Origin of the sequence: Streptomyces sp. NPDC006923 (assembly GCF_040635655.1) — a bacterium.
In the GTDB taxonomy this organism is placed as follows: domain Bacteria; phylum Actinomycetota; class Actinomycetes; order Streptomycetales; family Streptomycetaceae; genus Streptomyces.
Window position 1 is genome coordinate 508,908 of sequence record NZ_JBEYIF010000004.1, and the last position, 55,938, is coordinate 564,845.

General features: G+C 69.6%; 56 protein-coding genes and 1 pseudogene (1 of these 57 cut by a window edge). 36 read left to right on the forward strand and 21 right to left on the reverse strand.

Annotated features, from left to right (window positions below; genetic code table 11):
- The 4 genes from ABZ707_RS10725 to ABZ707_RS10740 form a co-directional block, all read left to right on the forward strand.
- Window positions 1-62, forward strand: partial view of a LacI family DNA-binding transcriptional regulator gene (locus ABZ707_RS10725; RefSeq protein ID WP_360171094.1) — the end only. 961 nt of this gene lie to the left of the window's left edge; only the last 62 of its 1,023 coding nucleotides appear in the window; its start codon lies beyond the left edge, outside the window; its stop codon occupies window positions 60-62.
- A 145-nt stretch (window positions 63-207) separates the two neighbouring features.
- The gene (locus ABZ707_RS10730) at window positions 208-1,245 is read left to right on the forward strand and encodes a trypsin-like peptidase domain-containing protein (protein ID WP_360171097.1); all 1,038 of its coding nucleotides are present in this window, start codon (window positions 208-210) and stop codon (window positions 1,243-1,245) included.
- A 79-nt stretch (window positions 1,246-1,324) separates the two neighbouring features.
- Window positions 1,325-2,086 (forward strand): response regulator transcription factor, encoded by a 762-nt coding sequence (locus tag ABZ707_RS10735; RefSeq protein WP_360171100.1) that lies wholly within the window; start codon window positions 1,325-1,327, stop codon window positions 2,084-2,086.
- Entirely contained in the window at window positions 2,083-3,495 is a 1,413-nt protein-coding gene (locus tag ABZ707_RS10740; protein ID WP_360171103.1) for a HAMP domain-containing sensor histidine kinase, read from the forward strand. The genes ABZ707_RS10735 and ABZ707_RS10740 overlap by 4 nt, the downstream gene beginning before the upstream one ends.
- A gap of 47 nt (window positions 3,496-3,542) precedes the next feature.
- Here the strand turns inward: ABZ707_RS10740 and ABZ707_RS10745 are convergent, their stop codons facing one another.
- Entirely contained in the window at window positions 3,543-4,196 is a 654-nt protein-coding gene (locus ABZ707_RS10745; RefSeq protein WP_360171106.1) for an NAD(P)H-dependent oxidoreductase, read from the reverse strand.
- Window positions 4,197-4,346: 150 nt separating this feature from the next.
- Here ABZ707_RS10745 and ABZ707_RS10750 point away from each other — a divergent pair, with 150 nt between their 5' ends.
- On the forward strand, window positions 4,347-4,784 hold the full coding sequence (locus ABZ707_RS10750) for a helix-turn-helix domain-containing protein (RefSeq protein ID WP_360171109.1): 438 nt from the start codon (window positions 4,347-4,349) through the stop codon (window positions 4,782-4,784).
- Between the two features lie 162 nt (window positions 4,785-4,946).
- Here the strand turns inward: ABZ707_RS10750 and ABZ707_RS10755 are convergent, their stop codons facing one another.
- Window positions 4,947-5,834, reverse strand: coding sequence for a phosphatidylinositol-specific phospholipase C (locus ABZ707_RS10755; RefSeq protein WP_360171112.1), 888 nt, complete (start codon window positions 5,832-5,834; stop codon window positions 4,947-4,949).
- 50 nt (window positions 5,835-5,884) lie between these two features.
- Entirely contained in the window at window positions 5,885-6,178 is a 294-nt protein-coding gene (locus tag ABZ707_RS10760; protein WP_360171375.1) for a hypothetical protein, read from the reverse strand.
- On the opposite strand from ABZ707_RS10760, the pseudogene ABZ707_RS10765 reads away from it, so the two are divergent.
- The 4 genes and pseudogenes from ABZ707_RS10765 to ABZ707_RS10780 all read left to right on the forward strand — a co-directional run.
- Window positions 6,098-6,304 (forward strand): annotated as a pseudogene (locus tag ABZ707_RS10765) (transposase); the annotation flags it as partial. The gene ABZ707_RS10760 and the pseudogene ABZ707_RS10765 overlap by 81 nt on opposite strands.
- A gap of 177 nt (window positions 6,305-6,481) precedes the next feature.
- Window positions 6,482-7,789 (forward strand): IS256 family transposase, encoded by a 1,308-nt coding sequence (locus ABZ707_RS10770; protein ID WP_360171115.1) that lies wholly within the window; start codon window positions 6,482-6,484, stop codon window positions 7,787-7,789.
- Window positions 7,790-7,852: 63 nt separating this feature from the next.
- Window positions 7,853-8,002 (forward strand): DUF5959 family protein, encoded by a 150-nt coding sequence (locus ABZ707_RS10775; protein WP_360171118.1) that lies wholly within the window; start codon window positions 7,853-7,855, stop codon window positions 8,000-8,002.
- 33 nt (window positions 8,003-8,035) lie between these two features.
- Window positions 8,036-8,284 (forward strand): DUF6193 family natural product biosynthesis protein, encoded by a 249-nt coding sequence (locus tag ABZ707_RS10780; RefSeq protein ID WP_360171369.1) that lies wholly within the window; start codon window positions 8,036-8,038, stop codon window positions 8,282-8,284.
- A gap of 207 nt (window positions 8,285-8,491) precedes the next feature.
- Here the strand turns inward: ABZ707_RS10780 and ABZ707_RS10785 are convergent, their stop codons facing one another.
- The gene (locus ABZ707_RS10785; RefSeq protein ID WP_360171121.1) at window positions 8,492-9,811 is read right to left on the reverse strand and encodes a helix-turn-helix transcriptional regulator; all 1,320 of its coding nucleotides are present in this window, start codon (window positions 9,809-9,811) and stop codon (window positions 8,492-8,494) included.
- Window positions 9,812-10,179: 368 nt separating this feature from the next.
- Here ABZ707_RS10785 and ABZ707_RS10790 point away from each other — a divergent pair, with 368 nt between their 5' ends.
- The 6 genes from ABZ707_RS10790 to ABZ707_RS10815 all read left to right on the forward strand — a co-directional run bounded on the left by ABZ707_RS10790 (window position 10,180) and on the right by ABZ707_RS10815 (window position 17,281).
- Window positions 10,180-11,349 carry a cytochrome P450 gene (locus ABZ707_RS10790; RefSeq protein WP_360171124.1) on the forward strand — a complete coding sequence of 390 codons (1,170 nt, stop codon included), beginning with the start codon at window positions 10,180-10,182 and terminating at the stop codon, window positions 11,347-11,349.
- 65 nt (window positions 11,350-11,414) lie between these two features.
- A complete protein-coding gene (locus ABZ707_RS10795; protein ID WP_360171127.1) occupies window positions 11,415-12,821 on the forward strand; it encodes a hypothetical protein in 1,407 nt (468 codons plus the stop codon).
- A gap of 15 nt (window positions 12,822-12,836) precedes the next feature.
- Window positions 12,837-13,805, forward strand: coding sequence for an aspartyl/asparaginyl beta-hydroxylase domain-containing protein (locus ABZ707_RS10800; RefSeq protein ID WP_360171130.1), 969 nt, complete (start codon window positions 12,837-12,839; stop codon window positions 13,803-13,805).
- Window positions 13,806-13,839: 34 nt separating this feature from the next.
- Complete coding sequence (locus ABZ707_RS10805; protein ID WP_360171133.1) at window positions 13,840-14,991, forward strand: glycine amidinotransferase; 1,152 nt, start codon at window positions 13,840-13,842, stop codon at window positions 14,989-14,991.
- Between the two features lie 11 nt (window positions 14,992-15,002).
- On the forward strand, window positions 15,003-16,280 hold the full coding sequence (locus ABZ707_RS10810; protein ID WP_360171136.1) for an ATP-grasp domain-containing protein: 1,278 nt from the start codon (window positions 15,003-15,005) through the stop codon (window positions 16,278-16,280).
- Complete coding sequence (locus tag ABZ707_RS10815; protein ID WP_360171139.1) at window positions 16,277-17,281, forward strand: hypothetical protein; 1,005 nt, start codon at window positions 16,277-16,279, stop codon at window positions 17,279-17,281. Before ABZ707_RS10810 ends, ABZ707_RS10815 begins: the two co-directional genes overlap by 4 nt.
- 16 nt (window positions 17,282-17,297) lie before the next feature.
- Here ABZ707_RS10815 and ABZ707_RS10820 read toward each other — a convergent pair whose 3' ends face one another.
- The 4 genes from ABZ707_RS10820 to ABZ707_RS10835 all read right to left on the reverse strand — a co-directional run bounded on the left by ABZ707_RS10820 (window position 17,298) and on the right by ABZ707_RS10835 (window position 20,558).
- Window positions 17,298-18,284, reverse strand: a complete 987-nt coding sequence (locus ABZ707_RS10820) for an aminoglycoside phosphotransferase family protein (RefSeq protein ID WP_360171142.1) — start codon at window positions 18,282-18,284, stop codon at window positions 17,298-17,300.
- 487 nt (window positions 18,285-18,771) lie between these two features.
- Window positions 18,772-19,203 (reverse strand): hypothetical protein, encoded by a 432-nt coding sequence (locus tag ABZ707_RS10825; protein ID WP_360171145.1) that lies wholly within the window; start codon window positions 19,201-19,203, stop codon window positions 18,772-18,774.
- 288 nt (window positions 19,204-19,491) lie between these two features.
- Window positions 19,492-19,692, reverse strand: a complete 201-nt coding sequence (locus tag ABZ707_RS10830) for a DUF397 domain-containing protein (RefSeq protein ID WP_360171148.1) — start codon at window positions 19,690-19,692, stop codon at window positions 19,492-19,494.
- An 11-nt stretch (window positions 19,693-19,703) separates the two neighbouring features.
- Complete coding sequence (locus ABZ707_RS10835; RefSeq protein ID WP_360171151.1) at window positions 19,704-20,558, reverse strand: helix-turn-helix transcriptional regulator; 855 nt, start codon at window positions 20,556-20,558, stop codon at window positions 19,704-19,706.
- Between the two features lie 237 nt (window positions 20,559-20,795).
- On the opposite strand from ABZ707_RS10835, the gene ABZ707_RS10840 reads away from it, so the two are divergent.
- The 3 genes from ABZ707_RS10840 (at window position 20,796) to ABZ707_RS10850 (ending at window position 22,176) form a co-directional block, all read left to right on the forward strand.
- Window positions 20,796-21,245: an ATP-binding protein gene (locus tag ABZ707_RS10840; protein ID WP_360171154.1), complete on the forward strand. Its 450-nt coding sequence runs from the start codon at window positions 20,796-20,798 to the stop codon at window positions 21,243-21,245.
- The gene (locus ABZ707_RS10845; protein WP_360171157.1) at window positions 21,242-21,490 is read left to right on the forward strand and encodes a hypothetical protein; all 249 of its coding nucleotides are present in this window, start codon (window positions 21,242-21,244) and stop codon (window positions 21,488-21,490) included. Before ABZ707_RS10840 ends, ABZ707_RS10845 begins: the two co-directional genes overlap by 4 nt.
- Before the next feature lie 89 nt (window positions 21,491-21,579).
- Window positions 21,580-22,176, forward strand: coding sequence for a hypothetical protein (locus tag ABZ707_RS10850; RefSeq protein ID WP_360171160.1), 597 nt, complete (start codon window positions 21,580-21,582; stop codon window positions 22,174-22,176).
- On the opposite strand, the gene ABZ707_RS10855 is transcribed toward ABZ707_RS10850, so the two are convergent.
- Window positions 22,145-22,345, reverse strand: coding sequence for a DUF397 domain-containing protein (locus ABZ707_RS10855; protein ID WP_360171163.1), 201 nt, complete (start codon window positions 22,343-22,345; stop codon window positions 22,145-22,147). The genes ABZ707_RS10850 and ABZ707_RS10855 overlap by 32 nt on opposite strands.
- Before the next feature lie 285 nt (window positions 22,346-22,630).
- Here ABZ707_RS10855 and ABZ707_RS10860 point away from each other — a divergent pair, with 285 nt between their 5' ends.
- From ABZ707_RS10860 to ABZ707_RS10880, 5 genes are all read left to right on the forward strand, one after another.
- Window positions 22,631-23,683: a hypothetical protein gene (locus ABZ707_RS10860; protein WP_360171166.1), complete on the forward strand. Its 1,053-nt coding sequence runs from the start codon at window positions 22,631-22,633 to the stop codon at window positions 23,681-23,683.
- A 194-nt stretch (window positions 23,684-23,877) separates the two neighbouring features.
- Window positions 23,878-24,441 (forward strand): hypothetical protein, encoded by a 564-nt coding sequence (locus ABZ707_RS10865; RefSeq protein WP_360171169.1) that lies wholly within the window; start codon window positions 23,878-23,880, stop codon window positions 24,439-24,441.
- Between the two features lie 87 nt (window positions 24,442-24,528).
- Window positions 24,529-25,053, forward strand: a complete 525-nt coding sequence (locus ABZ707_RS10870; RefSeq protein WP_360171172.1) for a SigE family RNA polymerase sigma factor — start codon at window positions 24,529-24,531, stop codon at window positions 25,051-25,053.
- The gene (locus tag ABZ707_RS10875) at window positions 25,050-25,754 is read left to right on the forward strand and encodes a hypothetical protein (RefSeq protein ID WP_360171175.1); all 705 of its coding nucleotides are present in this window, start codon (window positions 25,050-25,052) and stop codon (window positions 25,752-25,754) included. The genes ABZ707_RS10870 and ABZ707_RS10875 overlap by 4 nt, the downstream gene beginning before the upstream one ends.
- Window positions 25,755-26,344: 590 nt before the next feature.
- On the forward strand, window positions 26,345-27,592 hold the full coding sequence (locus ABZ707_RS10880) for an ice-binding family protein (RefSeq protein WP_360171178.1): 1,248 nt from the start codon (window positions 26,345-26,347) through the stop codon (window positions 27,590-27,592).
- A gap of 176 nt (window positions 27,593-27,768) precedes the next feature.
- Here the strand turns inward: ABZ707_RS10880 and ABZ707_RS10885 are convergent, their stop codons facing one another.
- The 3 genes from ABZ707_RS10885 to ABZ707_RS10895 form a co-directional block, all read right to left on the reverse strand.
- A complete protein-coding gene (locus ABZ707_RS10885; protein ID WP_360171181.1) occupies window positions 27,769-29,076 on the reverse strand; it encodes an IPT/TIG domain-containing protein in 1,308 nt (435 codons plus the stop codon).
- Between the two features lie 153 nt (window positions 29,077-29,229).
- The gene (locus tag ABZ707_RS10890; RefSeq protein ID WP_360171184.1) at window positions 29,230-29,976 is read right to left on the reverse strand and encodes an IPT/TIG domain-containing protein; all 747 of its coding nucleotides are present in this window, start codon (window positions 29,974-29,976) and stop codon (window positions 29,230-29,232) included.
- A 946-nt stretch (window positions 29,977-30,922) separates the two neighbouring features.
- Window positions 30,923-32,737, reverse strand: a complete 1,815-nt coding sequence (locus tag ABZ707_RS10895) for a bifunctional metallophosphatase/5'-nucleotidase (RefSeq protein WP_360171187.1) — start codon at window positions 32,735-32,737, stop codon at window positions 30,923-30,925.
- A 248-nt stretch (window positions 32,738-32,985) separates the two neighbouring features.
- Between ABZ707_RS10895 and mshD the strand changes: the two genes are divergently transcribed.
- From mshD to pstB, 8 genes are all read left to right on the forward strand, one after another.
- Window positions 32,986-33,906 carry a mycothiol synthase gene (mshD, locus tag ABZ707_RS10900; RefSeq protein ID WP_360171190.1) on the forward strand — a complete coding sequence of 307 codons (921 nt, stop codon included), beginning with the start codon at window positions 32,986-32,988 and terminating at the stop codon, window positions 33,904-33,906.
- Between the two features lie 310 nt (window positions 33,907-34,216).
- On the forward strand, window positions 34,217-36,445 hold the full coding sequence (locus tag ABZ707_RS10905) for an RNA degradosome polyphosphate kinase (protein ID WP_360171193.1): 2,229 nt from the start codon (window positions 34,217-34,219) through the stop codon (window positions 36,443-36,445).
- Complete coding sequence (locus tag ABZ707_RS10910) at window positions 36,432-37,448, forward strand: CHAD domain-containing protein (RefSeq protein WP_360171196.1); 1,017 nt, start codon at window positions 36,432-36,434, stop codon at window positions 37,446-37,448. Before ABZ707_RS10905 ends, ABZ707_RS10910 begins: the two co-directional genes overlap by 14 nt.
- Before the next feature lie 47 nt (window positions 37,449-37,495).
- Window positions 37,496-37,915: an NUDIX hydrolase gene (locus ABZ707_RS10915; protein ID WP_360171199.1), complete on the forward strand. Its 420-nt coding sequence runs from the start codon at window positions 37,496-37,498 to the stop codon at window positions 37,913-37,915.
- A 718-nt stretch (window positions 37,916-38,633) separates the two neighbouring features.
- Window positions 38,634-39,764 carry a phosphate ABC transporter substrate-binding protein PstS gene (gene pstS, locus ABZ707_RS10920; RefSeq protein WP_360171202.1) on the forward strand — a complete coding sequence of 377 codons (1,131 nt, stop codon included), beginning with the start codon at window positions 38,634-38,636 and terminating at the stop codon, window positions 39,762-39,764.
- A gap of 113 nt (window positions 39,765-39,877) precedes the next feature.
- Complete coding sequence (pstC, locus tag ABZ707_RS10925; protein ID WP_360171205.1) at window positions 39,878-40,867, forward strand: phosphate ABC transporter permease subunit PstC; 990 nt, start codon at window positions 39,878-39,880, stop codon at window positions 40,865-40,867.
- On the forward strand, window positions 40,864-41,943 hold the full coding sequence (pstA, locus tag ABZ707_RS10930; RefSeq protein WP_360171208.1) for a phosphate ABC transporter permease PstA: 1,080 nt from the start codon (window positions 40,864-40,866) through the stop codon (window positions 41,941-41,943). Before pstC ends, pstA begins: the two co-directional genes overlap by 4 nt.
- A 53-nt stretch (window positions 41,944-41,996) precedes the next feature.
- On the forward strand, window positions 41,997-42,773 hold the full coding sequence (gene pstB / locus ABZ707_RS10935; RefSeq protein ID WP_360171211.1) for a phosphate ABC transporter ATP-binding protein PstB: 777 nt from the start codon (window positions 41,997-41,999) through the stop codon (window positions 42,771-42,773).
- A gap of 323 nt (window positions 42,774-43,096) precedes the next feature.
- Here pstB and ABZ707_RS10940 read toward each other — a convergent pair whose 3' ends face one another.
- Window positions 43,097-44,095 (reverse strand): inorganic phosphate transporter, encoded by a 999-nt coding sequence (locus ABZ707_RS10940; protein ID WP_360171214.1) that lies wholly within the window; start codon window positions 44,093-44,095, stop codon window positions 43,097-43,099.
- 5 nt (window positions 44,096-44,100) lie between these two features.
- Window positions 44,101-44,721, reverse strand: coding sequence for a DUF47 family protein (locus ABZ707_RS10945; RefSeq protein ID WP_319682010.1), 621 nt, complete (start codon window positions 44,719-44,721; stop codon window positions 44,101-44,103).
- A gap of 199 nt (window positions 44,722-44,920) precedes the next feature.
- On the opposite strand from ABZ707_RS10945, the gene ABZ707_RS10950 reads away from it, so the two are divergent.
- Window positions 44,921-45,274 carry a metal-sensitive transcriptional regulator gene (locus ABZ707_RS10950; RefSeq protein WP_360171217.1) on the forward strand — a complete coding sequence of 118 codons (354 nt, stop codon included), beginning with the start codon at window positions 44,921-44,923 and terminating at the stop codon, window positions 45,272-45,274.
- Window positions 45,275-45,338: 64 nt separating this feature from the next.
- Here the strand turns inward: ABZ707_RS10950 and ABZ707_RS10955 are convergent, their stop codons facing one another.
- Together ABZ707_RS10955 and ABZ707_RS10960 are read right to left on the reverse strand one after the other, a co-directional pair.
- Window positions 45,339-45,524, reverse strand: coding sequence for a hypothetical protein (locus ABZ707_RS10955; RefSeq protein WP_360171372.1), 186 nt, complete (start codon window positions 45,522-45,524; stop codon window positions 45,339-45,341).
- A gap of 336 nt (window positions 45,525-45,860) precedes the next feature.
- Window positions 45,861-46,688 carry a hypothetical protein gene (locus ABZ707_RS10960; RefSeq protein ID WP_360171220.1) on the reverse strand — a complete coding sequence of 276 codons (828 nt, stop codon included), beginning with the start codon at window positions 46,686-46,688 and terminating at the stop codon, window positions 45,861-45,863.
- 181 nt (window positions 46,689-46,869) lie between these two features.
- Between ABZ707_RS10960 and ABZ707_RS10965 the strand changes: the two genes are divergently transcribed.
- The 4 genes from ABZ707_RS10965 (at window position 46,870) to ABZ707_RS10980 (ending at window position 50,300) form a co-directional block, all read left to right on the forward strand.
- A complete protein-coding gene (locus tag ABZ707_RS10965; RefSeq protein ID WP_360171378.1) occupies window positions 46,870-47,004 on the forward strand; it encodes a hypothetical protein in 135 nt (44 codons plus the stop codon).
- Between the two features lie 241 nt (window positions 47,005-47,245).
- Window positions 47,246-48,841 carry an FAD-binding oxidoreductase gene (locus ABZ707_RS10970; protein ID WP_360171223.1) on the forward strand — a complete coding sequence of 532 codons (1,596 nt, stop codon included), beginning with the start codon at window positions 47,246-47,248 and terminating at the stop codon, window positions 48,839-48,841.
- A gap of 134 nt (window positions 48,842-48,975) precedes the next feature.
- Window positions 48,976-49,614 (forward strand): hypothetical protein, encoded by a 639-nt coding sequence (locus ABZ707_RS10975; RefSeq protein ID WP_360171226.1) that lies wholly within the window; start codon window positions 48,976-48,978, stop codon window positions 49,612-49,614.
- 2 nt (window positions 49,615-49,616) lie between these two features.
- Complete coding sequence (locus ABZ707_RS10980) at window positions 49,617-50,300, forward strand: sortase (RefSeq protein ID WP_360171229.1); 684 nt, start codon at window positions 49,617-49,619, stop codon at window positions 50,298-50,300.
- Window positions 50,301-50,369: 69 nt separating this feature from the next.
- On the opposite strand, the gene ABZ707_RS10985 is transcribed toward ABZ707_RS10980, so the two are convergent.
- The 5 genes from ABZ707_RS10985 to ABZ707_RS11005 all read right to left on the reverse strand — a co-directional run bounded on the left by ABZ707_RS10985 (window position 50,370) and on the right by ABZ707_RS11005 (window position 55,385).
- Window positions 50,370-51,092: a phosphatase PAP2 family protein gene (locus ABZ707_RS10985; protein WP_360171232.1), complete on the reverse strand. Its 723-nt coding sequence runs from the start codon at window positions 51,090-51,092 to the stop codon at window positions 50,370-50,372.
- 348 nt (window positions 51,093-51,440) lie between these two features.
- Complete coding sequence (locus ABZ707_RS10990) at window positions 51,441-52,457, reverse strand: bifunctional lytic transglycosylase/C40 family peptidase (protein WP_360171235.1); 1,017 nt, start codon at window positions 52,455-52,457, stop codon at window positions 51,441-51,443.
- A 62-nt stretch (window positions 52,458-52,519) separates the two neighbouring features.
- The gene (locus ABZ707_RS10995) at window positions 52,520-53,134 is read right to left on the reverse strand and encodes an LppA family lipoprotein (RefSeq protein ID WP_360171238.1); all 615 of its coding nucleotides are present in this window, start codon (window positions 53,132-53,134) and stop codon (window positions 52,520-52,522) included.
- Window positions 53,131-54,990, reverse strand: coding sequence for an alpha/beta hydrolase (locus ABZ707_RS11000; RefSeq protein ID WP_360171241.1), 1,860 nt, complete (start codon window positions 54,988-54,990; stop codon window positions 53,131-53,133). The genes ABZ707_RS10995 and ABZ707_RS11000 overlap by 4 nt, the downstream gene beginning before the upstream one ends.
- Window positions 54,987-55,385, reverse strand: coding sequence for a hypothetical protein (locus tag ABZ707_RS11005; protein WP_360171244.1), 399 nt, complete (start codon window positions 55,383-55,385; stop codon window positions 54,987-54,989). Before ABZ707_RS11005 ends, ABZ707_RS11000 begins: the two co-directional genes overlap by 4 nt.
- Window positions 55,386-55,938: the final 553 nt, after the last annotated feature.

Here is a 55,938-nt window from a genome sequence, read left to right on the forward strand (position 1 = left end):
GGGAACGCGTGAAACAGTTCCCGTCCGCGCTGATCGTGCGCCGTTCCTGCGGCTGCGCATAACGCCCGCGCGCCCCTCCCGCGGCCCCGCGCGAAGACCGGCCCCCGGCCGGAAGGCCGACGCCTTTACATCGGGCATACACCCTTCTGTCGGGCTTCTCAGAGCGTCCTCAGCCGGTTCTCATCTACGGGTCCGACAGTCGTTCCCATGACGGACTACAACAGCCTCAGCGGCGACGAAGGCAACGGACAGCACCAGTCCTCCGGATGGTCCACGGGCCCGGCCTACCCGCCGCCGCCCGCGTACGGACCCCTTCCTCCGGCCCATCACGGCCATGGCGGCGCCGCACCGGCGCGCCGGGCCAAGGGCCCCCTCGCGCTGCTCGCGGCCGTGGCGATCGCCGCCGCGGTCGTCGGCGGCGGTACGGCCACGCTCGTCGGCCAGTACACCGACCACACCACCGGCAGCAGCTCCACCGTCATCAGCGGGACGACCGTCTCGCAGAGCAGCTCGGGCACCGTCGCCGGTGTCGCCCAGGCCGTCTCGCCGAGCATCGTCGAGATCAACGCGGCATCGAGCGGCGGCCAGTCCACCGGCTCCGGCGTGATCATCACCTCGGACGGCCAGGTCATCACCAACAACCATGTGATCGCCGGTGCCTCGTCGATAAAGGTCCAGCTCAGCAACGGCAAGACCTATGACGCGCAGGTCCTCGGCACCGACGCCGACAAGGACCTCGCGCTCGTCAAGCTGGACGGCGCGAGCGGCCTGAAGACGGCCACGCTCGGCGACTCCGACCAGGTCAGGGTCGGCGACCAGGCCGTGGCCATCGGCTCTCCCGAGGGCCTGACCGGCACCGTCACCAGCGGCATCATCTCGGCCCTCGACCGCGATGTCACCGTGGCCAGGGAGCAGGACCAGGGAGAGCAGCAACAGCAGGGCGACGGCGGCTGGCCGTTCGAGTTCGGCGGGCGCCAGTTCAACGGCGACACCGGGTCCTCGAAGACCACGTACAAGGCGCTCCAGACCGACGCCTCGCTCAACCCGGGCAACTCCGGCGGCGCGCTGATCAATATGAACGGCCAGATCATCGGCATCAACTCCGCGATGTACGCGCCGAGTTCGGCGACGGCCGGCGACGACTCCGGTGCGGGCAGTGTCGGTCTGGGGTTCGCCATCCCGGTCAACACCGTCAAGGCCGACCTCGCCGCACTGCGCTCCGGCGGCACCAACAGCTCCGTCTGACCGGCACGGGCCGCGGCCGGCCGTGCGACGCTGTTAGCACCGGTCATCCGTCCCACCGAGCTGACGAGGTAGAAGCGACATGAGTCCCGCCGAGGGCGATCCGCAACGCATCCTGATCGTCGACGACGAGCCCGCCGTCCGCGAGGCGCTCCAGCGGAGCCTCGCCTTCGACGGCTACGGGACCGAGGTCGCCGTCGACGGTGTCGACGCTCTCACCAAGGCCGCCGCCTACGGTCCGGATCTGATCGTCCTCGACATCCAGATGCCGCGCATGGACGGTCTGACGGCGGCCCGCCGCCTGCGGGCCGGCGGCTCGAAGGTGCCGATCCTGATGCTGACCGCCCGCGACACCGTCGGCGACCGGGTCACCGGCCTGGACTCCGGCGCCGACGACTATCTTGTCAAGCCCTTCGAGCTGGACGAGCTGTTCGCCCGGATCCGCGCCCTGCTGCGCCGCAGCTCCTATGCGACGGACCAGGGCGGTCCGGCCCGGGACGACGTGCTCGCCTTCGCCGATCTGCGGATGGACCTGACGACGCGCGAAGTCACCCGGGGCAACCGCCGGGTGGAGCTGACCCGTACCGAATTCACTCTGCTGGAGATGTTCCTGGCGCACCCCCGGCAGGTGCTCACCCGGGAGCAGATCCTCAAGGCCGTCTGGGGCTTCGACTTCGAGCCCAGCTCCAACTCGCTGGACGTGTACGTGATGTATCTGCGCCGGAAGACGGAGAGCGGCGGCGAGCCCCGGCTGGTCCACACCGTGCGAGGCGTCGGATACGCCCTGCGCGCCGAATCCGGAAGCGGCGGTACGGGCGCGGCGACCGGTGGCGGTCCGGAGTGATCTCTCCCGTACGCCGCTTCCGCGCGCTGCCGATCCGCTCGCGTCTGGCGCTGCTGGTCGCCCTGGCCGTGGCCGTGGCGGTCGCCGCCGCGGCCGTCGCCTGCTGGCTGCTGACGCGCGCCCAGCTCGAAAGCGAGCTGGACAACTCGCTCCAGAACACCTCGGCCCAGCCCGCCGCCGTACGGGAGGCGCTGAACAACTGCGCCACGGGCACCAGCCCCGACACCATCACCACCACCGCCTTCGCGTATATCCAGGTGGTGAGCGGGGACGGCGGGCGCTGTGTGTTCCCGTACTCGGAGCCCGTGAAGGTCCAGCCGCAGGATGTCGCGGTCGCCCGGGGCACCGAACAGGACAGCCTGCACAACAGCACCACCGACAGCGGCGCCGCCGTCCGCGTGCGGACGCAGCGCGTGCTGCTCGGACCGGGCGCCGAGGCCGCCGTCTCCGTGTCGCGTCCGCTCGCCGAGATCGACACCTCGCTGAACAGGCTGGCCCTGCTGCTCGCGGCCGTCGCCGGCATCGGGGTGATCGGCGCGGGCGCGGCCGGCCTCTGGGTCGCCCGGGAGGCGCTGCGGCCCGTCGACGGGCTGACCCTCGCGGTCGAGCACGTCGCCAGGACGGAGGACCTCACCGTCCGTATCCCGGTCGAGGGCGAGGACGAGATCGCCCGGCTGTCCCGTTCCTTCAACTCCATGACCGCCGCGCTCGCCTCCTCCCGCGACCGGCAGTCGCAGTTGATCGCCGACGCGGGCCACGAGCTGCGGACCCCGCTCACCTCGCTCCGTACCAATATCGAGCTGCTGGCGCGCAGCGAGGAGACCGGCCGGGCCATCCCGCCGGACGACCGCAGGGCACTCATGGTGTCCGTGAAGGCGCAGATGACCGAACTGGCCTCGCTCATCGGCGATCTTCAGGAGCTGTCCCGCCCGGACGCCGCCGATCCGGGCCCCCTCCAGGTCGTCGCGCTCCACCAGATCGTGGAGAGCGCGCTGGAACGGGCCCGGCTGCGCGGCCCGGAGCTGACCATCCGCGCGGATCTGCGCCCCTGGTACGTACGGGCCGAGCCGGCCGCCCTGGAACGCGCGCTGGTCAATGTCCTCGACAACGCGGTGAAGTTCAGCCCGGCGGGCGGCTCGGTGGAGGTCGTGCTGAGCGCGTCCGGCGAGCTGACGGTGCGCGATCACGGCCCGGGGATCCCGGCCGAGGAGCTGCCGTATGTCTTCGAACGCTTCTGGCGTTCGCGGTCGGCGCGTGCGCTGCCGGGCTCGGGTCTCGGCCTGTCGATCGTGGCCCGCACCGTCCAGCAGACCGCCGGCGAGATCGCGCTCCGTCCGGCGGAGGGCGGCGGCACGGTCGCATGGATCCGTATCCCGGGAGCGCCGACGCCGCCGCCGGAGACGTACTGAGGTGACACCGGAGCGGCCGTGCGGGCCAGGCCGGACGGCCGGACAGGTCAGGCGGTGCGGGCGGCGGCGGCCGGGGAGAGTTCCTCGGCGTAGCGGCGGGCCAGCGCGTGCGCGTTCTCCAGTGAGCTGACGTGCAGCGGCACCAGATGCCGCAGCGGTTCCATCACGGGCGCGTAGGTCAGCTCGGGCGTGATCGCGCGGACGTCCAGGGCCATCAGGGCGGGGTCGCCGAGGATGACCTCCAGGGCCGGGACGACAAAGTCCTTGCCGTGGTGCGGGGCGCCGGGGCCGTAGCCGCCGCCCCGGGCCGAGACGATGACGGCGGGGCGCCCGGTGGTGGGAACGGCGTCGCCGAGGCCCATGGTCCTGCCGACGATCATGACGTGGTCCAGCCACGCCTTGAACACCGAGGGCATCGTCAGGTTGTACATCGGGACGGCGAACAGATAGGCGCTCGCGCCGAGGAACTCCTCGACGAGTGCGTCCTGCACGGCCGCCGCGGCTTTCTGGTCGGCCGTGTGCTCGGCCGCGGGGACGGTACGGGCGGCGATGCCGACGGCGTCGAGATGGCCGATCGGGTCGACGGCGAGGTCCCGGTGGACGATCTCGCCGTCCCAGGCCGCCTCGAATGTGTCGGCGACCTGCCGGGAGAAGGAGGCGTTGCCGGAGGCGGAGGAATCTATCCGCAGAAGATAGGACATGGTGGCGCTTTCCGTAGCGGTGGGTGACCGAGGGCTGTATTACTTACGGGATGTTCGTAGCCCCACTATTGATTAGGATGAGGACGTCCACAAAAGGCACATTCATGTGCGAGGACACACATGAATGTGCGCTGCGGAGAGGCGACACCCATGAGCACGAGCAGAATCGGAGCGGCTCGCCGCGATGTGCGGGCGAGCGTGCGGGGCACGCCCGGTCCCTGCGCGCGCTGGGACGGCCAGGACGCGGACTTCATCCGCGAGATCCTTGATCTGGTCGGCGACAAATGGAGCGTGCTGATCATCGGCACGCTCGCCGACGGCCCGACCCGCTACTCCGATCTCGCGGCGATGATCCCCGGCATCTCCCAGCGCATGCTCACCCTCACCCTCAAGCACCTCCGGCGCAGCGGGCTCGTGAACCGCACCGCGTACGCGGAGGTCCCGCCCCGCGTCGAGTACTCGCTGACCGCCCTGGGCACCTCGCTCCTTTCCACGGTCCTGGAGCTGGCCGCCTGGTCCGCGGACCACCACTCCGAGATCCGCGGCCACCAGAACGCCTTCGACGATTCGGCGGCGGCGAACGCGTGACCGGCCGCCCGGCGCGCCAGGACCGCCCGCGCCGTCCCCGGTCGGCCGTCCCTCCGGTGGCCTGACGGTGCCTGACACCCCCGGCAGAGCTGACAGACCGTCATATTCACGGCGGGACGGCGGTGTCCGGGCGGCCCGGCCGCCACCGGGCCGCCCGCCCCGTCAGCCGTTGTGCCGGATCAGCGACTCGACCAGTCCGGCGCGCGTGGCCGGGAAGTCCAGCGGCACGATCCCGAGGCCGCGCCAGCCGCTCGCCTCCGCGCCGTCGAGGAAGGTGTGGACCTGCGGGTTGAGCCGGTCGGAGTTCCAGCGGGGCGGAAGCAGCGCGGCCGTGCTGACGTAGTTGATGTACATCTTCCCGGGCTGCTGGGCCGCCTGGCGGAACTGCGCCTCGATCTGCGGGTACTTGGCGAAGGGCTCCGCCTCGTAGTCGTCCTGGATGTCGAACAGCGCGGAGTCGCCATAACGCACCCCGGGCAGCCCGGCGTTGTCCGCGAGCAGGACGATCCGGCCGCGCGCCTCACCGAGCGTCGGCAGGGTGGGGTCGAGCCGGAAGAGCGAACGCCAGCCCCTGCCGTCGAGATAGGTGTCGAAGATCCGCCGGAACTCGGCGTCGCTCTCGGTGGAGTACTCCTGCTTCACCCGCATCAGGACGGTCTCGGAGGGATGCGCCCGGAGGAAGTCCCGGCAGGCGCCGAGCACATCGTCGAAGTTCAGATTCTGGTAGTACGCGGCGTGATGGATGGAGAAGGCGTTGTCGAACGCCCGGCAGCGGACGTCGAGGAAGCGGATACCACTGTTGAGCTGGTCGGCGACGCTGGTGTCCTGGCACGCCACCCAGAGTCCGCCGACCCGGGCGCCGGAATTGTGGGTGCCGGGGATGGTCAACTGCCGTAGCGGAGTCGAGTCGGCGAAGCCGGCCAGCCAGTCCTGTACGGCGAGCGCGCGGGGCGGGGCCGCGACGGCGGGGCCCGCGCCGATGAGCGCGGTGGCGGAGACGGCGAGAGCGCCGGTGAGAAAGGCGCGGCGCGTGCCAGTGGATGTGGTCATGTGGGGGGTGCCTCCGTCGGCCGTGGGGGTCAGTGGGAGCAGCCCTCGAATTATGACCGGGACACGTCAGCCCCGGAAGGCGCGCCGGTGGCACACACGAGGGTTTCGCCCGACGACGCCGACAGGACGGGAAGCAGGGCCTTGTCGTTCACGTCGAAGACCAGGAAGGGCCGGACGGACCACTCGATCCAGTCGGTGCGACGGCTGAGGGAGAAGCCACAGGGCTCGCCCCGGTGCAGCGCCGCGATCGCGCCGACGCAGCCGCCGCCTACACCCAGCTCCGCCTCGCCCGACTGCTCGCCTCCGACCTGCGGCGACCGTGGGAGAAGCCAACACCAGCGCACCAGCTCACCCCGGCCCGCGTCCGGCGCGGGTTCCGGAACCTCCGCACAACGACCGGTTCGCCGGCCGGTGCACCGAAGCCCACCCGCTCCGACCCGGGATGGCCGCCTGGCCCGAAGAACAGACGTCGGCCGCCCGCTACGAGGTGGGCAGAGTCCTCGCCACCGGCGAGGCCATGCCCGACCTGCCCACCGCCAGAAGGACGCTAAGGGCGTGCAGATCTTTAACTCGTCTTTTTGACCTTGGTTTGGGAGGGGTCGAAAGCCAGGAAGGGGACTGTAAAACGTTCGGTGTAACTCCCGATCATGGAAGATGCATCGATGACCAGCGACGACGTGACCGAGATTGAGACGGCCGAGCCATCTGAGGCCGTGCTGCCGAAGTCTGTGGACGACCGACTGATTGATGAACTGGTGGGTCGGGCTCAGGCCGAGGGCCTTCAGCTGACCGGCGAGGGCGGGCTGCTGCAGCAGTTGACCAAGCGGCTCCTGGAGTCCGCTCCCGAGGGCGAGATCACCGACCACCTCGGCCATGACAAGCACGATCCCGCCGGGAAGAACGGCGGGAACAGCCGCAACGGAACCCGTGGCAAAACCGTGCTGACCGACGTCGGCCCGGTCGAGATAGCCGTGCCCCGTGACCGCGAGGGCTCCTTCGAGCCGAAGATCGTCAAGAAGCGACAAAAGCGCCTGTCCGGCGTCGACGAGATGGTCATCTCGCTCGCCGCGAAGGGCCTGACGACCGGTGAGGTCCAGGCTCACCTGTCCGGGGTCTATGGCGCCGAGGTGTCCCGTCAGACGATCTCCACCATCACCGACAAGGTCCTCGAAGGCATGGCCGAATGGCAGAACCGGCCCCTGGACGCGGTCTATCCAGTGGTCTTCATCGACGCCATTCACGTGAAGATCCGCGACGGCGCGGTTGCCAACCGGCCCATCTATGTCGCCCTGGCGGTCACGAGCGAGGGCCGGCGGGACATCCTCGGGCTATGGGCCGGTGATGGCGGCGAGGGCGCCAAGCACTGGATGCACATCCTCACCGAGATCAAGAACCGCGGCGTGAACGACGTTCTCATGCTCGTCTGCGACGGGCTCAAGGGCCTGCCCGACGCCGTCGAGGCCGTCTGGCCCCGCACCGTCGTGCAGACCTGCGTGGTCCACCTGCTGCGGAACTCCTTCCGCTATGCCGCCCGCCAGGACTGGGACAAGATCGCGAAGGTACTCAAGCCCGTCTACACCGCGGCGACCGAGGAAGCCGCACTCGAGCGGTTCGCGGAGTTCGCCGACGCGTGGGGCAAGAAGTATCCGGCGATCGTCCGGCTCTGGGAGAACCCCTGGGAGGAGTTCACTCCCTTCCTCCGCTACGACACGGAGATCCGCCGCATCGTCTGCACCACGAACGCGATCGAGTCCGTGAACGCGCGGATCCGACGGGCGGTGAAAGCCCGCGGCCACTTCCCAAACGAGCAGGCCGCCTTGAAGTGCGTCTACATGGCGATCATGTCGCTTGACCCGACCGGCAAGGGCCAGGCCCGCTGGACCATGCGCTGGAAGACAGCCTTGAACGCCTTCGACATCACCTTCGACGGCCGGCTCTCCGCAGCGCGTCAGTAACCCTCAACAACCCGAGTTACACCGATCGTTTGACAGACCCAAATCGCGGTCAGGACGCCCTTCGTGTCCGGCCGTGTCGATTTGGTGCTGTCCATCTCGAAACTGGAGAGCTGGGCGGACGCGCTGAACAGGCTCGACGCCGGCGAGGACGTCGCCTGGATGGAGTGGGGCAGGGGGGCCTTCCATCTGGATCCAGCTCAGTGGCGAGCGTGACTGTCCGGAAGTAGTGGTGGAGGACGAGTCGGGATCCACTTCAGCCGATGCACCGAACAACGGCGGACGTGGGACATCCCCTATATCCAGCCCGCAGCCGACGGTGGTTACTGGGTCTCGGGACCTCTACGTTCGCAAACCGTGGGGCCCACCGAGACGGCCGCAGAAGCCGTCGCCATGGTGGTGGAGCGCCTGCCGACCGGGTGCGGGGCCGCGTTCGTTGGCACGCCGGATGAACTCGTTGCCCATGAGGAAGGAGCCCACGGCCGTCTCATTGGTTAAACAACAAGCTGAGAACCGATTGAAGATCAACCGGCGTCCGGCGGACAGTTGTTGATCTTACTCGGGCAAAGGACCGTTTGTGAGAGTAACCGTGCGCGGACTTCCGACCCTTGCTTCCTTCGGTGAAGATCGTCAGCGTGTGGCGGGCTCGTTGGCGACCTCTCCGTTCGAGCTTCGCAAGTTGGTTCGATAACTGGTGACAGGGCTTCAGCCGACGGCTCGGAGCCGTTCGAGGAGTTCACTGACGCCGGCCGTGTGTGCGTATGGCAACAGTTCCGGTTCCAGGTCGCGCACCATCGTCACGCACCTGGGCGCGTCGATCCGGCTGGCCAGGTCGAGGGAACGGGTAGCGGTCGCCGCGGCGATCTCCGGTTCGCCGTCCCGAAGGTAGGTCTCGGCCTGGTAGGTCAGGAATACGGACTTGGTTTTGGAGCGGGTGGCGGTGAGCAGGGCGATGCCCTCGTCCATCAGCTGGTGGGCCTGGCGCCGCTGGCCGAGATCCGCGAGACAACGACCGCTGTCCGCTGCGAGGTCTGCCGTGGACATCCACGAGCACCAGGCTGGGGCCGGATCGTGCGACGGAGTATCCAGCGCCTTCTCCGCGGCGGTGAGGGCCCGGCGGCACAAGCCGCCCTCGTCGAGGGCGGCGAGGGCGCGGGCCTGTCTCAGGTGGAGGAGGGATCGCGCGGTGGGGTGGTGGGTGCGGGGGATGGTGTGTTCGAGGATGTCGGCCGCAGCGCGGGCATCCTTGAGCCACAGCAGTTGGTACGCGAGATCGGAGAGGATGCCCGCACCGAGGTCGCGCTGGTGGGCGGTGTGGGCGTTGTGGAGGGCGGCGTGCCAGAAGCGGCCGGCGGAGGCGTGGCGGCGTTCGTCGAAGTGCTGCCAGGCGATGGCCTGGGAGAGGGAGGCGGCCAAGGTGTGCAGCCGCTCTCCGGCGGCGGGGGTGTAGCGGGACTCGCCGATGAACTCGGTGACGGTGGTCAGGTGCGCGTTGAGCAGATGGCGGGTGCGGCGCCTGCGTTCGGTGGCGAGGCGGATCAGCTCTGTCCCGGTGGCCTCCAGCCAGTCGAGCATCTCGGCGTCGGCTTCGCCGGGCGCGGCGATCTGTGCGAACCGGCCTGGCTCGGTGACGTCCCACTGGTGGGCGAGAACGGCCAGCGAGCCACTGGCGTAGGCGATGAACGACCGGCGGTCCAGGGAGGACATCAGGGCCTCTCGGAGTGAGGGGACGGCGTTGTGCGGGCCCAGGGGCAGCGGTCTGTCCTGGCCCGGGAGCCAGTGGGGCCAGCCGAGATGGGCGACGGCCGCGTAGTCGATGCCTAGGACCTCTGCGATGAGCGGCTGGGATTCATCTTCGTCGGGGGCGGCACGGCCGGTCTCCCACTTGGAGACCCGTGACCCCCGGGTACCTGAGCGCAGGCCGCGGCGCTTGGCGGCCTGCCGGATGCGGCGAGCCAGTTCCTCCTGTGGCCATCCGCGCTCGTTCCTGGCGTACGCGAGGGGGTGGCGGATTTCGTCGTCCACCCGCCCATTGCACCACCTGTTCCGTGCCCAGGAGAGCTGTTCGAGGAGACCGGGGATAGGGCGGGGATAGGGATTTCCTCTGGGCACCGCGGCCGGTGGCCGCTGTACTCGTCGTGTTCTGCCCGGCACTCCACGTGATCGGGCGGAGCGTGGCGATGACCGTTCCCCATGGGCTTGTCCCGCCTGCCGGGCTGCGTCTCCCCCGCCTGGTCGGGCGAGGGCCCGCCGGCCTTCGCCGCCGCCGTACGCCCGCCATCACCGATGCACAGGGAGGGGCTGCCATGTCGTACGACCACTGAGCCCGAGAAGTCCGGGGCGGGCCCGTCCGATGAGGCAGGCCCGCCCTTCCCTCTCCGGAAGGACTCGCGATGCCGTCTGTGACCGACCGCTACGACCCCTTGGACGCGGAGATCCTGCGCGACCCCTACCCCGTGCTGGCCGAACTGCGTGAGCACGCACCGGTGTTCTGGCACGTGGACATGGATTCGTGGGCGCTGACCCGGTACGCGGACAGCATGCGGGTGCTGCGCGACCACGAGACGTTCGCCCGCGATCCGCGGCGTACCGGGGGCACGGTGCCCGAAGCGTCCTTGAGCGTGCAGACGCTCGACCCGCCGCAGCAGAGCCGGGTCCGCTCTCTGTTCATGACCGCACTGCGCGCCCAGGACCTGACCGGGGTCGAGGACCGTGCCCGCCTCCTGGTGCGCGAGCGGCTCGACCATCTGGCCGGCGGGGGCCCGTTCGATGTGGTGGCCGAGATCGCGGTGCCGATGTCCGTGACGGTCGTCGCGGACCTGCTCGGGGTCGAGCCTCCGCCGTACGGGGAGTTCGCCGCGGTGTCGGACACAATCATGCGGAGCATGGACGGCGGCCTCAATCCGGCGCTCGTCGAGCCGGGCCGCGTCGCCCGCCAACAGCTGAGCGACCTGGTCGACTCCTGGTTTGCGGCCTCGGCCCGGCCCGGCCTGCTGGCCCGGGTACGGCAGGCCACGGCCCCCGACTCCGATGCGCTGACCCGGCTGTACGTGAAGAACACGGCGCGAGTGATGTTCCAGGGCGGCTACAGCACGATGGTGGCCGCCATCGGCAACGCCGTCCACACCCTCCTCGCTCGCCCGGGAGCCCTTGGCCGGATGCACGACGGGGCGCTGCTGGCCACGGGGGTGGATGAGCTGGTGCGCTTCGACGGGCCGGTGCAGGGCACCACGCGCACGGCGGTGCGCTCATGTCGGATCGGCGGCGTCGACATCGCACCGGGGCAGAAGATCGTTCCGCTCTTCGCGGCGGCCAACCGCGACCCGGCTGCCTTCGTCCGGGCGGACGAGCTGGTGCTGGACCGCACCCCGAACCGCCACCTCGGGTACGGGTGGGGGCCGCACTCCTGCATCGGGGCAACTGTCGCCCAGGCCGGGCTGCGCATCCTGGTCGCGGCCCTGAACGGCCATCCGGCCCAGCTGGCCGCCGCCGGCGAGGGTGTACGGCGCCGGACGGCGACCATGCGGGCCTTCGACGCGCTGCCCGCTGCCCTCCTCCTCTGATCACTTCCCTGCACCGCGACGATCGGCGCGCGCTGCTCGTCCGTCCATGTCTTCAGGAGTCCGCTGTGCGCATCCTCATCGGCAACCACATCGATCCGTCCATCCGCGAGCGCCAGGACATGCGGGCCTGGACGCAGCGTCTGCTGTGGTTCGCCCGCCCCGGTGACCTGCTCATCCTGTGCTGCGAGCCGGAGACGACATTCGTCGACTATGCCTTGGCCCACACCGGTGTGAAGCGCGAGGAGCTGACCGTGCTGGCGGCTCCGGCCGGAGCGTGGGGTGATCGGCTGCTCGATCCTGCCTCCCTGACCGTGCCCGTATTCGTGGAGCAGATGCGGGCCGCGCTCGGACCGGCCGGGGCCGGCGCGGTGAGCGAGGTGTTCGCACTGTGGCCGTCGGCCGCCGTGGCGCGGCTCGCCGAGGCCCTGGGCGTGGCGGACCGCTTCCCGGGCGCGGCCTTCTTCGGGCAGGGCGGCGGGGAGATCGGCAACAACAAGGCGAACTTCCGGGCTCTGGCGGCGGCGGCCGGGGTGCCGATCCTGCCGGGCCGGGTCTGCCGCAGCCGCGCCGAAGCGGCGGAAGCGACCGGCGCGCTGCTGGAGCGCTCCGCGTCGGGGGCGGTCGTGGTCAAGCAGGCCCACAACGGGGCCGGGGTCGGCAACCAGTTGCTCGTACGCGATGGGGAGATGGCCGTGGACCACGTCGGGGCCCGGCATCTGCACCATCTGGCCCCGGGCCCGGACGGCATCGCCGTGTACTGGGCCGAGCGGTGGCCGTGGGCGAGCGGGGAAGGGCGCTGGCCGGTCGTCGTCGAGGAGTTCGCGTCCGGTGCCGACGCGGTGTACTCCGAGCACTACGCCTCCGACGATGGCACCCGAGCCACCGAGACGGGGCGTCTGCTGTACGTCGGGCGGCGCCTGAGCCACCAGGTCGTGCCCCTGGACGGCGTCACCAAGCCGGTACGGGCGGCACTGCTGGACGGCGGCACCCGGCTGGCCGAGACATACCGGGCGTTCGGCTACCGCGGGCACTTGAGCGCGGACGCCCTGGTCCTGCCCGACGGAACGGTTGTGTTCACGGAGGTCAACGCCCAGGTCAGCGGGTCGTTGCATATCCACCAGTCGATCGCCCACGGCATCGTCGACATCGCTGCCACCCCGGCCCGGCAGGTGGTCGAGTACCACGTGCCGCCCACCTGGGCGGTGCCCTCGTTCTCCGCGTTCCTGGCCGCGCTCGACGAGCTGGGCCTGGCGTACGACCCGGCCGCCCGGACTGGGGCGATCGTGTCGATGCCCGCGATCCCTCTCGCGCCCGGGGAGCCGGTGCAGTTCGTGTTCTGCCTCGCCTACGACCCCGCCGAAGGCCACGCCGCGGTGCTCGACCGGCTCGACGCGCGGTTCGCGGCTGTGCCCGCCGGCACCTACGACGCCAGCCAGCACGTCGCCACCGGCGCCGTGTCCTTCTCCTCTTGACTCGGGAGCCTCATCATGAACACCTCCCTCATCGCGGCCACTGAGGCCGCCCAGCTTTCCCCCGTTTTCGACGCGGACAAGCTCGCCGCCGAACTCGCGGCCGTCACCACCCACACCTGGAACGTGCAGCGCACCCACACCTACGGTGGGCAGGTCGGCAGGCCCGCCGCGATCGACTGGCGTGTTCTGCCGCTGCGCAGCCTCGGCGGCGATCCGGAGCGCACCGACCCGGGCGGCCCCGGGCCGCAGCCGTTCGCGCCGACGCGCTGGCTCTCCCAACTGCCCTACCTCGGCGGGATCCTTGAATCGGTCCCGGCCCCGTTGAACGCGGTGCGGTTGATGGCGCTGGGGCCCGGCGCCGTCTCAGACCCGCACCGCGACCCCAAATACCGGCTCGACCGGGGCATCGTGCGCCTGCACATCCCCATCGTCACCGACCCGGCCGCCGTGCTCGTCCTGAACGGCGCCGAACACTGCTGGCAGCCGGGCGCCCTCTGGTACGGCGACTTCTCCCGAGAGCACCTGGTACGCAACACCAGCCAGACCGCGACCCGGGTCCACGCCGTCGTCGACGCCCTCCTCACCACCGACCTCGCAGCCTGGTTCCCGGACTCCTGGCAGCACCTCCTCACCCACGGCGAGGTCCTGCTCAACCGCACCGGCCCGGCCGAGATTTCCGCTTGGCCCGGCAGGCTGCCGTACGAAGCGCTGCTGCCTTCCGGGTTCGCGGACTTCGAGTCACCCGCCCCGCTGGACGGCTCCCTCATCCCCGCCCGCATCGACCGCACCGGCGACGTCCTCGTCCTGACGGTCGCCGGGCACGCCTTCGCGCTCGTACCTGTCGACGGCACCGGGGAGTTCCGGTTCTCCGGCTGGAGCGAGCAGCGCACCCTCCAGCCGGAAAGCGGCGGTCTGACGCTGCGGGTCCGCCGAGGCCGCGCGCTCGCCGACCGGCACGTAAAGGCCGCACCCCGCGCCTCCTGACCCGCCCCGCAGACCCGAGAGAAGAGGAACGCCCATGCCCCGCCTGAACAGTCACGACGACTTCACCCCGCTCAAGGAGGTCATCGTCGGGTCCGCCGCCAACTACGTGGGACACGACCGCGACGTCAGCTTCGAGTTGTTCCACCACGAGAGCCTGACCGGCTTCCGGTCGGACTGGGCCTATCCGCGCCTGACCCGGACGCTGGCCGGCCACCGGGAGAGCTGGACCATCAAGGAGCGGTACGCCGAGGAGCTGCAAGAGGACGTGGAGGCCCTGGCCGCCGTGCTCGCCGGGCTCGGGGCCGTCGTGCACCGGCCGCTGTCCCTGCCTCCGGACGCGGCGCCCATCGCGGGCCTGGGCTGGGAGGCCGCCCCGACCCCGGCCCTGAACATCCGCGACAACACGCTGATCCTCGGGGGCGAGATCATCGAGACGCCGCCCGCGATTCGCTCCCGCTACCTGGAGACCCGCCTGCTCGCCCCCGTCTTCGCCCGCTACTGGGAGGTCGGCGCGCGGTGGACGACAATGCCCCGCCCCACCCTCACCGACACCTCGTTCGACCTGTCGTACGCGCGGGACACGGCGACCACCCTGGGCGGGCCGACCGAGGCCATCGACGACCCGCAGCCGAGCCCGTACGACGTCGGCGTCGAGATGATGCTGGACGGCGCGCAGGTGCTGCGGCTGGGCCGCGACCTGGTCGTCAACGTCGCGCAGGAGAACCACGCCCGGGGTGCCGAGTGGCTTCAGAGGCACCTCGGCCACGAGTACCGCGTCCACCGAGTGTGGCGGATGGCGGACAATCACATCGACAGCATGGTCCTCGCCCTGAAGCCGGGGGTGTTCCTGGCCCGGCACGACGGCATCCGGGACCTAATGCCCGAACGCTTGCGCTCGTGGCGCTACCTCGTGCCGCCGGAGCCGGACGCGGGCGCCTTCCCGGTCTACGACGACTACGAGGACCTCGTGCTCACCAGCCCCTACATCGATCTCAACGTCCTGTCCGTCGACGAGAACACCGTGCTGGTCAACCAGGAGTGCACCGGCCTGGCCAAGCTGCTGGAGGCTGAGGGCTTCGACGCGGTGCCCGTCCGGCACCGGCACCGGCGCCTGTTCGGAGGCGGGTTCCACTGCTTCACTCTGGACACCCACCGCACCGGCGGCTTCGAGGACTACCTGTCGTGACCCTCCCAGGCGTGCTGCTACTGGACACGGCCGGCCCAGAGGCGGGTCTCCTGGCCGCGGCGGCCGCCGCCCGCGGGCACCAGGTCCACGCCGCGGCCCCCGCCGCGGCGTACGCGGACTACGGACCGGAGCTGAAGGGACTGCCGACCGGGCGGGTCGTCACCGACTTCGCCCGGCCCGACCGGGCCCTCGACGAGATCGCCACGTACGCCCGCCGCCACGGCGTCGGCGCCGTGCTCACCGTCAACGAATACCTGACCGACCTCGCAGCGCACCTCTGCGCCGAACTGGGTGTGCCCGGCAACGACCCCGGCGCCGCGCGAGCGGCCCGGGACAAGGCAGCCATGGCCGAGGCGTTCACAGCGGCCGGGGTGCACGCCCCGTACACGGTCCTCGTCCAGGACGGCACCGGGCTGCGGGCCGCGCTGGCAGACCCACGGGTCGGCTTCCCGTGCGTCGTCAAGCCGCTGTCCGCGGCGGGCTCTGCCGGCGTCACAGTGGTGACCGGCCCGGCCGGCGCGGCCGAGGCCGCCGACACCGCCCGCGCGGCGGTCGGCATGTACAGAAGCGGCGGCGACCCGCGCATCCTGATCCAGGCATACGCTGCGGGGACGGAGTACAGCGTCGAGTCCCTTACGCAAGACGGCACCACGACGCACCTCGCCGTGACCCGGAAGCAGGTGACCGGCGGCCCGAAAAGAGTCGAGACGGGGCACAGCCTCCCCGTGCGCCTGCCCCCGGCCGTCGAGGGGGCCGTGTACCGGGAGGTGGAGGCGGCCATCCGGGCGGCCGGTATCCGGCACGGTGCCTCGCACACAGAGGTCATCGTTGGCGAGGATGGGCAGTGCACGGTCATTGAGATCGGCGCCCGCCTCGCCGCCGGGCAGATCGGCGTCCTGATCCAGCACGCCCTGGGCATCGACGTGTGGACTGCTCTGCTCGACATCGCCCTCGGCCGCCCGGCCGCGCTCGCCCCCACCGCCCGCGGGTATGCGACCGTGCGGTTCGTGACCAGCCCGCGCGCCGGACGGCTGACCTCGCTCTCCGGATTCCCGACAACGGGGCCGGGCGTGCCGTTCGTCCGCCGGCGGGCGGCGATCGGGAGCACCGTCCACGAACCGGGAGCCAATGGCCACCGACTCGGATCGTTCGTGGTCACCGGCCGCGACGCTGCCGAGGTCGAGGAGCGGGCCGACGCGCAACTGCGGAAGATCCGCATCGAAGTCGAACCACACTACAACGGCGAACCGGGACCGGTCCCCGGCTGCTCGGTCAGGACTGACCGATGAGCGGGCCCGCCACACGGGGGGCTCACAAATCCGGGGTCGATCCGGCGATCACAGCGGCCTGCTTCCCCGTCCCCGCCCTCCTCCTGCGCACCAACGACCCCGTCGCCCAGCAGGCAGTCCGGGCCTTCGCCGGCCAGCAGGCCGAGACGGCGCGCTCCCTGTCCCAGTCTCTGACCGTCGCTCTCCGCTCGGCCCCCGACATGGGTGCCCGGGTCTCGGCGTTCGTCGCCGTGTTCGAGGCGACGGAGGACTGGCGGTACAGGGCAGCGGCCTCCAGCCCACACAGCACCGGCCGACACAGCCCCAGCTGGGCAGACCGGTTCCGGACTCCCATCACCGACGACAACCCCAACCTCTTCCGGATCGGCGACCATGCCCGCTTCCGGGACGGCGCAACGTGGAATCCAGCGACCCGCGCCTACCAGGGAGGCACCGGCACCCCGGCCAGCCGGACGATGCGACGGTTCGAGACGCTCGCAGCCGAGAGATTTCCCCAGTCGCCACGTGTCGACGTCGTGTGCAACAGCGTCTCCCTGCCCGGCAGCCGCAGCGCGGACGGGACGCGGCTCCTGCGCGGCGACGCCGCCCACCGGGCCGCGGCCGAAATGACCGCCCGGATCTCAGCGCGAGGCGGGGACACTTCCCGTATCACCACCAGCGGACACCTGATCTATACCGCCAGCGCACCAGAATCAGAACGCCGCGCGCTCTTCCACCACGCCATGACCCTGCTCGCCTTCAACCACACCGCCCCGGCCGACGCGCTGACCGCATGGCTCCAGGCGGCCTATCTCCTTTACCAGGCCCCCCGCAAGAAGCGAGGTGCCGACGCGACGATCCGCACCTTCCTCGTCGCAGCGGGTACGCTCCTGCTGTCCGGACCGCCCGTGCTACCGCACAACATCGATCTGCGCGCCTACACCCGGACGCACGATTTGTTCGTCACCGAACTACGGGCCGCCCAGGGCATCGACGAAACCTCCGTCGGACGGCGGATCTGATCCCCACACCAGCAAGTCAGGTCAGACCGGCAAGCAATCCGGCCATCGTGTCGTAGCTCTCGCGGACCGCGTCCGCCTTGGCCAGCCGGTGCCGTTCAAGCCGGATCGCGCCCAGGTGCCGGGCCTCGTAGATCCTCGCGCGCCACACAGCGGCGGGCGAGCGGACCAATGCACCGTAGGACTCCCAGAACGCGGACCGCTCGTCCTTCTTGGCCGTCGCCATGCGGATGGTCCAGTCAGCCGCCGGGTCACCGAACCACGCCCGGTCGAAGTCCAGCACCCCGGTGATCACCGGCTCGGGGGCATTCGGGTCCAGCAGTGCGTTGACGGTCCACAGATCGCCGGTCAGCAGCCGGGGTTCGGTGACCTCGTCGAGCGCGGCCCGCCCGCGCGAAGCCACCGCGGCGACCTTCCGTACGTCGCCCCCGTCCAGACCGGCACCGTCCAGGTCGGCGGCGATCTCCTCCAGCGACGTGAGCACCGCCTCGCTCCACATCCCGTGCCCCGGAACGCCGACGGGGCCGAAGTGCGGACCGCGCACGTCGTGCACGGAACGGGCGATGGCGCCCATCTGCCGGAAGAACGCCGGCCACGCCGTACGCGGATACGCTCCCAACTGCTCCGGCGCCGGGACGCCGTCCAGGCAGGTCTGGATCATCCAGTCCCGGCTGATTACCTTGTGCGACCAGTCCGCGGCGAGCACCCGCGGCATCAGTGGCGCGATCACCGTCAGCCAGGGCTGGCTCGCGTACTCGTTCCGCATCAGGTGCCACTCGCTGCGGAACTGGCGGCTCTCCTCCGGCGCGACCCGCAGGACCACCGGTTCCGCCCGCCCGGCCAGGGTCACGCGGTAGACGTTGTTGTACATCCCCGTGCCCAGCTCGATCCCAGAGGCAGGCACAGCCGCGGGGCCAAACGCCCTGCGGCAGATCTCCGCAATCTCCTGGGCAGTCAGTGACTGCTGGAACGCCTCCGAGGCGCGCTGAATAGGCTGGAAATCCATGCCGCTCAGGATGCCCCGCTCGACGGCCGTTCGTCACATACATCGCATCGGACGGCAGCTCCAGACGTATCCGGAGAAGCCGGCCGCGCCAGGTCAAAAGCTTGAGCTGAACGGCGAAGCCCAGCCTCGTCGCCCCGGTCTTGTTTCGTCACCGGCCCGCCTGGTCGCTGGACAGGCTGGGCTGGGCTGGGCTGGGCTGGGCTGGGCTGGGCTGGGCTGGGCTGGGCTGGTAGAAGCGTGGCGCGGTCGATCACGTCGCCAAGCAGGTGGGCGTTGCCCCGTCCGAGCTGGGGTTCTACGACTTCACCTCGCGCGCCGCGAACGGCACCGCAGCGAGCTGCGAGATCTGACCGGCTGGCACGAGTGCACCAAGGCTGACCTGGTCAAGGTCGTCTCTCACCTGGAGGACGTGATCCAGCACGGACATCCAGCCCTGTACGGCGAGCGCGCGGGGTGGCCGTGGGGGTCAGTGGGAGCAGCCCTCGAATTATGACCGGGACACGTCAGCCCCGGAAGGCGCGCCGGTGGCACACGCGAGGGTTTCGCCCGACGACGCCGACAGGACGGGAAGCAGGGCCTTGTCGTTCACGTCGAAGACCAGGAAGGGCCGGACGGACCACTCGATCCAGTCGGTGCGACGGCTGAGGGAGAAGCCACAGGGCTCGCCCCGGTGCAGCGCCGCGATCGCGCCGACGCAGCCGCCACCTTCGGCCCAGCTCAGCGCGCGGTGACGCTCGACGGGCGGCAGAGCGAACGCGAGCGCCCGTACGGCGACTCGGACGCCCCGGACCGCTTCGGCGGGACTGGCGACGGAGTAGCGCGTCACGACCGGGCTTTCCTCGGTGTCCATCGAGGTGTAGATGACCTGCTCGCACCAGAACGCGCGGGATACGCGGGATGCGGGAGCGGGGTCGCGCATGGGGGTGGCCTCCTGGCGCGGTGTCAGGTTGGCCCCTGCCTGTCGCCGGCATGACGAGCTCCAGGCAGGGGCCAACCCTTCTTGGACTCTCCCAAATGGGCACGGGGCAGGGAGAGTTGCGCCGGTCCGGGCGTGATCCTGCCGAGGAATCGGCCCGGATGGCGACGCGTAGTGACGGTATCGTCACAACACCAGAAAGGGCAAGTGTGCACCGGAGCATGTATGTAGATTGGCATATGACGAAAGCCCCCCGGTCAGTCGAACGGGGGGCTTTCGTTGTGGAGCTGGTCAGCCGACGAAGTGGTCGAACTCGCCCGCTTTGACCCCCGCGATGAACGCTGCAAACTTGCTTCGGTCCGTAGTCGTCACCATGTTCGGGTCATCGCTCTCGCGCATCAGGATCGCCCCGTTATGTTCAGCGATCTCGACACACTGCTCCCCTCCACCACCGGAGAAGGACGACTTCTGCCACTTGATGGGTGTGCTCATGCCTTTATGTCTCACAGTTCTCGTGCGATGTGATGGATGAAACTGCGCGACTCCTCAGGCTCCAGAGAAGCCTGCTCGGCAAAGTCGAACAGCGTTCGGTATTTTCTGAGGTCAGCAGCCGCATCCAGGAAGAGGCCACCGAAAGGGGCGTCGATGTGGACGGTATCGAGTTGAGGAACCACCCCGCCCGCGTACAGGGCAGTTTGGGTGACCTCAATGAAGTCTTCACTCGTGAACGGGATAACCCGGAGCGCCAATTCTGGCCGTTCGGACACATCCAGTAGATGTTCGAGCTGAGCGCGCGCGACCTTTCGTCCGCCAACGCGCATCCGAAGTGCGGCCTCATGCACGATGACTTGGAACTGCGTTGGTTCCTCGCGGTCGAAGATGCCTCGCCGCCGCAGCCGATGTTCGACTCGGGCCTGCACCTCATCGTCGGGTAGCTTCGGAAGTACGCCTGCGAACAGCGCCCTTGCGTAATCCTCCGTCTGCAAGACACCGGGGAAGGTAACCGGCTGCAAGCACCGGAGGTATTCCGCATGATGCTCAAGCTCTGCAATGTCGAGAAAACCGGGCGTAAGGATGCCGCGATACTCGTCCCACCAGTACTGACCTCGATGCTCGCGAGCAATTGCGCACAAAGATTCGATTAGCGCAGCGTTATCGCAGGCATAGAAGACAGCCAGCCTGCGAATGCGGTCTTCACTGATGCCGATGCGGCCGGCCTCGATGTGGCTGATCTTGGCCTGATCGGTCGAGATGAGACCAGCGGCTTCACGGGCCGTTTTGCCAGCCCGCTCGCGCAACTTCCTCAACTCTCCACCAAGGCGCGCTTGGCGGGCGGTCGGGTTATCCCTTGGCGGCATGTCACCTTCCCCTGTCTGCCGACAGTGTCGCGCGTAACGGTGTCATGGGTCCACTCGCTATCACTACATCGAGTGAGCATCTTGCCACGTGGCATGTATGCCACTTAGGCTCCAGGCAAAGCCGCGCCGCACGTCAGTAAGTCCGAAGTGCAGCCCCGCAGGCCCGCGTTGGGCGTGCTGGAGCCAAGCCACGCATGACGGTGCAGCGCGAGTTCAGACCACCCTGGGAGATGACGCATGCCCCTCACCGACGCCCCCGCACGCCCCGTACCACCGCCGCCGAGCCCCGAGATCTATCGGCTCGCCTTGCCGAACACGGAAAACGCCCCCAGGATCGCTCGCGACTTCGTCGGCTCGCTGCTGCACAGTGGCCGGCACTCCGACCTCGTTGACAACGCACGACTGTGTGCCTCGGAAGTGGTCACCAACGCCCACCGCCACACCCGCACCCGCCGCATCCGTCTGGACGTCACGATCGCCCAACGGCTCGTGACCGTGTACGTCCGCGACGACAAGCCCTTCGGCCTGCCTGTACCGGGCGCAGGGGGCGCGGAACTGACCCATGGCCGTGGTCTGTTACTGGTGGACAGCCTCGCCGTCGACTGGGGCTGGACCATCTTCGGCGGCTGCTCCCCGCACTCGAAAGCCGTGTGGTTCACGCTCGCCGAGAGCGAGCAGACCGCGTGACGGCCCCGGCAACGGACGGCGCCGGGTGGGGTTTTGTGGCGCTCGTCCTCAGTCTCGTCGTCCTGGCGGTGGGACTTCTCCACGCCTCGACGCCGGGTCCGGACCACACCGGACCCCCTGCACCACCGGAACCGGTGGAGGAGCACACGTACACCTGTTACTGCCACCGCGACCCTGTCCTCGTCACCATCCCCATGACCGAGCACCGCCAAGGGCAGGCCGTCAGCGACCGATCGCCACGATGAGGATTGTCAGTGCGGTGCGGAATGCTCACTTCTCAGAGTTTGCGGTCGGCGGGAGCGCCCGCCCGGCACTGCGGAAGGACGGCGGGGTTGTGAAGACTTTGGTCAGCGGTCAGGTGTACGTCTCCTACAGCCAGATCTATGTGGAGAGTGACCACGACGGACCAGGACCCGGGCTCGCGGAGTCCTTCGCCGGCCAGGACGCCGGGCTGTGCGGTGCCGCCACGGAGGGAGCGCTGTGGCTCATCACCGGCCTGCACACAGGCAGCGTCGAGTTCACGGTCGAGCTGCATGACGCCCGGCCGCAGATCGACCCCTGGTGGGAGGAGGTCGTCGAAGTTCCGTTCAGACCCGAGTCGTCACGGACATTGCTCGTCCAGTGGGCGGGCGAGGCCAGTTGGGACCTCGGCCTCGAACAGATCGACTACCGAGCCCGGTACTGCGCCGTCGCGATGGACGCGGGAAACGCGGCCGACACAAGAGACGACGACGAGCCTCAACTCGACAGGTACCTGCTTCAGTTCTGGCCAAGCCCGCCTGAGCCGGCACAGGTGGTGAAGCAGACCAGCGCGATAGCCGCCTACTGGCACGGATACGCCAGGGAACTCCCTCCGCCGCCACCTGACGATGCCGATGTCCGGGCGGCGAGTGCTCCCGTCAGATCAGATGGTCGAACTCACCGGCCTTGATCCCCAGCAGGAAGGCGCGCAGCTTCTCGCGACTCATGGTGACGACCACGTCGGGAGCATCGCTCTCACGCATCATGATCTGGCCGCTGGCGCGGGCCAGCTCGACGCAGTTCTGGTTGTCGTCGGCTCCGGAGAAGGACGACTTCTGCCAGTTGATTTCCGCGGTCATGCCTGTGTCCCTCACCCGTTCTCGCACGATGTGACAGATGTATCCACTCGAAGGAGTCTCTACCGGGACAGACGCAGATGCCAGCCCGACGGGCCCTGTCCGTCGTGGCGGACGAGGCTCGGAGTGTAAGTCTCGGGAGCAGGCCGTGCGGCCTGCTCCCACTGCTGAAGCCAGCCGCGCCGTACGGTCAAGGACGGCGATTCGGGCGGTCGGCAAGGATCGTGCCGTCCTGCTGACAGCATCGGTCTGTCTCTCGGGACAGACCCGATCGATGCGCTGCTGCCGATGTGGAGGTACGAATTGGACCGGCGCCGCTTCCTGACCACCTCCGCCTACTCAGTGGCCGCCGCCGCCCTGCCTCTCTCGTACGTGCGAGAGATCGCTGATCGCACGGCTGCGGCCCGCACCGGCCAGGTCGTCGGCATGGCCGAGGTCGCCGCGGTGCGCGACATGGTCCGTGCCTTCTCCGAAATGGACGAGCGCCACGGCGGGCAGCACGGCCGCAGCGCACTCGTGCAGTACCTGCACGACGATGTTGCCCCGCTGTGCCGGGGCCGCTTCCGCACCGAGGAGATCCGCCGGCACATGCTCTCCGCCGCCTCCCGTGGCGTTCACCTGCTCGGCTGGAAGTCCTACGACGCCGGCCAGCAGGGTCTCGCGCAGCGCTACTACCTTCAGTCCTACGCGCTCGCCGTCGAATCCGGCGTCACCGGACACGACGGGTTCGTGATGCGCACGATGGCCATGCAGGGCCTCAAGCTCCACCGGCCCGAACACTGCCAGAGCCTCGCCGAGACCGGTCTCAACCGTGCCAAAGGCAAGGTCGACGCCCAGACCGAGTCACTCTTCCGTGTCGTCCACGCCCACACCCTGGCCAAGTCCGGCCGGCCCCGGGCTGCCCTGGCCGAAGCCAAGCGGGCCCGCGCCCTGCTGGCTGGGGCACCGGGTGACGAGGTGCCGTTCTGGGCCCTGGCCTGGGGGCCGCCCGCTGCCTCGGTGTACTCGCGTACCGCGAAGGTCTACGAGACCCTCGGCGACCACCGGACCGCCGCCGAGCAGTACGGTCGCGCCGCCGCCTCCCGCCCCGCCGGAACTTACGCGCGAATCGTCGCTCTTGACCTGGTGGCAGGTGCCGAGATGCAGCTCAAACGCGGTCAGATCGAGCAGGCGTGTGTCACCTGGGGCCAGGCCCTGGACCACATGGACGGCGTCCGCTCCGTGCGCACCCGCAAGGCAGTCATCAGCATGCGCCGCGACCTCGCCCGCTTCCGGGCACGCGGCGTACGGTCCGCCGCCGAACTGGACGAACGCGCCAGGGACTTCCTCACGGGTGTCTGACTCCCCCCGAACACCGCCGTCACCGGGCAGCCGGCTCGACCGTTTCCCGCACGGGAGTGGGTAGCGCGGCGACGGGAAAATCCTCGGACCGTGTCATCCAGGACCCGAGCGGATGGGGTTCTAGAGAGTGGAGAGGCGCCTCCATCCCGTTCAGCGAGACCTGTTCACCCAGATCCGCAAGGAGTCCTACGTCCATGACACGGATAACGAAGTACGTGGCGGCCACGGCGGTCGCGGCCGCGGTCCTGGCGGCGCCGGCCACGGCGTACGCGAGCGCTCCGGTGAAGGCCCCGGCGGCCGGGGCGGCCACCGTCGCCCCGGCTTCCCACTCGGCCCCGGCGGTGCGCGTGGTCGCGCCGGGCGAGCGCGTACGGGCCCTGCCCGGCGTGGACGTCTGGCTGACCCCCGAGGGCAAGTACTGGTCGACGCCGGAGATCGGCGAGCAGTTCCGGAGCGTCGTCGACGGCAACCTCGACACCAGCCGGCCCGGCGTCAGCTTCCAGGCCGAGCCGGTCGGCGACCGCTACTTCCTGTCCGGCATCTACTACGGCACCCACAGGACCGCCGCCGTCAAGGTCGTCACCGCGTACGGCACCGTCAACGCCAAGCTGCTCCAACTGCCCGGCAGGCCCGGCTGGGGCGTCTGGTACACGACGAGCGCGCTGCCGGACTCACCGCAGTTCCCCGACACCTTCTTCCGGAGCGTGACGGCCTACGACGCCGCAGGGCGCACCATCACCTCCCTGCCTCTCGACTGATCCCCGGCGGTGAGGGCCCGGCGCTGCCGGGCCCTCACCCCCGTCCCCTCCTCCGTCGTACGTCTCCCACTCAAAGGACCGCCGGCTGTGACGCACGAGAGCCAAGGCGACTTCGCCGAGTTCGCCGCCACGGCCTGGCCCCGCCTCGTACGCACCGCGCACATGCTCACCGGCGATTTCCACGAGGCCGAGGACCTGGTGCAGAACACCCTGACCAAGGTCTACGCCCGGTGGCGGCGCATTCCGCGTGACGAGATCGACGTGTACGTACGCCGGGCACTGATCAACAACAACCTCAGCCGGATCCGCAAGAAGCGCGTCGTCCATCTGCTGATGCCGTTACTTCCCGAGACGGTGCACCGCGTGCACAGCGGGCATGCCGAGGCCGTCGAGCGCCGCACCGCTCTGGACCAGGCGCTCGCCACCCTGCCGGCCCGCCAGCGGGCCGTGATGGTCCTCCGCTACTGGGACGACCTGAGCGAGCAGGACATCGCCACGGTCCTCAACTGCTCACTGGGCACGGTCAAGACCCACGCCAGGCGGGGACTCCAGGCCCTGCGCGCCCACCCCGCGTTCGCCTCCGACACATCCGCCTCGGGAGACCGCCGATGACGTCCCGGTCCGACTTCGAGCGGCTGCGTGAGGTGTTCACCGAAGCCGCCTACGACATCGTGCCCTCTCCCGTCCCACTGGCCGCGATCGAGCAGGCGAGCCGGGTACGGCGGCGGCGCCGCGCGGCCGGACTGGCGCTCGGCTGCGCCCTGCTGCTCGCTCCGCCGGCCGCCCTCGCTCTCCACCTCGCCGGGCCCGCCCCGGTCGTGCGACCGGCGGCCACCCTCACGCCCGCACCTCCGCCCCCGCCTCCGCCCCCGTCGCCCACCGCCCCGGCCAGAGAGGTGCGGGTGGTCGAGCCGGGTGAGCGGGTGGGTGTGCTGCCGGGCGCGGAGCTGTGGCTGACCGCGGAGGGAAAGCACTGGTCCACACCGGAGACGGCGGAGCAGTTCCGGAGCGTCACCGACGGCAACCTCGACACCAGCCGGCCCGACGTGGCCTTCCAGAGCGAGGCGGTCGGCGACCGCTACTTCCTGTCCGGCCTCTACTACGGCACCGACAAGGCCGCCGCCGTCAAGGTCGTCACCGAGCGGGGCACGGTCACCGCCACCATGCTGCGGCTGGCCGGTCACCCCGACTGGGGTGTCTGGTACGCCACCAGCGCGGTGCCCGACTCCCCGGACTTTCCCGACACCTTCGTGCGCAGCGTCACCGTCTACGACGCCGCCGGCCGCACCCTCGCCTCACTGCCGCTCAGCTGAGGGCTCCCCGCCCGGCTCACCGCGCGCGCCGGGCCGTCGACGCCTTCCGCAACACGGTTGACCAGGCGGACAATTGTCTCCCGAAATTCCCACAAGACCACTCCTGGCGCGCAATTGACGCAGGGTGGCCCCAATTGCCCGGGGGAACACAGCATATGAATTCTCCGGGACCGGTACATTTGCCCCGCGCTACGCCGCCCTCGGCCATGACCGAGGCGGCGGCAATTCTTAGGCATTCTTCGGCGTTCATCGGCCGGGGAAATGCGCCACCTCTCGGACGGAGACATTCGCCAGGTCCGACCGTCCAACGGTGGGCACCGAGTACGGCCGCGGGTGCCGCCCATGGGCCGTCCCACCCCGTACCACCTCGGGTTTCGCTCCCCCGATCCGGGGGTGACGCCACCTCAGTGATTATTCATAATATCGGCTTTGCTGGCCACTCTCGCGAATAGCGGAATTCTTAGAATCACTCAAATGCGTCCGACGTCCGAGGTAAAAATCTGCGTAATATGCCGCACGGCGGAAACCAGGGGATTCACTCCGGCCAGGAACCGTCACCAAGCGTCTATCCCACGGGAGCTAGTTCCTCGATGACTCTATTCATTCCTGGCGCGCCACAACGGCGCGCGTTGTCGGCCTGGTTCGCGGCCGTGTTCACCGTGCTCCTCGCCGCCGTGGTGGTGGCGACGACATCGACAAAGGCGAGCGCCATCGCGACGGCCGTTCCGCTGGGTACGGCCACCAGCTTCGCGGTTCTCGCCGGCCAGTCGGTCACCAACACCGGACCTTCGGTGATCACCGGAGACCTCGGAGTGAGCCCCGGCACCGCGATCAGCGGGTTCCCGCCCGGTCTGGTCAACGGAACCATCCACTCCGCGGACGCGGTGGCCCTTCAGGCGCAGACGGACCTCACCACGGCGTACAACAACGCCGCCGGCCAGGCCCCGGACGCCAACATCGCCGGTGACCTCGGTGGCCTCACGCTGGCCCCGGGCGTCTACCGCGCGGCGTCCTCGATCGGCCTCACCGGCACGCTGACGCTGGACGCCGCGGGCGACCCCAACGCCGTCTGGGTGTTCCAGATCGGATCGACCCTGACGACGGCCTCCGCCAGCCGGGTGCTCCTGGTCAACGGCGCGTCGCCGTGCAACGTGTTCTGGCAGGTCGGGAGTTCCGCCACGCTGGGCACCGCCTCCACCTTCGTCGGCAGCATCCTCGCCCTGACCTCGATCAGCGCGACCACGGGAGCGACCATCAACGGCCGGGCGCTGGCCCGTAACGGCTCGGTGACGCTCGACACCAACACGATCACCCGCCCGATCTGCGGCGGCGCCACCACCACGACCGGTGCCACCACCACGACCGGCGCCACCACCTCGGGGACCACGTCCGGTGTGACGACGGGCGGCACCACCAGCGGCGGCATCCTGGGCGGTGTGCTCGGCGGTCTCACGACCGGTGGTACGGCCGGCAACATCGCCGGCGGAGTCGTCGCGGGCACCACGGGTGCCACCACGACCACCGGCGGCGCCAACGGCGGCCACCACAGGCCGGGCAAGCACCACCACTTCAAGCCCGGTAAGCACCACTTCTTCAAGCCCGGCTACGGCCACCACCAGGGATACGGCTCGAAGCCCAACTTCGGCTACGGCAAGAAGCCCGGCTACGGCGAGAACTACGGCTACGGCAAGAAGCCCAGCTACGGCGAGAACTACGGCTACGGCAAGAAGCCCAGCTACGCCGAGAACTACGGCTACGGCAAGAAGCCCAGCTACGGCCACCACCAGGGATACGGCCACCGGCCGAGCCCCTTCGGCGGCCACGGCTACCTGGGCTGAGAAAGAACCGCTCCGGCCCTCGCGGGCCGGAGCGTGATGTCCGCTCGTACGGACCGTACGAGCGGGTGGGGTGAGCGGCGCGCGACGGATCGTCATCGATTCCGTCACGCGCCGCTCGTTGTTTCCCGGTCCGTGAAGGCGCCTCGACGAGACCGGGAACATGTCACCGCGTCCGCTCAGATCCCGGGCGGCGCGAGCCGGGTGTAGGGGACACCGGTACTGGTGCCGCCGGGGGCGACGACGGTGACATTGACCGCCCCGGCCGCGCCGGGCGGCGCGGTGGCGGTCAGCTGGGTGTTGGAGACCACGATGAAGGCGGCCGGCACGGCCCCGAAGAGGACCCCCGTGGTGCCCGTGAAATTGCTGCCGGTCAGGGTGACCGTGTTGCCGCCCGCCAGCGGGCCCTCGTCCGGGACCACGGTGGTGAGGATCGGCGCGGCCGCGTACTGGTACGAGACGGCATTGCTCGTGCCACCGGGAGTGGTGACGCTCACGCCGACCGTGCCGGCCACGCCGACCGGGACGACCGCGCTGATCTCCGTCGCGGACACGACGGTGAACGAGGTGGCCAGGGTCACGCCGAAGCGGACCGCTGTGGTCCCCAGAAGATTCGAGCCGGTCAGCGTCACGGTGTTGCCGCCCGCGAGGGGCCCGGCGGGAGGGGCGACGCCGGTGAGGACCGGCGCGCCCACATAGAAGTAGGAAACGCCGTCCGTGCTCGTACCGCCGGTCGCGGTGACGGTGACCTGGACCGGCCCCGGCCCCCCATTGGGGACGACGGCGGTGATCTGGGTCGGTGTGACAACGGTGAAGGACGTGGCCGGGGTGGCGCCGAAGCGGACCGCGGTGACCCCGGTGAAGCCCGTACCGGTCAGCGTGACGGTATTTCCGCCCGAGAGGGGCCCCTGGCTGGGGACCACGGTGGTGACGGAGGGAGCGCCGACATACGTATAAGAGACCCCGGCGCTGGTGCCGCCGGGGGTCGTGACCGTCACAGGGACCGTGCCCGCGCCGCCCGCCGGAGCGATCACGGTGATCTGGGTCCCCGACACAATGAGAAAAGGGGCCGGTGTCGCCCCGAAGCGGACAGCGGTCGCGCTGGTGAAGCCCGTCCCGGTCAGCGTGACGGTGTTCCCGCCGGCGACCGGACCCTGGTTGGGCACAACGCTGGTGATCACCGGGGCGACCGTGGTGTAGAGGAAGCCAATGCCGTTGCTGGTTCCCTCGGACGTGGTCACCGTGATCTGCACGGCACCGGAGCCGGGCGGGGCGACGGCGGTGATCCGGGTCGGGGAGACGACAGTGAAGGAAGTGGCCGGGGTGGCGCCAAAATTCACCGAGGTCGCGCCGGTGAAACCGCTGCCGGTCAGCGTGACCGTGGTGCCGGGAACGCCCGAGACGGGGCTGCTTACGTTGATCACAGGGGCGGCCAGGACCGCCGATGGCTGGGCTGCTCGGGACGCGGGGCTGTCGGGTGTCTCCACAGCCGTTCTCCTATCGGGGGGTTCCTGTGTCGGGTTGCCGTCCGGAGCTCCGGCCGGACTGCGAGGAAGACTGAGTGGCCCGTCCGGCCGGGAAGCGGAAACTCCCCGGCCGGACGGACGATCACACGGTGCGCGGTAGGACTCCGGCGTCGGTCAGATGCCGGGACCTGCCGCATAGGTGAAGGCGTCCGCGGCCGTCGCGGTGCCCGCGGGGTTGGAGACGGTGACGTCGACGGCTCCGGCGACTCCGGGCGGGGTGACGGCGGACACCGTCGTGGCGTTGATGACCGAGAACGGCGCCGGCGCTCCGTCGAAGGTGACCTGGTTCGTGGACGCCAGGTTGGTGCCCGTGATGGTCACCGCGGTACCACCGGATGTCGGTCCGGTGGCCGGCAGGACGGTCGCGACGGTCGGATCGTCGATGTACGTGTACGACAGGCCGTTGTTGGAACCACCGGCGGTGGTCACACTGACCCCGACCGGTCCGGCCGCCGCGCCCGCCGGGACGACAGCGGTGATCTGGCTGTCGGACACGACCGTCGGCGTCACGGTGTTGGCACCGAAGGCCACGCCGGTCGCGGTGGACAGGCCCGTACCGCTGATGGTGATGGTATTGCCACCAGCGGTGGCGCCGGAGCTCTGGCTGAGGCCGGACTTGAACGGCGCGCCGACATAGAAGAACGGCACCGGGTTGCTGGTCCCGCCAGGGGTGACCACTGTCAGGGGGACCGTGCCGGTGCCCGAGGGCGAGACGGCAGTGACCGTGGTGGGCGAGACGTTGGTGACAGCGGTGGCGGGGTTGGAACCGAAGTTCACGGCGGTGGTGCCGGAGAGGTTGGTTCCCGTGATGGTGACGAGCGTGCCGCCTCCGGTGGATCCCTGGTTGGGGCTGATAGGCATGGTCGCACTCCTTCTGTGTGAACTGCTGTCATGAATGGGGGTGTTGATTCCGGTCTTAGCTGTGGAGGGACCCACGGGCGGTGCCGGTGCCCGGTCGGTCCGCTCCCTCACCTCCCCTTTCACCGGCCCAGTGGGCGCGCTTGGCCGGCGCGCCCGGGGGCCCCTGAAAGTCGCCTCTGGAGGGACACCGACGTCGGCCGTCGCCGCGCGGGTGCCTGAAGTTGCTGAGCCGTGTGGCGAGCCGCCGGCTCCTGACGCCGTGGCCGGCCCGCAGCGAAGGCAGCTCCGGCCGAGCCGGAGTCGCCTGCTCACGGTGACGTATTGACTGCCATCCAGCGGCTCGACATGGCTGCGGTGTTCATGTGACGAGTACTGACTCGACCACGGCGGCAACGCCGCACCATGTGTCGTAGAGTCCCCTGGCCGCTCGCGCGGCCTCGACTCGGTGTACGCGGATGGCTCGCGTACTGCTCCATTACGTAAGGCGGAAGGTCGCCACACCAGCGGCTGCCGGACCATGGCATCTGCTGGGGTGGGTCCAAAATCCCCTTCGGGGGCGCCCATCGCGACCGGACGGCGAAAACGCTGTCAAGATCCGTCGTGCAAGGACTGTCGGCGAATAGCCGGTGCCGCGCTCCCCCGGAGAGGGATGGGCGGCCCACCGGTTCGGAGACATCAGTCACCCATACCAAGCGAATATGGCGCAAGCAACTTGTCACGCGGTCACCCGAACGGAGCAGCGCACGCGCGTAGATGGGCGTGACGGAGGAGACCCGATCCGCCCCCTGTTTTTTCGAACACCCCGGGGACCGACGGGCGCGGTTGACGGCCACGGGCCTTTCCTGGCATGCCGAAGGGCGGCGGGCACATGGCCCGCCGCCCTTCGTTCACTCGTGCTACCGGTCGTGGAACCGGCCGGGCGCCGGTCCCGGCGCCATCGATACGACTACCTGATGACCGTGATCCTGTTCGCCGCCGGCGGGTCCAGCGGGGCCGTCGCCGAGGAGTTCGCCGCCAGGTAGGCGTTGAACAGGTCCAGGTCCGACGGACCCACCAGCTTGTTGGTGCCCTGGCCCAGAGCCGCGAAGCCGTCACCGCCGCCCGCCAGGAACTCGTTCATCGCGACCCGGTACGTCTTCGCCGGGTCGATCGCCTCGCCGTTCAGCCGCACCGAGTCCGTGACCACGCGGGCCGCGCCCGTCTTCGTCATGTCCAGGGTGTAGGCCAGGTTGTGCGAGATCTGGAGGATCTTCGGGGAGCTCTCGTTCGCTCCGCTGACCTGCTGCTGGAGCGCCGTGACGAGCTGGGCGCCCGTCAGGTCCACCGCGTTCATCATGTTGGTGAACGGCTGCACCGTGAAGGACTCGCCGTAGGTCACCACGCCGTCGCCCTCGGCGCCGGACGCCTTGTAGACCAGGTCCGACCTGATGCCGCCCGGGTTCATGAAGGCGACCTGCGCGCCGCCCTTGTCGGCCGGTGCCATGCCCGCGAGCTGGGCGTCCGCGATCACATCGCCGAGCGGCGACTCCGGCGTCGTCGCGCCGCGGCCGTTGATGTCCGCGGAGATGAAGCCCTGCGCGGTGTTGGCGACCGGCGCGGCCAGCGTGTTCCAGCGCGTGATCAGCGAGGTCATGTCCGCGGCCTTCGGCTGCTCGCGGCTGACAATGTGGTTCGCCGACTTCACGCCCGTACGCACGATGTCGTTGGTCCGGCGGTCGTAGGTGAGCGTGGTGTCCGTGTAGAGCCTGCCGAACGACGAGGCCGACGTGACCAGACGCGGCTTGCCGGCCGGGTCCGGGATCGTGCAGACGTACGCGTTGTGCGTGTGGCCCGTGACCAGCGCGTCGACCTTCGGCGAGATGCCCTTGGCGATGTCGACGATCGGACCGGAGACACCGCCGCCGACGGCCGGGCTGTCACAGTCGTAGTTGTAGGCGGAGGAGGCGGGCAGCCCGCCCTCGTGGATCAGCGCGACGATCGACTTGACGCCCTGCCGGTCCAGCTCCTTGGCGTACTTGTTGACCGTCTCGATCTCATCGTGGAACTTGAGCCCCTTGACGCCCTCGGCGGTCACGATGTTCGGCGTGCCCTCCAGGGTCACCCCGATGAAGCCGATCTTGACGCCGTTCTTCTTCCAGACCGTGTACGGCTTGAGGACCGGCTTGCCGGTCTTCTCGGACGTCACATTGGCGGCGAGATACGGGAAGTCGGCGCCCTTGAACTTCTTCCCGCGCTCGTAGCAGCCCGCGGTCGGATGGCAGCCGCCGTTCTGGAGCCGGGCCAGCTCGACAGCGCCCTCGTCGAACTCGTGGTTGCCGACGGACGTCACATCGAGGTCCATCTTGTTGAGCGCCTCGATGGTCGGCTCGTCGTGGAAGAGGCCGGACAGCAGGGGGCTCGCGCCCACCAGGTCACCGGCCGCCGCCGTGACGGAGTACGGGTTGCCCTTGCGCGCGGTGCGCAGCGAGGACGCCAGGTACTCGACGCCACCGGCGGGGATCGCCTTGGTCGTGCCGTCGGCCTGCTTCTCGTTGACGGTCCCGGACGAACCGGCCGGCGGCTCCAGGTTTCCGTGCAGGTCGTTGAAGGACAGCAGTTGAACGTCCACGGTGTTCGGCTTCTGGTGGCCGTGCCCGTGCCCGTGACCGCGGTCATGGGCGGCGGCCGGCATCGCGGCGGCGAGCGCGCCCACGGTGGCCAGACCGGCGGCTGCGGCGAGCAACCGCCGGGCCGCGCGGTTCTTCTGCGGTGTCGCTGACATCGGTCCCCTTGTGAATTCAGCGTGAGGGTCGTGAGGGATCCGGCGCCCCGAGGCCCCGGAGTCCGTGAAGACTGCGAGGCGCAGCCTAGAGTCAACGCGCGTAGCTCGACAGGGGGTGCGGGTTACGAGCTGGTTGCCGTTGGGCGCCGCCGCCGGCCCTGCCCCGCGGGACGGGACGCCCCGGGCGGGTCCGGCCACACCGCCACCCGTACTCCGCCCGCCCGGGGCTCTCGCCGTACCCTCGACGCATGACTGACGCAGCAGCCCGCGACACCGGCCGGCAGATCCAGACCCTCGACGCGCTCACCCCGGAGCAGGCGGAGGACGTCCTCGGCCTGCTCGCGGAAGCGGTCGTGTCGGACGGGGTGCAGGCCGTCTCCGAACAGGGCCGGCTCCAGTTGCGCGGCGGACACCGGGAGGGTGTGCGCCATTTCCTGCTGACCGTCGACGACGAGCTCGTCGGGTACGGCCAGCTTGAGGACACCGACCCCATCGAGGCGCCGGCGGCCGAGCTGGTCGTCCGCCCCGGCCGGCGCGGCTGCGGCCACGGCCGGGCGCTCGGAGTCGCGCTGCTGACCGCGTCCGGGAAGCGGCTGCGGGTGTGGGCGCACGGCGGCAAGTCGGCGGCGCGCCATCTCGCGCAGGTCCTCGGGCTGACCCTGTTCCGTGAACTGCGCCAACTGCGCCTGCCGTTGAGTCCGCTCACCGTCGCCGAGCCGGTGCTGCCCGCCGGAGTGACCATCCGTACCTTCGTGCCGGGACAGGACGACGCGGCCTGGCTCGCCGTCAACTCCGCCGCCTTCGCCCACCACCCGGAACAGGGCACGCTGACCCAGCGGGACCTGGACGACCGCAAGGCCGAGCCGTGGTTCGACCCGAAGGGCTTCTTCCTCGCCGAGCGCGACGGCGAACTGATCGGTTTCCACTGGACCAAGGTGCACGCCGAGGAGCGCCTCGGCGAGGTGTATGTCGTGGGCATCAGGCCGGACGCGCAGGGCGGCGGTCTCGGCAAGGCGCTCACCGCGATCGGCCTGCGCCATCTCGCGGCCGAGGCGCTGCCGACCGCGATGCTCTACGTCGACGCGGACAACACGGCCGCGGTGACGGTGTACGAGCGGCTGGGCTTCACCACCCACGAGGTGGACCTGATGTACCGCACGGAGTCCTGACTGTCCTGACGCCTCCGCGCGGACCCTCCGCGCGGCCTGTCCCGCCCGCCGGCCGGCTCGCGGGAACGTTCGGCCGGCGTCCGTACGTTCCCAGGTCAGCGCCCCGGACGCCGGTCCGGGGCGGCGGGCGGCCCCGGGGAGCCCCGCCCCGCTTTCCTTCACGTCATGTCGCCGTTACCGGCCATTCAGACGCTCTTGCGACGCTCGGTGAATGCAGCCCGCGGTGCCCCCCACTCCGAACGGCAGGATCTACCTCACCCCTGCTCTCTCCGACGCGCCTGTAATGCCCTCAGCGCGGAAGAATGGGGATATGAGCCAGCAGCCCGCCGAGGTCCCGGCACAGCACTCCCAGCCGTCCGTCGGTTTCATAGCCGCCCACCGACCGCACACCGTCGCCACGGGCGGCTCCGACCTCGAACCGGATCTGGACGCCGACCTCGACGCGTACGAGGAGGAACCCGGGCCCGACGACGCGAAACTGCCCCACGGGCGGTTCCTCGACCGCGAGCGGAGCTGGCTCGCCTTCAACGAACGCGTCCTCGAACTCGCCGAGGACCCCGCGACCCCGCTTCTCGAACGGGCCAACTTCCTCGCCATCTTCGCGTCCAACCTGGACGAGTTCTTCATGGTCAGGGTGGCCGGCCTCAAACGGCGCATCGCCACCGGCGTCGCCACCCGCTCCGCGTCCGGCCTCCAGCCCCGCGAGGTCCTCGACCTGATCTGGACCCGCTCCCGGGAGCTCATGGCCCGGCACGCCGCCTGCTACCAGCAGGACATAGCCCCGGCACTCGCCGACGAGGGCATACACATCATCCGCTGGCCCGAGCTGACCGAGAAGGAGCAGGGCCGCCTCTTCACGCTCTTCCGCCAGCAGATCTTCCCGGTGCTCACCCCGCTCGCGGTGGACCCGGCACACCCCTTCCCGTACATCTCGGGCCTCTCGCTGAACCTCGCGGTCGTCGTCCGCAACCCGGTCAGCGGCCACCGCCACTTCGCGCGGGTCAAGGTGCCGCCGCTGCTCTCCCGCTTTCTGGAGGCCTCGCTCCAGCGGTACGTGCCGCTGGAGGACGTCATCGCCGCCCATCTGGAGGAGCTCTTCCCCGGGATGGAGGTCCTGGCGCACCACATGTTCCGGGTCACCCGCAACGAGGACCTGGAGGTGGAGGAGGACGACGCCGAGAACCTCCTCAAGGCGCTGGAGAAGGAGCTCATGCGGCGCCGCTTCGGCCCGCCGGTCCGCCTGGAGGTCGAGGAGTCCATCGACCCGTACGTCCTGGACCTGCTGGTCCGCGAGCTGAAGGTGTCCGACTCCGAGGTCTATCCGCTGCCGGGGCCGCTGGATCTCACGGCACTCTTCGGGATCTCGGCGCTGGACCGGCCCGAGCTGAAGTACCCGAAGTTCATCGCGGGCACGCACCGGGACCTCGCCGAAGTGGAGTCCGCCTCCGCTCCGGACATCTTCGCGGCCCTGCGCGAGCGGGACGTGCTGCTGCACCACCCGTACGACTCGTTCTCCACCTCCGTCCAGGCGTTCCTGGAGCAGGCCGCCGCCGACCCGGACGTGCTGGCCATCAAGCAGACGCTGTACCGGACGTCCGGCGACTCCCCCATAGTCGACGCGCTGATCGACGCCGCGGAATCGGGCAAGCAGGTCCTCGTCCTCGTCGAGATCAAGGCCCGCTTCGACGAGCAGGCCAACATCAAATGGGCGCGCAAGCTCGAAGAGGCCGGCTGCCATGTGGTGTACGGCCTGGTCGGGCTGAAGACCCACTGCAAGCTCTCCCTGGTGGTCCGGCAGGAGGGCGAGAACCTGCGCCGCTACAGCCATGTCGGCACGGGCAACTACCACCCGAAGACGGCACGGCTCTACGAGGACCTCGGTCTGCTCACCGCGGACCCGCAGGTCGGCGCGGATCTCTCGGACCTGTTCAACCGGCTCTCCGGCTACTCGCGCCGGGAGACCTACCGCCGGCTGCTGGTCGCCCCGAAGTCCCTGCGTGACGGACTCATCACCCGTATCAACAAGGAAACCGCGCACCACCGCGCGGGCCGCCCCGCCTATGTCCGTATCAAGGTCAACTCGATGGTCGACGAAGCCGTCATCGACGCCTGCTACCGGGCCTCCCAGGCCGGAGTGCCGGTCGACATCTGGGTCCGCGGCATCTGCGCCGTACGGCCCGGAGTCGCCGGCCTCTCCGAGAACATCCGGGTCCGCTCGATCCTGGGCCGCTTCCTGGAGCACTCCCGGGTCTTCGCCTTCGGCAACGGCGGGGAGCCCGAGGTCTGGCTCGGCAGCGCCGACATGATGCACCGCAATCTCGACCGCCGTATCGAAGCACTGGTCCGGGTCACCGACCCGGCCCACCGCGCGGCACTCACCCGGCTGCTGGAGACCGGGATGTCCGACACCACCTCTTCCTGGCACCTCGGCGCGGACGGCAACTGGACCCGGCATGCCACGGATGCGGAGGGTCAGCCGCTGCGGAACATACAGGAAATGCTCATAGACGCCCGGAGGCGCCGGCGTGCAGCACCATGAAGTGGACACCGACCGGCTGACAGCGGGGGAGGTCCTGGCCGGGTATCTGCACTCCCGCGCCGGCGACTTCCTGCGCAGCCTGCGGATGTACAGCGAGAGCGGCTCGGACACCGCGACGGCCGAGGCCGCCGCGCGTGCCCTGCGCGGCGCGGCCCGCAGGATAGGCGGCGGCCTGCACACCTTCCGGCCGCTGCTCGACCCGGTCTGGGCCGACCAGCTCCGTACGGAACTGGGCTGGCTGTCCGGCACCCTCGCCCAGGAACACGCCTGCACGGCCAGGCTGCACCGGCTGCTCGGCGCGCTGGCGCGGCTCTCGGGCGCCTCGCCGATACCCGCGCCCGGGACAGAGACCGCTCCGGACGGCCGGCCTCCGGGCGCGCTCACCGTCGGAGCGTCCCGCGCCGGAGCCCTGCTGGAGCGCCAGCTCACCCTCGCCAGGACCCGCGCCCACTCGGCGGCGCTCCAGGCGCTCGGCTCGTCCCGCTTCCACGCGGTCGCGGACGCCGTGGCCGTACTGGCCTCCGAGGTGCCACTGGCACCGATGGCGTCGGCCCCGGCCGTCGAGATGCTGGCCGGGCCGGGCGAAGGCACCGAACGACAGCTCCTGGACGGCGTCGCCCGCCTGCCGCTGGCGCGCGCCGCGCACCCGTACAACGCGGAGGCCCTGGTCCACGGGCTGGCCACCGCGTCGGACGGCGAGGCACAGGACGCGCCCTGGCATCAGGTGCGGCGACTGCTGCGGCTGCACCGGTACGCACAGGAGGTGTGGTGCGCCGGCGGCGCCCCCGATCCGGTGCTGCTGAGCGCGGTCACGGCCCTGGACCGGCACCGCGACGCGGCCGAGGCCGCCGCCGCCGCGGCGAACGCGGCCCGCACACCGCGGATCGCCCCGGCGACCGCCTACGCCCTGGGCGTGCTCCACGCCGACCAGCGGCACGAGGTCGAGGCGGCCCGCTTCGCCTTCCAGCAGGTGTGGCAGCAGGTGGCGGCGACCGCCCCATGAACACAGCGAACACGCCACCGAACGCGAACGGCGACGGGGGAGGGACCATGCCCGCGGACGGCGGAGAAGACATCGTGGTCGCGGCGGGCTGTGTGCTCTGGCGCCACTCGCGGGAGGAGGACGGCGGCCCGGAGATCTGTCTGGTGCACCGGCCCAAGTACGACGACTGGTCGCACCCCAAGGGCAAGCTCAAGCACGCGGAGGACATCCTGTCCGCCGCCCTGCGCGAAGTGCTGGAGGAGACGGGCCACCACTGCGCGCCCGGCCCCCGGCTGGGCACCGTCCGCTATCTGGCCCAGGGCCGCCCCAAGGAGGCCACCTACTGGGCGGCCGAGGCGACCGACGGGGCCTTCACACCGAACGACGAGGTCGACCGGATCGTCTGGCTCCCGCCGGCGGCGGCCCGGGAGCGCCTGACGCAGCCGAGGGACCGCGTGCTGGTGGACGCGCTGCTGCGGGCGCTTTAGGGCGCGCTCTGTTGGGGGGCTCGGTTCGCCCGCGCCCCCCCTTTTTTCAGGGCTCGGTTCACCTCCGGGCGCTTTGTGCCCCTGTCGACACTCGACCGTGCTCGATCCGCTCGTACCTCACGAACCTCCGCGCGCTCTCCCTCTCGACAGCGGCGCGCCCTTCGGCTCACTCACCCCCCTTTTTTCAGGGCTCGGTTCGCCTCCGGGCGCTTTGTGCCCCTGTCGACACTCGACCGTGCTCGATTCGCTCATACCTCACGAACCTCCGCGCGCACTCCCTCTCCGTTCCCGAACAGCGGAGGCGGGCGGGTGACCGCCGGGCCGTGCGACCTGAGCCGCCCGGCGGCCGAGAGCTGTCCCGTCAGCACCGGTGGCCGGGGTACCGCGCCTCGCGCCGGAGGAAGCGCACTCCGCCGAGGCGCCCCTGCCAGGACGCCCCGGCTGACCCGCCCCGCCTCACGAAGTGGCGCATAAAGCGCCCGGAGGCGAACCGAGCCCCAAAAAGAAGGCCGCTACCCCAATTGGGTGAGCTTTTGCGTGCCGCACCAGGCCGTATGCCATGGTTCACCTTCCGTTCACTCGGCCCCGTCGACGGCTTCACCTGATCTGCCTAATTTCGGACTTACACGGTGACCGGCTCAGCGCCACACCAACCACCCCGACGCACGCCGCCGTAGAAAACACACAGGCCGGCGGCTCCTGGAAGGAAACACCCGAAGTGAAGCTTCAGCGCAAGAACGGGCTGCGCGCCACCGCGCTCGGTGCCCTCGCCGTCTCCGGCGCCCTGGTTCTCACGGCGTGCGGCTCGGACGACAACAGCGGTACCGGCGCCTCGACGAAGCCGACCAGCGCCGCCGCGAACGCCATATGTGACGGCGCCAAGGGTCAGCTCCTGGCCTCCGGTTCCAGCGCGCAGAAGAACGCCATGGACCTCTGGATCAAGAACTACATGGCCACCTGCTCCGGCGTGGAGGTCAACTACAAGTCCTCCTCCTCCGGCGAGGGCATCATCGCCTTCAACCAGGGCACCGTCAGCGTGGCCGGCTCCGACTCGGCGCTCAAGCCCGAAGAGGTCGCCGACTCCAAGAAGATCTGCGCGGGCGGCCAGGGCATCAACCTGCCCATGGTCGGCGGCCCGATCGCCATCGGTTACCACCTGGAGGGTGTGGACAGCCTCGTCCTCGACGCCCCCACGCTCGCCAAGATCTTCGACACGAAGATCAAGAACTGGAACGACCAGGCGATCGCCAAGCTGAACCCGGGCGTCAAGCTTCCCAACAAGCCGATCCAGGCCTTCCACCGCTCCGAGGACTCCGGCACCACGCAGAACCTCGGCAAGTACCTGGGCGCCACCGCCACGTCCGACTGGAAGTACGAGGCCGAGAAGAAGTGGCCGGCCCCCGGTGGCCAGGCTGCCTCCGGCTCCGCCGGTGTGGCCACGCAGGTGAAGCAGGTCGACGGCTCGATCGGTTACTTCGAGCTCTCCTACGCCACCTCGCAGCAGATCTCCACCGTCAAGATCGACACGGGCGCCAGCGCCCCGGTCGAGGCGACGTCGGAGAACGCGTCCAAGGCCATCGCCGCCGCCAAGGTCAAGGGCACCGGCAAGGACCTGGCGCTCGACCTCGACTACACCACCAAGGCCGAGGGTGCCTACCCGGTCGTCCTGGTGACGTACGAGATCGCCTGCGACAAGGGCAACAAGGCCGAGACGCTGTCCACGGTCAAGTCCTTCCTCACCTACACGTCCAGCGACGAGGGCCAGAAGGTTCTCTCCGAGGCCGGCTACGCGCCGATCCCGGCCGAGATCAACGCCAAGGTCCGCGAGACGGTCGCCTCCCTCTCGTAGTCCGTCAGTGACGGCCGCCGGCCCGGTGCGACCCTCCGGGCCGGCGGCCGTCCACCCATCCGGTGCACCGCCGCCAGGGGAGCCTCCGCTCCCTCACACAGACCGGAAAGACCATGGCTTCCACGACACCGATCGACCATCCTCCCGCCCCGCCTGTCCGCCGCCCGTCGGGCTCCACAGGCCGCGCGGGCGACAAGATCTTCTCGGGCCTCTCCAGGGGCTCGGGCATTCTGCTGCTCGTCATCATGGCGTTGATCGCGGGGTTCCTGACCTACCGCACCGCCATCGCCATCTCCAAGGACGAGGGAAACTTCCTCACCACCTTCGACTGGAACCCCGCCGCGACGCCGCCCGTCTTCGGCATCGCGGTTCTGCTCGTCGGCACGCTCGTCAGCTCGGTCATCGCGATGATCATCGCCGTCCCGATCGCCGTCGGCATCGCGCTGTTCATCTCGCACTACGCGCCGCGCCGGCTGGCCGCGCCCATCGCCTATGTCGTGGACCTGCTGGCCGCCGTGCCGAGCATCATCTACGGCATCTGGGGCGCCGTCGTCCTGGTGCCGTATCTCGACGGCCTGAACCTCTGGCTCGACCAGTACTTCTCGTGGACGTACATCTTCGACCAGACGCAGCCGGGCGTGGCCCGCAACATGCTGACCGTCGGCATCCTGCTGGCGATCATGATCCTGCCGATCGTGACCAGCGTCAGCCGTGAGGTCTTCCTCCAGGTCCCGCGGATGAACGAAGAGGCGGCCCTCGCGCTGGGCGCCACCCGCTGGGAGGTCATCCGGCTGTCCGTCCTGCCGTTCGGCCGCTCCGGTGTGATCTCCGCGTCGATGCTGGGACTCGGCCGCGCGCTCGGCGAGACGATGGCCGTCGCCACGGTCCTCTCGCCGAACTATCTGATCTCGCTCCACCTGCTCGACCCGGGCGGCGGCACGTTCGCCCAGAACATCGCGGCGAAGTTCGACGAGGCCAATGAGCTCGGGCGCGACGCCCTGATCGCCTCCGGTCTGGTGCTCTTCGTCCTCACCCTGCTGGTGAACGGCGCGGCCCGCCTGATCATCGCGCGCCGCAAGGAGTACTCGGGGGCCAACGCATGAGCCACGCAGCCATACAGAACAAGCCGGCCCCGGTGCCGCCCCTGGGCGGGAAGGAAAGCCTCAGCCAACGCAGCCTGCCGCGCTGGGCCCCGGCCGGCTTCGCCGCCGCCGGGATCGTCGTCGGTGTGGGCATCGGTGCCGCCGCCGGCCTGGAGTCCAAGGTCCAGTGGGGCCTGATCGCCGTCATCGCCTTCGTCGTCGTCTCGTACATCGTCACCTCGGTGGTCGAGAACAAGCGACAGGCCAAGGACCGCCTCGCCACCAGCATCGTCTGGGTGTGCTTCGTCCTCGCGGTCATCCCGCTGTTCTCGCTGCTCTTCACCACCATCAGCCGCGGTGTGAAGGTCCTCGACCCCTACTTCCTGAGCCACTCGATGGCCGGCGTCCTGAGCACGGAGCCGGGCGGCGGTGTCTACCACGCGCTGATCGGCACGCTGGAGCAGGTCGGTATCGCCACCGTCATCTCCGTCCCGATCGGGCTGCTGACCGCCGTCTATCTGGTGGAGTACGGCAAGGGCGCGCTGGCCAGGGCCGTGACCTTCTTCGTGGACGTGATGACCGGTATCCCGTCCATCGTCGCGGGTCTGTTCATCCTGTCGATCATGCTGCTCGCCTCGATCGAGGGATCCGGTCTGATGGGGTCCCTCGCCCTGACGATCCTGATGATCCCGGTCGTGGTCCGCTCCACCGAGGAGATGCTGAAGCTCGTACCGAACGAGCTGCGCGAGGCCGCGCTCGCGCTGGGTGTGCCGAAATGGCGCATGATTCTGAAGGTGGTCCTGCCGACCGCGATCGGCGGTATCACGACCGGTGTGATGCTCGCCATCGCGCGTATCGCCGGTGAGACCGCGCCGATCATCCTGCTGGTCTTCGGCGGCCAGTTGATCAACGCGAACCCCTTCGACGGTCCTCAGTCCTCGCTGCCCTTCTACATCTTCGAGCAGTACAAGACCGGCGAAGTGGCTTCGATCGACCGCGCCTGGGCCGCCGCTCTGGTGCTGATCGCCTTCGTCATGATCCTCAATCTCGTCGCCCGCGGCATCGCCCGCTGGAAGGCCCCGAAGACCGGCCGCTGAGGCCTCGATATCCGGCTCCGCCGCGCGGGGCCACGAAAGAAGCAGTGATTCAGATGGCCAAGCGAATCGACGTCAGCGGACTCTCCGCCTACTACGGCTCCCACCGGGCGATCGACGACATCTCGATGACCGTGGAGCCCCGCTCCGTGACGGCCTTCATCGGCCCGTCCGGCTGCGGCAAGTCCACCTTCCTCCGCACCCTCAACCGTATGCACGAGGTCACCCCCGGTGGCCGCGTGGAGGGCAAGGTCCTCCTGGACGACGAGAACCTCTACGGCTCCAACGTCGACCCGGTCGCCGTGCGCCGTACGGTCGGCATGGTCTTCCAGCGCCCCAACCCCTTCCCGACCATGTCGATCTTCGACAATGTCGCGGCGGGCCTGCGGCTCAACGGCAAGGTCCGCAAGAGCGAGCTGTCGGACGTCGTCGAGCGGTCCCTCAAGGGCGCCAACCTCTGGAACGAGGTCAAGGACCGCCTGAACAAGCCCGGTTCCGGTCTCTCCGGCGGCCAGCAGCAGCGCCTGTGCATCGCCCGCGCCATCGCGGTCGAGCCGGATGTGCTGCTGATGGACGAGCCCTGCTCGGCGCTCGACCCGATCTCCACTCTCGCCATCGAGGACCTGATCGGCGAGCTGAAGGAGCGGTTCACGATCGTGATCGTGACGCACAACATGCAGCAGGCGGCGCGCGTCTCGGACCGCACGGCCTTCTTCAACCTCTCCGCCGTCGGCCAGCCCGGCAAGCTCATCGAGATCGACGAGACCGAGCGGATCTTCGCCAATCCGTCCGTCCAGGCGACCGAGGACTACATCTCCGGCCGCTTCGGCTAAACCGCGAAGGCCCCCGGCCGGCCGAGCCGTCCTGCGGTGCTGCATGGCGGTGCCACCGCAAGGCGATGGGCCCGCCCCCTCTCCCAGGGGGCGGGCCCATTTTTTACGTCGGGCTCCTCGCGTCCGGCTCTTCGCCCGGCTTTTTGTGCCCGGCTTCCCTGTCCGGCTTCCCTGTCCGGCGCGGACAGGCGTACGGGCACGGCTCAGCCGCACTTCAGGTGTGATGCGCACGGTTTGTCCCGGTGCGACGGGGACCGGTCGTCCTCACGGTCCCGTCCGGGCCGGACCGGAGAGCTCCGTCTCCGGTCAGCCGAAGGCTCCGGTCAGCCGAAGGCCAGATTCACGATCCAGAAACTCAGCGCCGCGACCAGCGCGGCGGCCGGCATCGTGATGAACCAGCCGAGAATGATGTTCTTCGCGACGCCCCATCGCACCGCGTTGACCCGCTTGGTCGCTCCGGCGCCCATGATCGCCGAGGTGATGACATGCGTCGTCGAGATCGGCGCGTGGAACAGGAACGCCGAGCCGAACATGATCGACGCGCCGGTCGTCTCGGCCGCGAAGCCCTGCGGCGGGTCCAGCTCAATGATCTTGCGGCCCAGTGTCCGCATGATGCGCCAGCCGCCCGCGTACGTGCCGAGGGACAGCATCAGCGCGCAGACAATCTTCACCCAGACCGGGATCGCGTCGCTGGAGTCCTCCACATCGGCGATGACCAGCGCCAGCACCACCACGCCCATCGTCTTCTGCGCGTCCTGGAGGCCATGGCCGAGCGCCATCCCCGCCGCCGAGACGGTCTGGGCTATCCGGAAACCGCGCTTGGCCTTGTGCGGGTTGGACTTCCTGAATATCCACATGATCGCCACCATCACCAGATAGCCGACGACCAGACCGACGACCGGCGAGACGAACATCGGAATGACGATCTTCTCCAGCACCCCGGACCAGATCACATCGGTCCCGCCGGCGAGCGCCGCGCCCACCATCCCGCCGAACAGCGCGTGGGACGAGGAGGACGGAAGTCCGTAGTACCAGGTGACCAGATTCCAGACGATCGCCCCGACCAGCGCGGCGAAGAGGATGCCCATCCCCCTCGACCCGGTGGGTGTGGCGATCAGCCCCTCGCTGACGGTCTTGGCGACCCCCTGTCCCAGGAACGCGCCCGCGAGATTCATCACCGCCGCCATCGCCAGAGCGGCCCGGGGCGTCAGCGCCCGGGTGGAGACGGAGGTCGCGATGGCGTTCGCGGAGTCGTGAAAGCCGTTGGTGTAGGTGAAACCGAGCGCGACACCAATGGTCACGACGAGTGCGAAGGTGTCCACGAGGTTCAGGACTCCTTGACCGCGATGGTCTCCACCGTATTCGCGACGTGCTCGAACGCGTCGGCGGCCTCTTCAAGCACATCGACGATCTGCTTGAGCTTGAGCACCTCCATCGCGTCGTACTTGCCGTTGAAAAGATGGGCCAGCAGTTTGCGGTGGATCTGGTCGGCCTGGTTCTCCAGCCGGTTGACCTCGATCCAGTACTCGGTGAGGTTGTCCATCGTGCGCAGGTGCGGCATGGCCTCCGCGGTCAGCTCGGCGGCCCTGGCCAGCACCTCGATCTGCTGCTCGACGCCCTTGGGCAGTTCCTCGACGTTGTAGAGGACGACCAGGTCGACCGCCTCCTCCATGAAGTCCATGATGTCGTCGAGCGAGGAGGCGAGGTTGTAGATGTCCTCGCGGTCGAAGGGCGTGATGAAGGAGGAGTTGAGCTGGTGGAAGATCGCGTGCGTGGCGTCGTCGCCGGCGTGCTCCGCTGCCCGCATCCGCTCCGCGATCTCGGCCCTGGCGGAGGAATCCGCCCCGAGCAGTTCCATCAGGAGCTTGGAGCCCGTGACGATGTTGTCCGCGGATGCGGCGAACATGTCATAGAAGCTCGTCTCCCTGGGGGTCAGACGAAATCGCACGGGTGGTCCTCGGGGTACATAGGTTTCGGTCGGGCTGATGCTAGGTGCACCATCCGGCCACGGTAACCGGCAAGTCCCCAGTGTCGCCCATAGGGCAGGGTGGTGAGCACAGAGCCTCTGCTCCATGAATCACAGAGGGGTACGATATACCCATGCCGGGTATATGACCCCGCTTCGGGCAGCACAGCAGGAGGACGCGATGACGACCATGGAGACGGCCGGCGCGGCGACGAGCGAGGCGCCCTCCGTCATGACTGATCACGACCGGGGAATCCACGGCTACCACCAGCAGAAGGACGAGCACCTCAAGCGGCTGCGCCGGATCGAGGGCCAGATCCGCGGGCTCCAGCGGATGGTCGACGAGGACGTCTACTGCATCGACATACTGACCCAGGTCTCCGCCTCCACCAAGGCCCTTCAGTCCTTCGCGCTCCAGCTCCTGGAGGAGCACCTCCGCCACTGCGTCGCCGACGCGGCGGTCAAGGGCGGTGACGAAATCGACGCGAAGGTCGAGGAGGCGACCAAGGCGATCGCCCGCCTGCTCCGCACCTGACGCGTCCGGGACGACGGCCCGGGCCGATGGCGCGGGCCGGTTGTCGACACGGACCGGGCCCCGGTCATTCCCGGCAGCAGCCGGCCCGCCGGGGGAGCCGGGCCGGGGCGGGACGCTCGGCCGTGACGTTCAGCACTTCATCGATCCTGGCCGCGCTGAGCCGCTCCCCGTCCGCGGCGGACGCGGCGATCATCAGCTCACCGCACAATTCGATCTCGGCCAGAGCCACGTGGTCCTGAACGGTCGGCATACGCACCAGAGCCACGTGCAATCACCTCTTTCTGCCGGTGTCGGCTTCCCCAGGGCTGTCCCGTCATCCCGGGCGGGCGGGCGCCGACAGCCGCGGCACCTCGCCGCGTTGCCGGAACATCCCCATACGCCCAGTACGGGGACGTCTCTCCGCCTCGCGACGCACCGCGTCCGACGCCGCCCGCCGATCCACCGCGAATTACGGGACACCCCTCAGCGTAGGGAGCGCGATACACACCGCGCATGGCACGTCCGGACCATTTCCGCCTTGGTCCTCCCGGCTACGGCTTGATTTGATCTTGCCGCGTCCCGCCGTGATCCCTCCAGGCCGCCCGGGTCACGTCTTGATCTCGCCTGCGAAGATGTCGTCGCTCGGCGGCAGCGTGATCACGACCGGGGCCCCGAACGCGTACAGCAGCGTGGTCGACGCCACAGCGACGGGACGCCCCTGGTTGACATAGCTGAACTGGTGCCTGACCTTGCGCAGCCGCCCGGACTCGTCCAGATAGGCGTCGAACGGCACGGTGTCCTCGGCGAATCCGCGCGCCGCCGCCGCCAGCGCCCCGCGCGCGTACGGCGGCGCGGCCTTCGCGGCCCGCCCGATGCCCGTCACCCCCCGGTAGTGCGACACCCGGACCCCGGCCAGATCCTGCTCCCCGACATACATCACATTCCGGGCACCGCGCAGCAGTTCGGCGGCGGTCAGCGGATCGGTCGCCCCGCCCGTGACAAGATTCCCGTCCTCCAGCGAGGTCGAATCGATCCTGACCCATTTGTCGGCGGGCACCCCGGCGCCCCGGTTCTTCATGTACAGCGCCGCGGGCGACAGCAGTTCGGTGATCGGCCGGTGCTCGCTCGCACCCGCGGGATCCTTGGGCAGGACGACCCTGAGCTGCCCCATCCGCTTGCCGAAGTCGTATCCGCCCTCGCCCCGGATGGTCAGCCGGGTGCCGCCCGCGGCCATCTCCATGGACGTACGGGCCTTCGAACTCCCCTCGGCGAGCAGCACATCGGCCGCCTTCCGCACCGCTCCCGGATCGCCGCCCGACCGGGCGTCGGCCATGGCGCCGACGCCACCGGAGCATCCGGCGGCCGCGGCCACGACCCCCGCCACGGCCATGACGGCGAGCGCCGCGCCCCTGAGTCCGTGCTGCCGCACCACCATCGCCTGCCAACCCCCAACGCCCGACCACCGCTTGTCCGAAACCCACCCTTCCCGCATAACGACGGCCCGCTCCCCCCGTCACGCCGGTCCCGGTCACGGCGCGCCGCCACGCCGGTACGGTGGACCTGTGAGCGAGTCAGAGATCTCTGGTCCCCCCGCCGCCGCGTCACCTCCTCCCGCTTTGTCCCACACCACGTCCACCGTCGAACGTGGTTCCTTCTGCCTGGCCCGCTGCACCTGCGGCTGGTCGGGCCCCGCCCGCAGATCCCGCGACCTCGCCCGTACGGACGCGGCCTCGCACACCCCGCCGCACTGACGCCGACCTGGTGAAGGCATGTCCAAGCCATGCCCAAGCCATGGCGAAGAGCTGACGAAGAGCTGACGAAGCCTTGGCCTGGGCCCGGTCCGGTGCTGCCTACGGTTCCCGGGTAGACGCGAGTGAGTACGCGAGCACCACCCACATCACCCGCACCACGGAAACTCGTGCGTCCGCGACCTCCTCCCCACCCGGAGACGCCGCCCGCGCGTCACCGGGTCGCCCCCCAGGAGGTCCTCAGATGGAACGGCGCACACTGCTCACCGCGGCGGCGGCCGGCGTCACGGCCGCCGCCGCGACCGCCTGCTCCGGCGGCGTCAGTGACAGCGGGAAGGGCGGTCCCGCACCCACCCGCCGCGGCGCCACGGCCTCCAGCGGTGCCCCGACGGCGAGCGCCTCCGCCGGGGCCCCCAATTGGGGCGCGCTCGCGAAGGGGCTCGACGGCGACCTCGTACGGCCGGACGACGCCGCGTACGAGACGGCCCGGCTGCTCTACAACACCCGCTTCGACAATCTGAAGCCCGCGGCGGTCGCCTATGTCTCCGGCGAGGACGACATCCGGGAGTGCCTGGCCTTCGCCCGCACCCACCGGACCCCCGTCTCCATCCGCAGCGGCGGCCACTCCTACGCGGGCTGGTCCAGCGGCAACGGCCGCCTGGTCATCGACATATCGAAACTCGACTCCCTCGACCACGCCTCCGACGGAATCATCGGCGCCGGCGCCAGGCTCGCCGACGTCTACCGGACCCTCGCGGACCGCGGCCGTACGATCCCCGCCGGATCCTGTCCCACCGTCGGCGTGTCCGGGCTCACTCTCGGCGGCGGACACGGCGTCGCCGCCCGCGCCTACGGGCTCACCTGCGACAGCCTCACCTCCGCCACCCTGATCACGGCCGACGGCAAGCGGCTGACCGCCGACGCCGAGCAGAACCAGGACCTCTTCTGGGCGCTGCGCGGCGCGGGAAACGGCAACTTCGGTGTCGTCACCGAGCTGCGCTTCCGTACCCACCCCGCGCCCGCGACCGTCTCCGCCTATGTGAACTGGCCCTGGTCGAAGGCCGAGACCCTGCTCGGGGCCTGGCAGAAGTGGGGCCCGGACCAGCCCGACGAGATCTGGTCGTCCCTCCATCTCTCCGCCGGTCCTGGCGGGGCCACCCCCACCATCTCCCTCTCCGCCTTCACCCTCGGCAGCGAGGCCGACCTCAAGAACGCCCTGGACCGCCTCGCCGACGGTCCCGGCGGCCCCGGACCCGCGAGCTCCGTGGCGCTGCGGCCGCGCGGATACGAGGAGGCGATGCTGGTGTACGCGGGCTGTTCGGGCCTCACCGCGGACCAGTGCCGTCTGCCCGGCAGCACTCCGGGCCGCAGCGAGCAGGGCGCCCTCCAGCGCGAGACGTACTCCGCGGCCTCGGACTTCTTCGACCGCGATCTCTCGCCCGCCGGACTGCGCGCCCTGGTCTCCGCCGCCGAGGACTTCACCCGGATCCCCTCCTCCCGGGGCGGCGGCAGTGGTTCCATCGCGCTCACCGCGCTCGGCGGGGCGATCAACCGGGTGGATCCGCTCGCCACGTCCTTCGTCCACCGGCGCTCGCGGATACTCGCCCAGTACATCGCGTCCTGGCAGCCCGGCACCCAGGGCCAGACCCAGCAGGCGTGGCTGAAAAACACCCATGGCGCGATGCGCCGGTACGCGTCCGGCGCGGCGTACCAGAACTACATCGATCCCCTGCTGACGGACTGGCGCACGGCGTACTACGGCGCCGCCGCGGACCGGCTGACCCGGCTGAAGAGGCAGTACGACCCCGAGCGGCTGTTCGAGTTCCCGCAGGCGCTCTGATTCTCGCGTTCCACGGCCGGCCCGTAGCTCGAACGGTCCACCGAAGTGGCCGTACGGGCCGCCCGGCGATCCTCTGTACGTAGGAAGAAGAGGGGGGCACACCCGACTCGCGAGGACGGACCATGCACGGACACATGCACGGACCCATCCATCGAAACGGACCCCGGATAACCGCGGCGCTCGGCACGGCCGCCGTTCTCCTGCTCACGCTCGGCTCCGTCGCCGTCGCGTCGGTGGACGAGCCGGCCGGGACGGACCGGCGCACACCCGTCAACGCCTCGGCGGACCGGGCACCGGCCGGCCTCGACGGCGGACCGCTGTGGCGCGCGAAGGCGCAGCCGACCCCCGCCGCGAGCACCTCCGTCTCCGCCGGTGACACCGCGTCCGTGCTGGCGTCCGCCTCCGCGCGGGCCTCGGCCGACGCGATGGCGTCGGGGACGAGGGCGCCCGCCGACCCCGATGTGGTGACCGCGACGGTGACAGCGACGTCGACGATGAACGGGGTGGTCGCCACGGCCACCGCGACCGTCACCGCGACAGCGACCACCGGCACGGGCGAGACCGGCGCCGGACTGCCGACCGCGGGCACCCTGCAGATCACCCCGTCCGGCGCGGCGCGAGGAGGCGCCGACCATATGAACGCCACCGATTCCTCAGATCCCTCAGGAGCGACCGAACTCGCTCTCCTCATCAGCGTCACCGCGTCGGCCGCGGCCGGCACGATCCTCGTGGTACGCCGCCTCCAGCGCCGCGCCACGGGTGGCCGGCACTGACCATGGCCAGAACGGTGGGACCCGTGGTCACGGCGGACCGGGCGATCAGGGCGCTCCTGGCGGTGGCGGCCCTCGGCCTGGTGGCAGCCGTACTGCTGCACGCGTTCCCGGGGCGGCCCACGTCGCCGGCCACCGCCGAACCCCGCGCCGTGCATGTCACGGACCCGCCCACCGCACCCGCACGGCTGCACATCCCGAGGCTCGGCATCGACGCGGACGTCATGGCGCTCGGGCTCGACAGGAAAGGCGCCCTGGACGCTCCCGGCTTCCGCAACGCGATGAAGGTCGGCTGGTACGCCCTGGGTCCGCGCCCCGGCGAGCGCGGCCCGGCCGTACTGGTCGGCCACCGGGACGCCCCCACCAACCCGGACAGCACCGAGATCAGGCCCGGCCGGCCCGGCATCCGCAACGCGGTCTTCGCCAAGCTGGGCCGGCTGCACCCGGGCGACCGGGTCCTCACGGAGCTGGGAGACGGCAGACAGCTTCCGTTCCTGGTGACCGCCGTCGACACCTATCCGACCAAGTCCTTCCCCACGGAAAGGGTCTACGGCCCGGTGTCCACCCCGCAGCTACGGCTGATCACCTGCGGCGGTTTGATCGACGAACGGGGCCACTGGGACTCGAATGTCGTCGTCAGCGCCGTCGCGATCCCCCAGCCGGACCGCGATCAGGCGGTCACGGGGTAACGCGCACGCACCGGATGCCGGATGCCGGATGCCGGATGCCGGATGCCGGTTGTCGGTTGCCGCCGGCGCCTACGCGGCGAGGTTGTTGTCGTCGGGGCGCGGCTCGGGGATGCCGAGCGGACGCGTCCCGGCGCCGGTGCCGGCCGCCAGGTCCGCCTCACGCGCGGCCCGCGACCGTACGAACCAGCCCAGCCGCGCGGAACGGGAGACGGCGGACAGCAGCGGGGTCAGCAGCGCGAGCGCGAGAGGGGTGAGGAGCAGGGCGACCGCCGTACCGAGCGCGAAGCCTCCGACCACGTCGGTCGGGTAGTGGACCCCCATGTAGACCCGGCAGAAGCCCTCGATCACCGCGAGCGCGAGCGCGGCGAGACCGAACTTCCGCTGGGCGACGAAGACTCCGACGCCGATGGCCATCGCCATCGTGGCGTGGTCGCTGACGAACGAGTAGTCCGTCTTACCGGCCACCAGGACCTCCAGGCCCTTGTGGTCCAGGAACGGTCTCGGCCGTTCGACGAACCCGCGGATCGGGACATTCACCAGCACCGCGACCCCGGCGGCGAGCGGCGCCCAGACGAGTCCGGCAACGGCCGTGACCGAGTCCTCCAGCGAGCCGTGCCGCCGCACGCTCCACCAGCAGCAGAGGACCACGAGCACCAGCGCGACCAGGATTCCGTACTCGCCGACGAACTCCATGACGCGGTCGAACGACGGCGGTGCGTCCTTGGCCAGCCCATTGATGTCATAGAGCAGGCTGACGTCGGGGTTCGACCCATCCAGTGCGAGTCCAGCCATCTGCTGCGGCCCCTTGCCTCGTCGCCTGCCGCGCCACGCGACCGTGTGCGCCGCTTCCACCAACCCCGGTGGTCGGTACGGAACATGCTGCGAGATCAATACCGCAGCTCTCGTCCAGGGAACGGCCTACTCGCCGCGCACGTTCCACTCTCCACCGAACGATCACCATGACGTTATCGAAGAGTGACACATCGTCGCAGCTCAGGGCCTCTGCCTGACGGAGAGTTCCGGCCACCGGGCTTCGGCCACCGCCGTCCTCCGCCGCCAGCCGGCCGGCCCCGTCCGGCCGCCGTACGGCGCCCTCGGAAGCTCTCCGAAGCCCTCCGGCGGCCGGGCCCGGCGGCCGGATCAGCCGTCGGTCCGGCTCGGCGGCAGATCCGTCGGCAAGGACGCCGCACCGTCCTTGGTGACCCGGGTCGCACCGAAGTAGTCGGCGGTGTCGATCTTGTCGAACCGGATCACGGCACCGGTGTACGGCGCGTTGATCATGTACCCGCCGCCCACATACAACCCCACATGGTGGATCGCCCGTGAGTTCGTCAGATCGTCCGAGAAGAAGACCAGGTCGCCCGGGAGCAACTCGTCCCGTGCGGGGTGCTCACCCGCGTTGTACTGGTCATTGGCGACCCGCGGCAGCTCGATCCCCACGGTCCGGTAAGCGGCCTGCGTGAGCCCGGAACAGTCGAAGCGACCGCCCTGCTCCGGCGTTCCGTTGCCGCCCCACAGATACTTCGTACCGAGCTTCTGCTGAGCGAAGTAGATGGCCCCGGCTGCCTGCCGCGACGGCGCGACCCTCCCGACGGGCCTGGAGAAACTCTTCTCCAGGGTCCGGATGACCTTGACGTAGTTCTGCGTCTCCCGGTACGGCGGAACGCCCCCGTACTTGATCACGGCGTACGCGCCCGCGTTGTAGGCGGCCAGCATGTTGCTGGTCTGGTCGCCGGGCACGTCCTTGACGTATCCAGCCAATTCACAGTCGTACGAGGCCGCCGACGGAATCGCGTCGGCCGGGTCCCAGATGTCCCGGTCGCCGTCCTTGTCCCCGTCGATCCCGTGCGCCGCCCAGGTGCCGGGGATGAACTGCCCGATGCCCCTGGCGTCCGCGGGACTCCGGGCGGAGGGGTTCCAGCCGCTCTCCTGGTACAACTGCGCGGCGAGCAGGGCCGGATTGATGGCGGGGCAGTAGTTGCCCCACTTCTCCACAAGCTGTTGATAGAGGGCGGGCACGGCGCCCTTGGCCAGCCCCACGGCCCGCCCGCCCGCCCCGAGCCCGGCGGCGGCGGAGTAGGTGCCCACGACCAGCAGGGCAACGAAACTCACACACAGCCCACCGACAGCAGCCGCGACCAGCCATGCCTTACGCACCGTCAAACACCCCTCGCGTCAGGGCCACTGTCGTGCGCCAGTGTAGGCGCGCCGGGCCCTGCTCAGGGGGCGGACGGCGAGGACGTCGGAAGAGGGCCGCTGGATGACCAGAAGTCGTCGTGGACGTCGGGCCGGGGAGGGTACTCGTCCGAGCGCTGCGCGGAGTTCGGCCCCGTTGCTGGAGCAGACACCTCAGACTCGGCGAAGCACGGCGTGGTGACCGAGAAAAAGATCTGGCCTCCGCCTCCTGCCGCAACACTCACACCGAAGTCTTCCGGCGACACCGCATAGATGGCGGGCAAATCCTTGTCAGCATCAACGCTCGTAATTTCGAATCCACGCGCCTTCCAATTGCGTTCCACCACACCGAGTAAATTCCCTCTCCTTTCCTCTGAGACTAAAGTTGTGACAGCGACACGACGCCTCACTGAGCCGGTTCCCGTGGAATCACTTTTTCGATCAGTGCACATACGGTCGTTCGACGGGCCATGCATCCATCGAAGTTCGGGCGAAATATCAGACAGAGTCTCCTGCATGATCGCGTCAGCCTTTTCGGCCGCCTGCTGCATGTTCACGCCGGACGGATTCCTTTCAAGATGACTGGTTTCCGACAGAAGGGAGCATCCGGACGCCAGGAATAAGGAGAGAAGAGCCATTGCCCGGCATGCTGATGTCATCGAGGCTCCTGGATGCTGATCCTATGGCCCTTGCCAGCCACAATCTTCGCAACGTTGCGAGCAGACTCTTCGCTATTATTAGGATTAAAGTAATTGGAGTGCGCCGCAAAGCCTCCAGCATCTCCGACCGGACGTGGCCCGTCCTCCACCTTGAAGCGCCTGGCCCCGAACGCACCGTGGGCAGGGTCCGTGCCATACCAGACCTCCCGGCCATCTCCCTGCGCGTCCTGCGCGAGGAACGCGGCTGCACCTCCCCCGATGCCCACGACCGCTGCCCCGACCGGACCGCCTACGGCCATCCCGACCGCCGCCCCCGCGGCAGCGCCAGTCGCCATCCCACGCGCCTCGATTTTGGCAGGCATTGCGGTCACCGGATCATTCTCCGCAGCGCCGACATACACATGCCCCTTGCCAACTCCCAGTTCGTCCGCTGATTTTGCGCCGGTTCCGGGGCTGCCGAGGAGAATAATGTCGTCAGCCCCTGGCACACCGCCCTGCCGCTGTGCGGCCTGGCCCACAGTGAGCGAGCCATAAGAATGACCGATGGCCGTCACATGCGGATCATCATTCTCGTTCGTCGCTGAGATTCCGGCCATAAATTCGTTGTACGCCCCTGCGCCAACTTGCGCTTGATCGGCAAACATTACGTCCGTATTTCTCACCACATGACCAACGGAAAGCTGGGGGGCATCATATCCAAGCCACACGATCGAAGCACTGGACCTGTCGTACTCCCGTGCCCCGATGGCCGTGTCCCGCGCCCTTTTTAAATCGTCCTTTGCGAAGTCTGCATCCAGCGCCGTCCCCAATCCCGGAACATAGGCCGAGATGTTCCTTGCAGTGTCCGGATTTCCATACGACACAATCGCTCGACCGTTCCCCTCGTCACCAATACCCAGGAGAAACATGGGTGGCACCCCAGGATCCCTCGCCGCCCGCAACTGCCGGTCAATCTCCCGCAGCCCCGCCAGCCGCGTCCCCGACGCCTCGTCGTCCCGGCCCTCCAGCTTGCCCATCAGGAGCTGCATGGTGTCCCGGTTCGCTGCGTCCCGTACCTCCGCCGGGATCCCGTCCAGATTCCCGATCCGGTCCGGGCAGACCGCCAGGTACTCCTCCCGCCGCTCCTGCGTCAGACCGTCCCACCACGCCGTGCGTTCCGCCGGCGTGCCGCCCGTGGGGATGCCGTCCCGGAGGTAGTCGGCCGTGATCCCCCGTACCGCCGTCGCGTCTCCGCTCGCGTCCGTCCACATCGCGTCCGTGACACTCAGGCCGTCCCGCGCCGTGAGCTTCCGCAGCGTGCCCGTGTAGCGCGCGTCGATCTCCCGCGCCTCGCTGACCGCACGCGCGATGGTGTCGGCGATCTCCTGGGCCCGCGCCGCGTTGGGGTTCGGGTTCGTCAGCGCGGGCGGCTGCGCCAGCAGCGGCGGCACGGCACTGCCCGAGACCCGCCCCTCCGGCAGCTCGTCCCCCGTGATCATGTGCTCGCCCGCCGCCGGATAGCCCACCGAACCGTCCTCGTGCACGGTGAACTTCAGGCCACTCGCGTCATCGAGCGCGTTCAGCAGCTTCCGCTGGGGCCCCCGCAGCTCATGGGCGAGACTGTTCAACGTCGTACGGATCAGGCCGCACTCGATATACACGTACTGGAAGTCACGGCTCAGCTCCCGCAGCCGCGCGATCGCCGCCTCCGCCGCCTCACCTTCCTGCGAGGCCGCGATGTTCGCGAGGAGCTGTTTGTCGATCCGGTCCCGGGCCGCGTCCGCCCGGTTGCTCGCCCGGCCCCAGCCGTCGGCCGCGCCCTCCAGCTCGGAGCACTTCACCGCACGTAACTGAGTCCATGTCAGCGCGCCGCTCACCGCGCGCCGCCGCCGGGACCACCGCTCCTCGCGAAGGACGCGGTGAAGGAGGCCCTGATCGCCCCCTCGTTCTCGCCCTGCTCCTTCACGACCGTCCGCATCTTTCCCGCCAGGCTCGCGCACTCCCGCGTCGCCGCCTCGATCCGCCGCTCCCAGGACATCCGCACCGTCCGGAGCACCTCGGCGGCCCGCAGGCCCTCCGCGCCGGCCGCGAGCCCCTCATGCGCCGCCGCGAACTCGCCCCTGATGTGCCCCATGTGCGTACACAGCGACTCGGCCGCCTCCGCCGCTCTGGTCCAGGCGCCTCCGCTGTGCTTCAAGCCCCCGCCGCGCGGAGCCGGTGCTCCGCCGGCCAGGTCGATCAACCGCCGCCCGTCGTCCGAACGCCTTGTCATGCCGTACGCCCCCGTTCCTCAGCCCCGGCCGGCGCTCCGTCGCCCGGGATCCCGACGGCACTTTCCCAAAGCCGACCGCGCAACGACGCGGGCCCGGGGCCCGGCGAACGACCGCACCGGTACGCCGGCGGCGCCTCCTGCCACGGTCGTCCGGGGGGCCGCCGGAGAGCGCGCGGGGACGCCAAGTTCACTCATACGGGGGGCCTGGCACGGCACGCGGCCGACGTCCGCGTCGTATGACGCGCGATTCCCCACAAGTCACCCGGATCAGGGTCGGAGTCGGCCCATCTCGCCCAATACCGGTCGATTCAAACAAGATTGACCAGAAGGCGCCGAGACGGCGGCCCCGTATCCGCGCCGGTCCCCCGGTGAGCCACCCGAGGCCCCGTCATATCTCTTGCGGAGCGCGGTCTTCCGCAAAGGTGTAACAACGACAGTCATTGCCCGGAGTCACGCTCCGTGATACACAGAGTAACCATACGCATGCTCGCCTACCCGGTCCGTGCCAGGTCAGGGGGTCGGCGTCGGTCATATGTGCGGGGATCGGGTAAAG

Coding starts and splice junctions, on each gene's coding strand:
- ABZ707_RS10950 (WP_360171217.1), top strand. CDS start 44,921: ATGACGACCATGGAGACGGCCGGCGCGGCGACGAGCGAGGCGCCCTCC.
- ABZ707_RS10755 (WP_360171112.1), bottom strand. CDS start 5,834: ATGACCACATCCACTGGCACGCGCCGCGCCTTTCTCACCGGCGCTCTC.
- ABZ707_RS10820 (WP_360171142.1), bottom strand. CDS start 18,284: ATGGATTTCCAGCCTATTCAGCGCGCCTCGGAGGCGTTCCAGCAGTCA.
- ABZ707_RS10895 (WP_360171187.1), bottom strand. CDS start 32,737: ATGTCAGCGACACCGCAGAAGAACCGCGCGGCCCGGCGGTTGCTCGCC.
- ABZ707_RS10805 (WP_360171133.1), top strand. CDS start 13,840: ATGCCCCGCCTGAACAGTCACGACGACTTCACCCCGCTCAAGGAGGTC.
- ABZ707_RS10730 (WP_360171097.1), top strand. CDS start 208: ATGACGGACTACAACAGCCTCAGCGGCGACGAAGGCAACGGACAGCAC.
- ABZ707_RS10840 (WP_360171154.1), top strand. CDS start 20,796: ATGCCCCTCACCGACGCCCCCGCACGCCCCGTACCACCGCCGCCGAGC.
- ABZ707_RS11005 (WP_360171244.1), bottom strand. CDS start 55,385: ATGACAAGGCGTTCGGACGACGGGCGGCGGTTGATCGACCTGGCCGGC.
- ABZ707_RS10865 (WP_360171169.1), top strand. CDS start 23,878: ATGACACGGATAACGAAGTACGTGGCGGCCACGGCGGTCGCGGCCGCG.
- ABZ707_RS10815 (WP_360171139.1), top strand. CDS start 16,277: ATGAGCGGGCCCGCCACACGGGGGGCTCACAAATCCGGGGTCGATCCG.
- ABZ707_RS10825 (WP_360171145.1), bottom strand. CDS start 19,203: ATGCGCGACCCCGCTCCCGCATCCCGCGTATCCCGCGCGTTCTGGTGC.
- ABZ707_RS10830 (WP_360171148.1), bottom strand. CDS start 19,692: ATGAGCACACCCATCAAGTGGCAGAAGTCGTCCTTCTCCGGTGGTGGA.
- ABZ707_RS10980 (WP_360171229.1), top strand. CDS start 49,617: ATGGCCAGAACGGTGGGACCCGTGGTCACGGCGGACCGGGCGATCAGG.
- ABZ707_RS10835 (WP_360171151.1), bottom strand. CDS start 20,558: ATGCCGCCAAGGGATAACCCGACCGCCCGCCAAGCGCGCCTTGGTGGA.
- ABZ707_RS10800 (WP_360171130.1), top strand. CDS start 12,837: ATGAACACCTCCCTCATCGCGGCCACTGAGGCCGCCCAGCTTTCCCCC.
- ABZ707_RS10970 (WP_360171223.1), top strand. CDS start 47,246: ATGGAACGGCGCACACTGCTCACCGCGGCGGCGGCCGGCGTCACGGCC.
- ABZ707_RS10985 (WP_360171232.1), bottom strand. CDS start 51,092: ATGGCTGGACTCGCACTGGATGGGTCGAACCCCGACGTCAGCCTGCTC.
- pstC (WP_360171205.1), top strand. CDS start 39,878: ATGGCTTCCACGACACCGATCGACCATCCTCCCGCCCCGCCTGTCCGC.
- ABZ707_RS10915 (WP_360171199.1), top strand. CDS start 37,496: ATGCCCGCGGACGGCGGAGAAGACATCGTGGTCGCGGCGGGCTGTGTG.
- pstB (WP_360171211.1), top strand. CDS start 41,997: ATGGCCAAGCGAATCGACGTCAGCGGACTCTCCGCCTACTACGGCTCC.
- ABZ707_RS10905 (WP_360171193.1), top strand. CDS start 34,217: ATGAGCCAGCAGCCCGCCGAGGTCCCGGCACAGCACTCCCAGCCGTCC.
- ABZ707_RS10855 (WP_360171163.1), bottom strand. CDS start 22,345: ATGACCGCGGAAATCAACTGGCAGAAGTCGTCCTTCTCCGGAGCCGAC.
- ABZ707_RS10745 (WP_360171106.1), bottom strand. CDS start 4,196: ATGTCCTATCTTCTGCGGATAGATTCCTCCGCCTCCGGCAACGCCTCC.
- ABZ707_RS10860 (WP_360171166.1), top strand. CDS start 22,631: ATGTGGAGGTACGAATTGGACCGGCGCCGCTTCCTGACCACCTCCGCC.
- ABZ707_RS10875 (WP_360171175.1), top strand. CDS start 25,050: ATGACGTCCCGGTCCGACTTCGAGCGGCTGCGTGAGGTGTTCACCGAA.
- ABZ707_RS10750 (WP_360171109.1), top strand. CDS start 4,347: ATGAGCACGAGCAGAATCGGAGCGGCTCGCCGCGATGTGCGGGCGAGC.
- ABZ707_RS10880 (WP_360171178.1), top strand. CDS start 26,345: ATGACTCTATTCATTCCTGGCGCGCCACAACGGCGCGCGTTGTCGGCC.
- ABZ707_RS10790 (WP_360171124.1), top strand. CDS start 10,180: ATGCCGTCTGTGACCGACCGCTACGACCCCTTGGACGCGGAGATCCTG.
- ABZ707_RS10960 (WP_360171220.1), bottom strand. CDS start 46,688: ATGGTGGTGCGGCAGCACGGACTCAGGGGCGCGGCGCTCGCCGTCATG.
- ABZ707_RS10735 (WP_360171100.1), top strand. CDS start 1,325: ATGAGTCCCGCCGAGGGCGATCCGCAACGCATCCTGATCGTCGACGAC.
- mshD (WP_360171190.1), top strand. CDS start 32,986: ATGACTGACGCAGCAGCCCGCGACACCGGCCGGCAGATCCAGACCCTC.
- ABZ707_RS10995 (WP_360171238.1), bottom strand. CDS start 53,134: ATGACATCAGCATGCCGGGCAATGGCTCTTCTCTCCTTATTCCTGGCG.
- ABZ707_RS10955 (WP_360171372.1), bottom strand. CDS start 45,524: ATGCCGACCGTTCAGGACCACGTGGCTCTGGCCGAGATCGAATTGTGC.
- ABZ707_RS10890 (WP_360171184.1), bottom strand. CDS start 29,976: ATGCCTATCAGCCCCAACCAGGGATCCACCGGAGGCGGCACGCTCGTC.
- ABZ707_RS10770 (WP_360171115.1), top strand. CDS start 6,482: ATGGAAGATGCATCGATGACCAGCGACGACGTGACCGAGATTGAGACG.
- pstA (WP_360171208.1), top strand. CDS start 40,864: ATGAGCCACGCAGCCATACAGAACAAGCCGGCCCCGGTGCCGCCCCTG.
- ABZ707_RS10975 (WP_360171226.1), top strand. CDS start 48,976: ATGCACGGACCCATCCATCGAAACGGACCCCGGATAACCGCGGCGCTC.